The sequence below is a fragment of the Pelosinus baikalensis genome (assembly GCF_020819555.1).
In the GTDB taxonomy this organism is placed as follows: domain Bacteria; phylum Bacillota; class Negativicutes; order DSM-13327; family DSM-13327; genus Pelosinus; species Pelosinus baikalensis.
The window spans coordinates 115,343-173,013 of the sequence record NZ_JAJHJB010000002.1 but is presented as its reverse complement, the minus strand read 5'-3'; the positions used below and the strand labels follow the sequence as shown (position 1 = coordinate 173,013).

52 protein-coding genes (2 of these 52 running past the window's edge) are annotated in these 57,671 nt (G+C 39.3%); 50 read left to right on the top strand and 2 right to left on the bottom strand.

Annotated elements, in window-relative coordinates:
* The 50 genes from LMF89_RS02285 to LMF89_RS02045 form a co-directional block, all read left to right on the top strand.
* On the top strand, nucleotides 1-2,868 hold the 3' portion of the coding sequence (locus LMF89_RS02285) for a translocation/assembly module TamB domain-containing protein (RefSeq protein ID WP_229533714.1). It extends 1,446 nt beyond the left edge of the window; only the last 2,868 of its 4,314 coding nucleotides appear in the window; its start codon lies beyond the left edge, outside the window; its stop codon occupies nucleotides 2,866-2,868.
* A gap of 17 nt (nucleotides 2,869-2,885) precedes the next feature.
* The gene (locus LMF89_RS02280) at nucleotides 2,886-3,524 is read left to right on the top strand and encodes a sigma-70 family RNA polymerase sigma factor (RefSeq protein ID WP_229533713.1); all 639 of its coding nucleotides are present in this window, start codon (nucleotides 2,886-2,888) and stop codon (nucleotides 3,522-3,524) included.
* Between the two features lie 155 nt (nucleotides 3,525-3,679).
* Nucleotides 3,680-4,237 (top strand): hypothetical protein, encoded by a 558-nt coding sequence (locus LMF89_RS02275; protein WP_229533712.1) that lies wholly within the window; start codon nucleotides 3,680-3,682, stop codon nucleotides 4,235-4,237.
* An 18-nt stretch (nucleotides 4,238-4,255) separates the two neighbouring features.
* A complete protein-coding gene (locus tag LMF89_RS02270; protein WP_229533711.1) occupies nucleotides 4,256-5,998 on the top strand; it encodes a BamA/OMP85 family outer membrane protein in 1,743 nt (580 codons plus the stop codon).
* A gap of 174 nt (nucleotides 5,999-6,172) precedes the next feature.
* Complete coding sequence (locus tag LMF89_RS02265) at nucleotides 6,173-7,381, top strand: hypothetical protein (RefSeq protein WP_369412555.1); 1,209 nt, start codon at nucleotides 6,173-6,175, stop codon at nucleotides 7,379-7,381.
* 103 nt (nucleotides 7,382-7,484) lie between these two features.
* Complete coding sequence (locus LMF89_RS02260) at nucleotides 7,485-7,958, top strand: OmpH/Skp family outer membrane protein (protein WP_007958926.1); 474 nt, start codon at nucleotides 7,485-7,487, stop codon at nucleotides 7,956-7,958.
* A gap of 66 nt (nucleotides 7,959-8,024) precedes the next feature.
* Complete coding sequence (locus LMF89_RS02255; RefSeq protein ID WP_229533709.1) at nucleotides 8,025-8,966, top strand: molecular chaperone Skp; 942 nt, start codon at nucleotides 8,025-8,027, stop codon at nucleotides 8,964-8,966.
* Nucleotides 8,967-9,069: 103 nt separating this feature from the next.
* The gene (locus LMF89_RS02250; protein WP_007958930.1) at nucleotides 9,070-9,486 is read left to right on the top strand and encodes an OmpH/Skp family outer membrane protein; all 417 of its coding nucleotides are present in this window, start codon (nucleotides 9,070-9,072) and stop codon (nucleotides 9,484-9,486) included.
* 31 nt (nucleotides 9,487-9,517) lie between these two features.
* Nucleotides 9,518-10,540, top strand: coding sequence for a UDP-3-O-(3-hydroxymyristoyl)glucosamine N-acyltransferase (lpxD, locus tag LMF89_RS02245; RefSeq protein ID WP_229533708.1), 1,023 nt, complete (start codon nucleotides 9,518-9,520; stop codon nucleotides 10,538-10,540).
* Between the two features lie 283 nt (nucleotides 10,541-10,823).
* Nucleotides 10,824-11,450, top strand: coding sequence for a YjbH domain-containing protein (locus LMF89_RS02240; RefSeq protein WP_229533707.1), 627 nt, complete (start codon nucleotides 10,824-10,826; stop codon nucleotides 11,448-11,450).
* 36 nt (nucleotides 11,451-11,486) lie between these two features.
* Entirely contained in the window at nucleotides 11,487-12,356 is an 870-nt protein-coding gene (locus tag LMF89_RS02235) for a lysophospholipid acyltransferase family protein (protein ID WP_229533706.1), read from the top strand.
* A 340-nt stretch (nucleotides 12,357-12,696) separates the two neighbouring features.
* Nucleotides 12,697-15,048: a hypothetical protein gene (locus tag LMF89_RS02230; RefSeq protein WP_229533705.1), complete on the top strand. Its 2,352-nt coding sequence runs from the start codon at nucleotides 12,697-12,699 to the stop codon at nucleotides 15,046-15,048.
* Between the two features lie 80 nt (nucleotides 15,049-15,128).
* Complete coding sequence (locus tag LMF89_RS02225) at nucleotides 15,129-15,902, top strand: amino acid ABC transporter ATP-binding protein (protein WP_229533704.1); 774 nt, start codon at nucleotides 15,129-15,131, stop codon at nucleotides 15,900-15,902.
* Between the two features lie 161 nt (nucleotides 15,903-16,063).
* Nucleotides 16,064-16,894 (top strand): UDP-3-O-acyl-N-acetylglucosamine deacetylase, encoded by an 831-nt coding sequence (gene lpxC / locus LMF89_RS02220; protein ID WP_229533703.1) that lies wholly within the window; start codon nucleotides 16,064-16,066, stop codon nucleotides 16,892-16,894.
* 6 nt (nucleotides 16,895-16,900) lie between these two features.
* Nucleotides 16,901-17,329, top strand: a complete 429-nt coding sequence (fabZ, locus tag LMF89_RS02215; protein WP_229533702.1) for a 3-hydroxyacyl-ACP dehydratase FabZ — start codon at nucleotides 16,901-16,903, stop codon at nucleotides 17,327-17,329.
* A gap of 179 nt (nucleotides 17,330-17,508) precedes the next feature.
* The gene (lpxA, locus tag LMF89_RS02210) at nucleotides 17,509-18,327 is read left to right on the top strand and encodes an acyl-ACP--UDP-N-acetylglucosamine O-acyltransferase (RefSeq protein WP_229533701.1); all 819 of its coding nucleotides are present in this window, start codon (nucleotides 17,509-17,511) and stop codon (nucleotides 18,325-18,327) included.
* 11 nt (nucleotides 18,328-18,338) lie between these two features.
* Complete coding sequence (locus LMF89_RS02205; protein ID WP_229533700.1) at nucleotides 18,339-19,142, top strand: LpxI family protein; 804 nt, start codon at nucleotides 18,339-18,341, stop codon at nucleotides 19,140-19,142.
* A gap of 151 nt (nucleotides 19,143-19,293) precedes the next feature.
* A complete protein-coding gene (gene lpxB / locus LMF89_RS02200; RefSeq protein WP_229533699.1) occupies nucleotides 19,294-20,451 on the top strand; it encodes a lipid-A-disaccharide synthase in 1,158 nt (385 codons plus the stop codon).
* On the top strand, nucleotides 20,448-22,172 hold the full coding sequence (gene msbA, locus LMF89_RS02195; protein ID WP_229533698.1) for a lipid A export permease/ATP-binding protein MsbA: 1,725 nt from the start codon (nucleotides 20,448-20,450) through the stop codon (nucleotides 22,170-22,172). Before lpxB ends, msbA begins: the two co-directional genes overlap by 4 nt.
* A 28-nt stretch (nucleotides 22,173-22,200) precedes the next feature.
* Nucleotides 22,201-23,496, top strand: coding sequence for a 3-deoxy-D-manno-octulosonic acid transferase (locus LMF89_RS02190; RefSeq protein ID WP_229533697.1), 1,296 nt, complete (start codon nucleotides 22,201-22,203; stop codon nucleotides 23,494-23,496).
* A gap of 17 nt (nucleotides 23,497-23,513) precedes the next feature.
* Entirely contained in the window at nucleotides 23,514-24,680 is a 1,167-nt protein-coding gene (gene lpxK, locus LMF89_RS02185) for a tetraacyldisaccharide 4'-kinase (protein WP_229533696.1), read from the top strand.
* A gap of 206 nt (nucleotides 24,681-24,886) precedes the next feature.
* A complete protein-coding gene (kdsB, locus tag LMF89_RS02180) occupies nucleotides 24,887-25,609 on the top strand; it encodes a 3-deoxy-manno-octulosonate cytidylyltransferase (protein WP_229533695.1) in 723 nt (240 codons plus the stop codon).
* A gap of 116 nt (nucleotides 25,610-25,725) precedes the next feature.
* Nucleotides 25,726-26,550, top strand: coding sequence for a 3-deoxy-8-phosphooctulonate synthase (gene kdsA / locus LMF89_RS02175; RefSeq protein ID WP_229533694.1), 825 nt, complete (start codon nucleotides 25,726-25,728; stop codon nucleotides 26,548-26,550).
* A gap of 125 nt (nucleotides 26,551-26,675) precedes the next feature.
* Nucleotides 26,676-27,644 carry a KpsF/GutQ family sugar-phosphate isomerase gene (locus LMF89_RS02170; protein ID WP_229533693.1) on the top strand — a complete coding sequence of 323 codons (969 nt, stop codon included), beginning with the start codon at nucleotides 26,676-26,678 and terminating at the stop codon, nucleotides 27,642-27,644.
* A complete protein-coding gene (locus tag LMF89_RS02165; protein ID WP_229533692.1) occupies nucleotides 27,644-28,189 on the top strand; it encodes a KdsC family phosphatase in 546 nt (181 codons plus the stop codon). Before LMF89_RS02170 ends, LMF89_RS02165 begins: the two co-directional genes overlap by 1 nt.
* A gap of 238 nt (nucleotides 28,190-28,427) precedes the next feature.
* The gene (locus LMF89_RS02160; protein WP_229533691.1) at nucleotides 28,428-29,360 is read left to right on the top strand and encodes a lysophospholipid acyltransferase family protein; all 933 of its coding nucleotides are present in this window, start codon (nucleotides 28,428-28,430) and stop codon (nucleotides 29,358-29,360) included.
* The gene (gene lptC / locus LMF89_RS02155; protein WP_229533690.1) at nucleotides 29,357-29,911 is read left to right on the top strand and encodes an LPS export ABC transporter periplasmic protein LptC; all 555 of its coding nucleotides are present in this window, start codon (nucleotides 29,357-29,359) and stop codon (nucleotides 29,909-29,911) included. Before LMF89_RS02160 ends, lptC (LMF89_RS02155) begins: the two co-directional genes overlap by 4 nt.
* A complete protein-coding gene (locus tag LMF89_RS02150) occupies nucleotides 29,908-30,621 on the top strand; it encodes an LptA/OstA family protein (RefSeq protein WP_229533689.1) in 714 nt (237 codons plus the stop codon). Before lptC (LMF89_RS02155) ends, LMF89_RS02150 begins: the two co-directional genes overlap by 4 nt.
* 200 nt (nucleotides 30,622-30,821) lie before the next feature.
* Nucleotides 30,822-31,544 carry an LPS export ABC transporter ATP-binding protein gene (gene lptB / locus LMF89_RS02145; RefSeq protein ID WP_007958980.1) on the top strand — a complete coding sequence of 241 codons (723 nt, stop codon included), beginning with the start codon at nucleotides 30,822-30,824 and terminating at the stop codon, nucleotides 31,542-31,544.
* Nucleotides 31,545-31,557: 13 nt separating this feature from the next.
* Nucleotides 31,558-32,649, top strand: coding sequence for an LptF/LptG family permease (locus LMF89_RS02140; protein WP_229533688.1), 1,092 nt, complete (start codon nucleotides 31,558-31,560; stop codon nucleotides 32,647-32,649).
* Between the two features lie 103 nt (nucleotides 32,650-32,752).
* Nucleotides 32,753-33,985, top strand: coding sequence for a DUF3084 family protein (locus tag LMF89_RS02135; protein WP_229533687.1), 1,233 nt, complete (start codon nucleotides 32,753-32,755; stop codon nucleotides 33,983-33,985).
* Between the two features lie 388 nt (nucleotides 33,986-34,373).
* Nucleotides 34,374-35,492 carry an S-layer homology domain-containing protein gene (locus tag LMF89_RS02130; RefSeq protein WP_229533686.1) on the top strand — a complete coding sequence of 373 codons (1,119 nt, stop codon included), beginning with the start codon at nucleotides 34,374-34,376 and terminating at the stop codon, nucleotides 35,490-35,492.
* A 378-nt stretch (nucleotides 35,493-35,870) separates the two neighbouring features.
* Nucleotides 35,871-37,139, top strand: a complete 1,269-nt coding sequence (locus tag LMF89_RS02125; protein WP_229533685.1) for a UFO1_4202 family uranium-binding S-layer protein — start codon at nucleotides 35,871-35,873, stop codon at nucleotides 37,137-37,139.
* A gap of 290 nt (nucleotides 37,140-37,429) precedes the next feature.
* Nucleotides 37,430-37,852, top strand: coding sequence for a RuvC family protein (locus LMF89_RS02120; RefSeq protein WP_229533684.1), 423 nt, complete (start codon nucleotides 37,430-37,432; stop codon nucleotides 37,850-37,852).
* Between the two features lie 222 nt (nucleotides 37,853-38,074).
* Nucleotides 38,075-39,349 carry an S-layer homology domain-containing protein gene (locus LMF89_RS02115; protein WP_229533683.1) on the top strand — a complete coding sequence of 425 codons (1,275 nt, stop codon included), beginning with the start codon at nucleotides 38,075-38,077 and terminating at the stop codon, nucleotides 39,347-39,349.
* Nucleotides 39,350-39,785: 436 nt separating this feature from the next.
* The gene (locus LMF89_RS02110) at nucleotides 39,786-41,057 is read left to right on the top strand and encodes a UFO1_4202 family uranium-binding S-layer protein (RefSeq protein WP_229533682.1); all 1,272 of its coding nucleotides are present in this window, start codon (nucleotides 39,786-39,788) and stop codon (nucleotides 41,055-41,057) included.
* A gap of 523 nt (nucleotides 41,058-41,580) precedes the next feature.
* Nucleotides 41,581-42,909 (top strand): UFO1_4202 family uranium-binding S-layer protein, encoded by a 1,329-nt coding sequence (locus LMF89_RS02105; RefSeq protein ID WP_229533681.1) that lies wholly within the window; start codon nucleotides 41,581-41,583, stop codon nucleotides 42,907-42,909.
* A gap of 209 nt (nucleotides 42,910-43,118) precedes the next feature.
* Nucleotides 43,119-43,550, top strand: a complete 432-nt coding sequence (locus LMF89_RS02100) for a hypothetical protein (protein ID WP_229533680.1) — start codon at nucleotides 43,119-43,121, stop codon at nucleotides 43,548-43,550.
* A gap of 253 nt (nucleotides 43,551-43,803) precedes the next feature.
* Nucleotides 43,804-44,721: a hypothetical protein gene (locus LMF89_RS02095; protein ID WP_229533679.1), complete on the top strand. Its 918-nt coding sequence runs from the start codon at nucleotides 43,804-43,806 to the stop codon at nucleotides 44,719-44,721.
* A 294-nt stretch (nucleotides 44,722-45,015) separates the two neighbouring features.
* Nucleotides 45,016-46,434, top strand: a complete 1,419-nt coding sequence (gene lptC / locus LMF89_RS02090) for an LPS export ABC transporter periplasmic protein LptC (RefSeq protein ID WP_229533678.1) — start codon at nucleotides 45,016-45,018, stop codon at nucleotides 46,432-46,434.
* 23 nt (nucleotides 46,435-46,457) lie between these two features.
* The gene (locus LMF89_RS02085) at nucleotides 46,458-47,456 is read left to right on the top strand and encodes a bifunctional heptose 7-phosphate kinase/heptose 1-phosphate adenyltransferase (protein ID WP_229533677.1); all 999 of its coding nucleotides are present in this window, start codon (nucleotides 46,458-46,460) and stop codon (nucleotides 47,454-47,456) included.
* A gap of 176 nt (nucleotides 47,457-47,632) precedes the next feature.
* Nucleotides 47,633-48,100, top strand: a complete 468-nt coding sequence (gene rfaE2, locus LMF89_RS02080; RefSeq protein ID WP_229533676.1) for a D-glycero-beta-D-manno-heptose 1-phosphate adenylyltransferase — start codon at nucleotides 47,633-47,635, stop codon at nucleotides 48,098-48,100.
* Between the two features lie 53 nt (nucleotides 48,101-48,153).
* The gene (locus LMF89_RS25620) at nucleotides 48,154-48,285 is read left to right on the top strand and encodes a hypothetical protein (protein WP_255710853.1); all 132 of its coding nucleotides are present in this window, start codon (nucleotides 48,154-48,156) and stop codon (nucleotides 48,283-48,285) included.
* Complete coding sequence (locus LMF89_RS02075; protein WP_229533675.1) at nucleotides 48,255-48,542, top strand: GxxExxY protein; 288 nt, start codon at nucleotides 48,255-48,257, stop codon at nucleotides 48,540-48,542. The genes LMF89_RS25620 and LMF89_RS02075 overlap by 31 nt, the downstream gene beginning before the upstream one ends.
* A gap of 57 nt (nucleotides 48,543-48,599) precedes the next feature.
* On the top strand, nucleotides 48,600-49,637 hold the full coding sequence (gene waaF / locus LMF89_RS02070; RefSeq protein ID WP_229533674.1) for a lipopolysaccharide heptosyltransferase II: 1,038 nt from the start codon (nucleotides 48,600-48,602) through the stop codon (nucleotides 49,635-49,637).
* Between the two features lie 4 nt (nucleotides 49,638-49,641).
* Complete coding sequence (locus LMF89_RS02065) at nucleotides 49,642-50,772, top strand: glycosyltransferase (protein ID WP_229533673.1); 1,131 nt, start codon at nucleotides 49,642-49,644, stop codon at nucleotides 50,770-50,772.
* A 53-nt stretch (nucleotides 50,773-50,825) separates the two neighbouring features.
* The gene (locus tag LMF89_RS02060) at nucleotides 50,826-51,833 is read left to right on the top strand and encodes a glycosyltransferase family 9 protein (RefSeq protein ID WP_229533672.1); all 1,008 of its coding nucleotides are present in this window, start codon (nucleotides 50,826-50,828) and stop codon (nucleotides 51,831-51,833) included.
* The gene (locus LMF89_RS02055; protein WP_229533671.1) at nucleotides 51,826-52,917 is read left to right on the top strand and encodes a polysialyltransferase family glycosyltransferase; all 1,092 of its coding nucleotides are present in this window, start codon (nucleotides 51,826-51,828) and stop codon (nucleotides 52,915-52,917) included. The genes LMF89_RS02060 and LMF89_RS02055 overlap by 8 nt, the downstream gene beginning before the upstream one ends.
* Before the next feature lie 64 nt (nucleotides 52,918-52,981).
* Nucleotides 52,982-54,025 (top strand): CgeB family protein, encoded by a 1,044-nt coding sequence (locus tag LMF89_RS02050; protein WP_229533670.1) that lies wholly within the window; start codon nucleotides 52,982-52,984, stop codon nucleotides 54,023-54,025.
* A gap of 74 nt (nucleotides 54,026-54,099) precedes the next feature.
* A complete protein-coding gene (locus LMF89_RS02045) occupies nucleotides 54,100-55,317 on the top strand; it encodes a capsular polysaccharide export protein, LipB/KpsS family (protein WP_229533669.1) in 1,218 nt (405 codons plus the stop codon).
* Nucleotides 55,318-55,620: 303 nt separating this feature from the next.
* Here LMF89_RS02045 and LMF89_RS02040 read toward each other — a convergent pair whose 3' ends face one another.
* Together LMF89_RS02040 and LMF89_RS02035 are read right to left on the bottom strand one after the other, a co-directional pair.
* Entirely contained in the window at nucleotides 55,621-56,544 is a 924-nt protein-coding gene (locus LMF89_RS02040) for a glycosyltransferase family 2 protein (RefSeq protein WP_229533668.1), read from the bottom strand.
* 74 nt (nucleotides 56,545-56,618) lie between these two features.
* Nucleotides 56,619-57,671, bottom strand: partial view of a glycosyltransferase family 4 protein gene (locus tag LMF89_RS02035; RefSeq protein WP_229533667.1) — the 3' portion only. Its footprint extends 48 nt past the window's final position; only the last 1,053 of its 1,101 coding nucleotides appear in the window; its start codon lies off the right edge, out of view; its stop codon occupies nucleotides 56,619-56,621.

Here is a 57,671-nt window from a genome sequence, read left to right as displayed (position 1 = left end):
GGTATCGGTCAAGGCATGGTAACGGCCCAGGGCACGGTGAAAGAACAAGAGCTTGCCTTGCAAATATATGGTCAAGGCATACCATTAGAACTACTAGGTAGAGGGATAGAGGGCAAGACTGCAGGCGTCGGTCAATTTAATGGAGAAGTTCGTGGAACCTTATCCGCCCCTGAAGTAACAGCTGATTTTATGGCCTTCAATGGGGAAATTTTATACCAGCCTTTTACCCAAGCAGCAGGTACTATTCATATGACACCTCAGCAAATTACGCTGCAGGATGCTGAAATGATTAATGGTGTAACCAGACACAAAGCCCAGGGAAGGATTGGATTATCTGGTGGGCATGAAATGAGTATGTCCGTTGTTTCCAAAGGGGCCAGAGCAGAAACATTAGTACCTCTATTAGTGCCAGGAGAGAAGCTAACAGGTAATGTAGACAATGAGATGGTCATTACGGGTTCTTTAGAGAATCCTACGATCGCTGGTGAGATTACTTTGACGGATGGCAGTTTCCGTGGTCAGCTATTGGCAAAAGCGGCTGGATCTTATAAAAGAGAACAAGGCATAACCACCATCCATAATGTTGTTATCCAGTCGCTCAACACCCAAGTGCAGCTCTCAGGCACGATCTCACCCAATAATGACTTGGATTTTGATGTTGCAGCTCAAAATATTGATTTGGAAAAATTAAATATGAACACTAGTGATTATACCGCTGCAGGTAAGGCCCAATTTGTAGGTAAACTGACAGGCACACCTTCATTTCCTATTTTTAAAGGTCAGCTGTCAGCGGATACTCTCAGCCTTAATCAGCAGGAAGTTACAGGTGTAACCGGAACCATTGCTGTCACAGGTGATGAAATTGAGATTCCTGTCCTTTCTTTTGCCCAAGGAAAGGGGAAATTTACTTTTTTTGGCGGTCTTGACCGAGGGACTAATGAAATCTATGGTACTTTAAATGTAGAAAATGGGGAATTACAGCCTATACTGGCAGCCAGTAAGTTGGGGCACAAAGAAATTATGGGTACATTAAATGGCCAGATAAAAATAAGTGGAACTCTTGATAAACCCAATGTGCGGCTGATCGGGGATTTAAAAGCGGGCAGTGTGAAGAAATATCCAGTAGAGTCCATCGTCGTGGATGCTGCATTAGAAAATAATGTTCTGACCATTTCTGAGTTTTCTGTTAAACAAGGCACAGGAGTCATGCTGGCACGGGGGAGAGCGGATTTAAATACCAACGGACCTCTGAACCTGGAAGTAGGCGGCAGAGGCATAGATGCTGGTTTAGTCGCCGCCTTCTTTAATACTTCCATTCAGCCTACAGGCAAACTGGATTTCGCCGCTCAAGTCTCAGGGGTGTCGGATAATCCTCATACCGCTTTATCGTTGGAGCTTGTTAATGGAGGAATCGGTGATACAATCTTTGATTCTTTATATGGGTTATTGATCCTGGAGAAGAATGTAATACATGTGGATCAAGTCTTACTGAAAAAAGGTCCCTATCAAGCCAGTGCCTATGGTATTATTCCTGTAGCAGCCCTTAGCTCTGAAGGCAGACAGCAGGCAAATGCTGCAGAGCAAATGAATCTGAATGTGAAATTGGATAAAGCAAATTTAAGTATTTTGCCACTGTTGACAAAACAGGTTGCATGGGCTGAGGGAGCGACACAAGGTGAAATCACCATAGCGGGTACCTTAGAACAGCCAGTCCTTAAGGGGACGATTACTGTTAATAATGGTACGCTGAAACTGTCAGCTTTAAAAGACCCCATCCAAAAAGTGGGGGTTGCTATTGATTTTGAAGGTGATACAATTAATGTAAAGCAATTTGATGGATATATGGGAACTGGTTCTTACCGTGCAACAGGTACTGCAAAGCTAGATGGATTGCGTTTGACCGATTATAATATGTCGTTAATTTTGGATAAACCTATGATTCGCAGCAAATATTTTACTGGCGCTGTTGATGGCAATTTGACAATTAGCCAAGGTAATGTGCGACCGAAATTAACAGGTAAATTACTTTTTGAAAATAATATCATCGACATTCCTGCCCTTCCTGATATGGAACCATCCAATCTGGACATGGATTTAGACGTTGATATACGAGTCGGGAAGAAAGTACGCTTTTACAATCCTTACCTATATGACATTTTAGCTGTTGGCAGAGTAAAAGTAGGCGGTAGTATCACAGAACCGGATGTTTCAGGACGTATTGTTGCGATTCGTGGCACGGTAAGTTATCTGAGGACGCAATTTAAGGTGGAAGAAGGAAGTGTGGAGTTTCGGCAGTTTTCTTCTTTTGAACCAATTATTAAGCTTAACGCTAAAGCAAACCTGCAGCAAACTGTGGTATATTTAAATGTTAATGGTCCTATGGGGGAAATGGAATTTAAATTAACGTCAGAACCAGCCATGAATCAGCAGGAGATTCTATCCCTTCTGACTCTGCGCAGTCGCTATTTCGAAAAACAAAACAGCGGAGACTCTGGACTCGGGCGAGATGAACTCATGGGAGCCCTAGACGCTGGTCTGCAAATGCGTTTTATTAGTGAAATAGAAGGGAATGTTCGTAGTGCATTGGGCTTGGATGAATTCCGTTTTGTTCGGGATACTAGCTCTAGTATTGTGAAAAAGAATAATACTAACAATGATGAGAGCTCTACAATCAATAAAGAAGTGTATAATCTGGAAATGAGTAAATATTTGACAGATAAATTACTAGTAAGCTATGTTATGGGTGTTGATCATAGTAAAAATGAAGTATCATTTCGTTATAGCTTAAATCGAAATATTAGTTTAACGGGTTCTATCGATGATGAAAACGAGACATGGCTTGGCGCAGAGGCTAGGTATAGGTTTTAAGAAGAAGGATGATCCACATGATATTAAGTCAATATGTAAAAGAACTTAAAAAAATACACATGCTGTCACGGGAAGAAGAAGAAGCCTTGTGGCTCCAGTATAAAGAATATGATGATATGGACTGCCGCAGCAAGATTATCGAGCACTATCAACCTTTGGTATTTAAGATTGCTACTGGCTGGCGCCTGAATGAAACGGTGATCATGGATATGATTCAAGAAGGGACAGTGGGACTAATTGAGGCGGTAGAGAGATTTGATCATCAAAGAGGCGTGGCTTTTAGCCTATATGCTTCCCAACGAATACGAGGACGTATTCTCAATTATATGGAAAAAGAAGGGAAGTTTGGTATTGCCTCTATGGATAGTCCTTTATCAGCTGGGGAAGACATTACTCTAAGAGATTTGTTAGTCGATGGCAAGGCAGGTGTCTCCAGCCAGGCCGAGCATAACTATCTCGTAGCCCAGGTTAAAAATGCCATGGACCGCTTACCTCTTAACGAACAAGCGGTGTTAAGCGGCGTATTCTTAGAAGATTGTGAACCAAAACAATTGGCGGAAAGCTTAGATCTAAGCATATCTCATATCTATAAATTACAAAAACAGGGTATCAGGCGTATTCGCGGTATGCTATCCAAATTTATGCAGCACTGGTAACCGTAAAAAAGAGAGAAAAAAGGCACATATAGCACGGATTGTTATAGAAAACACGATTAATCGCCAAAAAACAAAGATTTTTCAAAGGAAATCAATGACCATAATCTGGCCTCTTTTCAGGATTGTATATATTGTTTATAATAGGGGTGTTGTATATGGCTCATTTTAGAAAAAATGTATACCAGCATTTGTCTTCTGCAAAAAAGTGGTTGACAAAAGCAGAGGAAGCTTTTGACAAAGAGCGAGATATTCGCGGTGAGCTTGATCTAATGTTAGCCCAAGCTGAACTTCAGCATGTAAAAGAAGTCAGCCGCTCTAAACATTGGCGTCACAAATATACGATGGTTCGTCATGGAGTTGCTTTGACCTGCGCTGTAGTAATGGCAGTAGGATTAGGGGGAGTCTATTGGTGGACGTCTAAGCCAGATATCGTTGTACCTGTTCCATTGGTGCAAAAAGTAAGTGTGCCAGTGGAATCTCAGATACAAAGCAGCAGTAATGGTGGACAATTGCCAACTGTCTCTACGGAGGCAAAGAAAGTAGTCGTAATAACAGAAGCTGCTCCGCCAGTACAACGTGTTGCTGCACCAAATCCAATGAGTCAGGAAAAAAAAGCTGAATCTTCTCAGCAGGTGGAACCAGCGGTGGCCATCTCGCCTGATGAAATGCAAAAATTGGTGCGGGCCGCCGGAAAAACATTACGCGGCCAGTAAGACAAAAGGAGGTAATGCATGAAAATTCAAAAAAACTATAAGCATATACTGCTTGCAGCTATCTTTAGTATCAGTCTTATATTTTCTGTTTCAGCTCCAGCCTATGCTGCTGATCCTACAGGTAAAACTGTAACTTCCATAACTGTCACTGGCAATACAACAGTACCAGAAGCGACGATCATGGGTGCAGTAAAGTTGAAGCCTGGTGAAGCGCTGACAGCAGACAAAGTAAAACAAGACATGCAAGCGATCTATGAATTGGGTACTTTTTTTGATGTAGTATCCAACTTCAATGAAGTTCCTGAAGGGGTACAAGTAGTCTATACCGTGATGGAAAACCCAGTATTGCAGGAAATTATTATAAAAGGCAATACCAAGGTATCATCCGATAAGCTAAGCAGTATGCTGACAGTTAAAACAGGCAGTATTTTAAATTCTAAAGCGTTAAATGAAAATGTAAGATCCATTGAAACATATTATCATGATCAAGGTTATATCTTGACCAAAGTCAGTGATGTTGCAATGGGAACTGGCGGTGTACTGACAATTACTATTAATGAAGGTATGTTGGAAGGCATCGAAGTGAAAGGCAACGAGAAGACAAAGACCCATGTTATTACTCGTGAAATGAAATTAAAGCCAAACCAGCCATTTAACGTAAAAGATGCGAAACGTAGTATGCAAAAAGTGTACAACCTAGGCTATTTTGAAGACGTAAATATGAAACTGAACCCAGGCAAAGAGCCCAATGCCATTGTTCTTGAAACCACAGTTGTAGAACAAAAGACAGGTCGGTTCTCCATTGGGGGCGGCTACAGTAAAAGTGATGGTATGATTGGGATTATTGAGCTTGGTGATGACAACTTCCGTGGTACGGGAGATAAAGTGAAGCTTCATTGGGAGTTTGGCGGCAGTGCCAGCAACAAGAACTATGAAATAAGCTACACTCGCCCATGGTTGGATGACAAGCAAACATCCCTTGGCTTTAGCTTTTATGACATGACCAATGAGTATACTGATTATGATGACGATGGTCATGAGACGGCTTCCTACGATAAAAGACGTAAAGGGTTTGATATTACCCTTGGTCGTCCGCAAGGTGAATATGTACAAAACTATATCACGTTAAAACAACGAAAAGATGAGTATGTAGAATGGGTATCAGGAGCTAATTATGAAACCGATCCAAAATATATTGACAGTAATTATCTTGAGAATAATTTTGGTACAACCCGCAGCATCAGCTTAATGCGGGTATATGATTCTCGGGATAATGTATTTAGTCCTACAGAAGGAAATCGCGTGGCTTTAACAGCGGAATTTGCCGGAAAAGCCTTAGGCGGTGATTTTAACTATAATAAATACACTGCTGAGACTCGGAACTATCTAAAGGTAGGTCATGCACAAGTCGTAGCGCTGCGGGGAACTGTCGGTTATGCAGATGGCAAAATGCCAGACAGCGGACGTTTTGCCGTAGGTGGCTCTGATACGTTGCGTGGTTATCGTGATGATCAGTTTAAAGGTAATAAAATGCTGGCCGCTACAGCAGAATATCGCTTCCCAATTGCCAAAAAGGTAGAGGGTGTAGCCTTTACTGATGTTGGTAAAGCATGGACAGGTGAAGGATACAAGCTGAATGATCTAGAGGCTAGTGTGGGTGTGGGGATTCGTGTTTCTACACCAATCGGTCCGATTCGTCTTGATTATGCTCAAGGCAGTCAAGGTGGTAGAAGTCACTTTAGCTTTGGCGGACAATTCTAATCCAATGTTTATCAGAGTCAGGTCATTGACCTGACTCTGATATCTATATAATATGGCTAAAGTGTTACTTACAGGACATGGAGCATTTTCGCCAGGAGGTGCATTGTTATTCCTCTATACAGTTTCCGTCTTATCTTCACAAGCACATTGCTCAGTTTATTATTACTGTCAGGAGTGGTTTATGCTTCTGATGAACTAGTGGAAAAAATCGATGTAACCATCGTTTCCAGTCAGATGCCTCCTTCTAAAATTGCAAAACGCATGACGGCTAGTGTGAGTACCGTAGGCGAGCAAATGATTGTAGGACGTAAGGTGAATGAAGTACAAGATAATCAGATTTCCTATGAAAAACTGATCAAGGAAATATTTGACCGCGTATTAGTAGGATATTCTGTCCAGTCCGTCGATCTTAGGCCTGGCCCCAGCACTGCTCTTACCATCGAGATCGTTCCTTGGGGAGATGTGGTGGATGAAGTAGCTGTAGCATATGACTTCGGTACTCTTTCCCCGGATATCGTAAATCTGATAAAAAAAGATATGGGGAATGTAGATGAAAAATTAAATGATGTATTAATCGGACTGCCCATTGATGCTGTAGATTGGGCGGGAGGATTATCGAAAGTCGCAATACGTGAATTACTGGCAAATCAGCTGCCTGAATTTCATGCTAATATCGATATCATTCCAGGAGAACGCACATTAGTAAAGCTTTCCTTATCACCATTGGGGACGACTGTGCAGGATGTCCATGTATCACTTCGCTCTACCACCATTCCGAATGTTGTATTAGCCGCAGTGCGCCCGACGATGAATGAGACCAGTAAAACCCTTATTGGTCTGCCTGTAGCTTTTGTGGAAAGGCACCGTGACTATTTTACAGCGAAGCTGATTGCAGAACAACCTTTAACAAAAAAATATGGAATTACAGCAACTCCCCTGCTCAATGCTGGGGCAAATACTGAAATTGCGCTGGATGTGGAAACCGATAAATATAACATAACTCTGGAAGCTTATTTGGATATGGGGCATGATGAAGACAACGCTTCTGCCAGATTGCATGCCGGAAAGATTGTCAGTAAACGGGACGAGGTCTTTTTGGAAGTGAACTTTATTCCCAGCTCTGTTTCCTGGGAGTTTGTGCCCGGGTGGGGGCATAAATTTGGTTCTAGCATGATAGCGGGAATCAAATATAATACATCGAGTTCACAAAATATGCTGTGGCTGAGCAAAGAACTTAGCCCAAGCTGGACAATGCGACTGGAGAGGAATCCAAAAAATCATAATAATGAACTAGGACTTCGCTATAAACTTCATGATTTTTTGAGTGCCGAATACATTATTACAAAAGATGATCAATGGCTGCGACTGGTTGGTCATTTGTAAAATTTAGGAACACCTTTTAACAGCAATATCTTGAATATGTGGGTATACCCTGTTATAATAAAGAGGTAAAATTTGATGCCAATAGGCAGAGAGAAGGTTTATTATGCTAAAATTACAAAAGAAGCAAGTGAAATTTGTATCCCTAGCAATAGCAGTGATGTTTCTGTTAGGTATAGTTGGATTGGCAGTATCACAAAGTAGTACATCCTATGCAGCGGAGGCCAATAATTCCTCTAAGATTGGTGTCGTGAATCATCAGCTGTTAATTTCTCAGCACCCAGATATGGCGAACGCACAGAAAACAATGCAGGCTGAAGTAGAACAGGCAAAAAAAGACTTTGAAGAAAAATCAGCGACAATGAACGACAAAGAAAAGCAAGATTACTATGCACAAGTTCAACAGCGCTTGACCTTAAAAGAGCAAGAATTAATTAATCCAGTATTTGAAAAAGTAGATGCGGCTATCAAAGCAGTTGCAGATGCTAAAGGATTATCTGTAGTTATGGATAAAGGCAATGTCGTTTATGGCGGCCAGGACATTACGGCTGAAGTTGGCAAAAAAATTAGTGGCAAGTAATTAAAAATGCAGTATGGCCGAGCAGGTTTCACCAGCTCGGCCCTTTATTAGAAAGAGGGTGATGGGGTGTCAAATCATAAGTTTCTTATCATGATACTGGCTTTAATGATGCTTGTTGCCGGATGTAGTACCAAGAAAGTGCAAGACACTAAGGAACCTCAGCCCCTAGTAGGTATTGTTGATATGAAAAAGGCAGTACAGTCACATCCTAAATATAAACAAGTGCTGGCTTTAGAAGAAGAAGTAAGAAGCATTTCAGCTCAGGCTCAGGCCCAGCAGGCTGCTATGGCGCAAAGCGCCCAGAAAACGTTGAATCTGCCAGAAACATCCCAAGGAGATTTGGCGGAATTAAACAAGACTTTTCAACAAGAATTTACGGAAAAGATGTCCTTAAAAGAACAAGAAGTCAACACGAGGCTTGCAGCAAAAGAAAATAGCATTCATCAGACTCTGTCGGATGAATTTAAAGTTTATACCGATGAAATTGATAAAGAATATCAGCCACAAATCTTTAATTTACAACTCAAATTAAAAACTGTGCAGCTAGAGAAGGAAGAAGCTGCTTCACTGCAAGAACAATTAGAAACATTGCAAACCCAGCGTGCCGAAAAAATCGCTGAGAAGCAAAAACAGCTGGCTGGGCAAATGACGGAAAAGATGGCCCCTGACAAGGCTGCTGCGCAGCAGGAATTAGAAGCCTATAGTAAGCAGGTTAACCAAGAGATTTCTCAAAAAGCTGCTGCTAAGCAAGAGGAAATAGCGGCACGGAATATGCAAACCCTGTCCCTGCAGGGGAATACGGCACAAGAGTCTGGTAATGGTCAGCAGCAGGCAATGATGAAGCAGCAAGAACTAAAAGCATTGCAGGACTGGATCGTTCAAGATATCAGCGATAAAACAGGTAAAGTTGCAATTGAGTCAGGTCTTGAAGCAGTGTTGACCAATGTGACTGTGAATGTGAGTGGTGTGGATATAACCGCTGCTGTTATTACAGAGTGTAATAAATAGTAAAGTTGTATATAATAATACTGTTTCAAAAATTAGTAAAGTATTTCTTGAAACAGTATTAACTTCGCAAAAAAAATGAAGCAAAGGAATGGGAGGACTTACAATGAAACAAGGAAAAAAAATAGCATTATTGTTCTTATTAGTATTTACAGCTGCTCTTTTAGGCGGTTGTAATTCAAGCGGTAATGTGGGTGTAATTGATGTAAATAAGGTAATGACAGAAAGCCCTAAGGTAAAGCAATTTCAGGAACAATTGAATGTGAAAGGCAAAGAACTTAGTGATCAATTGGAAAAAGATAAAGCATCCTTAAGTGCAGCTGATTTTCAAAAGAAACAAGAGACACTTTATGCAGAGTTCATGAAAGTGAAGCAAGAAATGGAAGGACAAATTGACAGCAGTATTAAAGAAACCTTAGATGGTATTGCTAAAGAGAAAAAACTAGGTGTGATTCTATATAAGAATGGCGTAGCCCAAGGCGGTACAGATATTACAGATGACGTGATTAAAAAGCTACAATAAGAATTAGATAGCAATTCAGGAGGATTTCTCATTGAAGAAGACATTAAGAGAAATTGCTGACTTGGTAAATGGTGTGTTACTAGGTGATGGTGACATTGAAATAACGGGGGTAACAAATCTGGAAGATGCAGGTGCAGCAGATATTTCCTTTGCTGTACCGCCTCATTTGGAAAAAGCGGCACGGTCTAGTGCCGCTGCCGTTATCATTCCCATGACTGTCACAGAATTTAGTAAACCTGCCATTCTGGTGGAAAATCCAAGAACGGCATTTACAGAATTATTAAAAGTATATGCGCCGAAAGTCATGATTGAACCTGGCATTCATCCTACAGCGGTGCTGGGGAAGAATGTTACTCTTGGTGAAAATGTGGCGATTATGGCCTATGCAGTAATTGATGACCATGTAAAAATCGGGAATCATACAATTATTTATCCCCATACTTATATTGGAAAAGAAGCTGTTCTTGGCAGTGACTGCATCCTATATCCCAATGTGACAGTGCGGGAACGGTGCCATATTGGCAGTCGATCCATACTTCATAGCGGTGCAGTAGTAGGCAGTGATGGTTTTGGTTTTGTTACTGTAAGTGGTCGTCATCAAAAAGTTCCTCAAGTGGGCAATGTGATCATTGAAGACGATGTAGAAATAGGAGCAAATGCTACAATTGATCGGGCGACTACAGGCAGTACCCTTGTGAAACAAGGGACTAAAATTGATAATTTGGTGCATTTGGCTCATAATGTTGTCGTCGGCGAAAATTGCTTTTTTGTTGCTCTAACTGGTATTGCAGGTAGCACTAAAATTGGCAATAACGTTACCTTTGCCGGACAAGCAGGCTGCGCTGGTCATATAACGATTGGCGACAATTCCGTGTTTGCAGCTAAAGCGGGAGTGATTGGTAATGTACCTGCTGGTTCCTTCTATTCCGGATTCCCAGCCAGACCCCACAAGGAATGGTTACGAGGAGAAGCCAGCTCTAATAAAGTCCCTGATTTACTTAAGAAAGTCAAAGACCTAGAAAAGCGCTTAGCTGCTATAGAAAGTAAAGAATAAGAAATACAAACTGCAAAGTCACAGAGGAGATCTTCCATGGTGTCCTTTGTGGCTTTGTTGTGGTTCAAACAACTGAAGGGAACACACCCCGTCACTGCGTGCCACCCCTCTCAAGAGGGGATTCTTGTTAATAAATAATCCCCTTTGTGTCCTTTGCGTCTTTGTGGTTCAATTATGTTTTTAAAGGGCAATTATTACCTAAGTAGCTTTGGCAGGATTGTAGGCAGTTATGAAGAATATATGAATATTGGACTAAAAGTAATTGATCTTAAGGAGGATCCTCGTGAAAAAAGTTTTATTTGGAATTAGTTGTGCATTAGTATTAGCAGCTGCGCCTGTTTCTGCAGCACCATCTGTGAATGGATCTACAGGTTTAATTAACAATCCATCTTCAGATGTACTACGGGAAGGTGAATTTTCCTTAGGTTATTATCACCTGAAAGATGGTGGTGTAGGTATATTTAATACGAATATATTGCCTAAGTTAGAAATTGGTATGGCAGGATTTCGTTATGATCATCAAGATAATGAAAATTATGTAAATGCCAAGTTTAGTATTCTATCAGAAAGTGTACTGAACCCAGGGCTGGCAGTGGGGATAGAAGATATAGCGAATACTCGTGAGCGTTCGGCATATGCTGTAGCAAGCAAGGCACTGCCTTTTGGGTTTCGGATGCATGTAGGCGCAGGTAATGGACGATTTGATGGCGTGTTTGCTGGTATTGAAAAAACCATCAATCCTATTAGCGTCTTAACAGGTAATAATGTTTTCCCCGCGACAACATTGATTGCTGAATATGATGGTAAGCATATGAATTATGGCGCGCGTATGGCCATTGTACCGGGGCTTAAGCTGGATGCAGGCTGGCGTGATCATGACGGATATGTTGGTGTGAGTTATACCTATTAATCTTTGTTAGGACGATTCAGGTGAGGAGGAGCATACATGCTATATAAATTTGTGAAAATGATGAGTAGTATTATCAGTATGCTGCCTCGGGCTGTATGGCAAAGTATCGGAAATGTGCTAGGAGAAGTATGCTGGGCATTAGTGCCTCGTAAACGTAAAAGCATGGCAATTGAAAACATTATGTGCAGTTTATCTCTTGATCGAAAGCAGGCTTATCAGATCGCCAAGCGGAGTACGACACGATTTGGTAAGATGTTTATGGAAGTTTTGCGTATGCCCAGGATTAATAAAGATAATATAAAGCAATATGTAGCGATTGATCATCCCGAATATTTAACAGAGGCGCTGTCACATGGAAAAGGTGCAATAGTGGCGACAGCTCATAGCGGCAACTGGGAGATGCTGGGGGCTTCCTTAGCGATGTATGGTTTTCCTTTGGTAGCTGTAGTACAAAAGCAGACCAATGGGGATATGGATAAGTTCATAAATGAGAATCGTACGAGAGCCGGTATGCATGTAACCTATAAAACTGGTGTGCGTGAAATGGTTAGAATGCTAGAAGAAGGCCAGATTATTGGTCTCTTAATGGATCAGGATGCTCATCGTGATGGTGTTCTAGTTGAATTCTTTGGGCGTTTAGCCTCAACGCCTCCTGGAGCTGCAGCCTTAGCCCGCATGAAAGGCGCTCCCATTATTCCGGCATTCATTACAGCAAACGCTGATGGTACTCATAAAGTAATATTACATCCTCCCGAGTGGGTAGAAAAAACAAATAACCGGGAAGAAGACCTTCTTCTCATGACACAAAAATTGACAAACATTATTGAACAACATGTGCGAAATATCTCCCATGAATGGTTCTGGCTGCACAATCGGTGGAAAAGCACACCGAAAATAAGTAAATAAATACAAAGCAAACTTTGCTTCGTTTCTGGTAAATCGACATCCGTGTCACCAGAAACATAGCAAAGTTTTTTTATAAGATTTCATGAACCACAAAGGACGCAATGCCGCCTACTGCGGCACACAAAGGAGTGCACAAGAAAAATAATTTCTAACCCTTTGTGTCCTTCGCGCCTTTGCGGTTCAATTCATTTTTTCTCTCTGTGCTCTCTGTGCTCTCTGCGCCTCTGCGGTTCAAAAACGGCTTTCCAGTATATACATTTAACGAAAATAGTATATACGTATTTAGTTTTTTTGATATACGTGATATAATTAACCCTTGAAGGAAAGGGGTGAATAAGTCATGTCTACTAGTCTAGCCAAAAGAAAAATCATGAATCTAAGAAAGGATTCATTTTATCTTGATGTCATCACCCTCATGGTAGTTAGTATCGTGATTGGTTCGCTGCTTGCTACTTCTATATCTATGGCAGCCAATTCCTATTTTTCCAAAACTTTAGCGAGTTTAGTAGGTGACTATGGTGAATATGATATTCTCATTCAATCCCGGGAGGAAATGAAAGAAGATACTGCAACCCATATTCAAAAAATTATTGAAGAAGTTTTTCCGGGAGCAAGAATGAAAGAAGGACCAACTATTACAGGTAAAACTTCTTTCTTTATTGCTATACCTGAAGAATATAGAACCAAGCAAACCTATGAAGAATTAGGAAAGACTTTTGGTGGTATCCCTGGTGGTGCAGGAGTTGGTGTTCTAACAGAACCAAGACTGACCATTCGTGGTGTGCCAGAAGGAGCAAGAACCATGATGATGGATGTTATTACACAGATTGACGGTGTACGCTTTACTTTCCGTGATGGTTCATCCATTGGTGTTGTGTTATCATCTCTTGATAAAGCTACCGTGGTAACAGAGGAAATTAAAAAGGTTTTAAAACAATACCAAGTAATTGAAATCAGCTTCCCCGTAGGCAGTGAACCCCAAAATCCGATTCGTATGGGAGAGTCTATCGGAGATGCTATGAAAAGTCAATTGAAGTTGGAATATGCCAAAAATGTGTCCATTGACGGCAAAAATGATGATATGACCTATATGGTTAGTACGATGATGGAACTAAAGCGATTTTTAGTAGCCTATGCTTCTCAAGTGACGATCACGCCAAATGGAAGTGGAAAGTTAGTAAAAGGAGATACCATTGCATTTGCAGGTACTGGGCCGGCTTTGGCGCCTGGTAATCCTGTAGATAAAGGAAATGTAATGGTGCAAATTACAGCTGTGCACACGGATGGCAAAGGGGAAGGGACGATTACCCAAGGAGATGCGGCTCTTCTTACAAATAATCAAGGATATCGGGTAAGTAATAGTGTAATTAGTGATTATGTTGGTACAGCTGCGTATCAGAATCCAAGACAGCAGCTGGGGACAGCGTTAACAGAAACCACCAAGATCGTAGATCAGATTCCAGGATTTGCTCAGGATAGTCAAAATTTAAACCAAATTGCTACCCTTACGCTGAACAATTACAGCAATAGTATTACTGCTATGGAGCAAACGCTAACTAGTTTAAAAGCAGCAGGTACGACCATTCAAACAGCTACCAGCGGTCTTGCCAATATTGATACCAAATCCGTACAAAATCAGATAGATAGTTCTTCTAGATCCATGGGAGGGCTAATTAATACCTTACAAGTGCTAAAATTAGTAGATAGCAGCGTTGGTGGAACGGTGGACAATCTAATTGCCTCTCAGAGAAACTTAAGTACTTTAAAATCAGGATTAGCAGCATTGGATACCGTTGCTGCTGATGCGCGTCAGGCTAAAGGGTCGATTGACAATATTGTAGCCAATGGAAACAATACAATTGGAACCTTACGTGCATTTGACGTTGAAGGTACTAAGAAAAATTTGAATAGCATCAATACCCGCTTAAACCAGCTGGGACAACTAGATACACCTCTAGTGAGTGGGCAATTGCAATATCTGGCAGCTGCTGTGCCGAACCTTAAGGATGAAGAAATTACTCGTTCCGTATCTGTGTTAGATAAGTTTATTGCTGGGCAAGCGATTCCAGGAGAACGGATTCAAATCCTCACCACCAGCAATATCAGCACAGATGCAGTAGCACCTATTGTATATAGTCAGGTGGGTCATAAGAATGTGTCTTTATATTCTACTGATCTTGGGATTATTGAACCCAATGCACGTGGTGAGCTGTATAGTGTATTAAATGAAGTGAGAGCGGTTCTTTCTGGAATGACCGCAATTATTGTCACGATACTCTTTTTGGCCCTGGATCATACAGCGATTATGACGGTTATACGTTGCAGCAGAATCAATAAAAGACAACGGTTGAAAGGCTGGCGTGGGTTACTGCGCTCAGCGGCAGCTTTTTTCACAGGCGCTGAACGAATCTATGGCATGGTAATCGGCGCTATATTATTAACCAGTATATTTGTCTTAGGGAGAAGCGGAATTCCTTATTTACCATGGATCGCTGTACCTTTAGTAGGTGCGCTCATTGGACTGATCGTTGCTTGTTATACGGAAAAAATTAGTCCAATGTCAAATGATGAAATGATGGCAGGTCAATCATTAGGATTGTCTGTTGATGAAATCATGCGAGAGATTGTCATCCCCAGCGGCCGCCCCGGTCTATTGCAAAAGCTAAACCAGCGTAAAATGAAATTTAAGTAAAAACACACTCTCCTTTGTGTCCTTTGCGCCTTTGTGGTTCGATTCATTTTATATATTTTAAACTGAAAGGGGGTGATTCTATGCTTACGATTGAAAATCTGTATAAAAGCTTTGGAAAGCTGGTGGCTGTGAATGATTTCAACTTACATGTGAAAGAAGGGGAAACAGCAGTTCTTATGGGACCATCTGGCTGTGGAAAATCAACAATGATTCGTATGATCAATCGCCTAATTGAACCCGATAGTGGGAGAATCTGTGTTTCCGGTACGGAAATAACGAAACTCGACCTGGAAGAATTACGCCGGGTTCGTAAACGCATCGGTTTTGTCTTTCAGCAATTTAATTTAATTGGACGTTTAACCGCAGTAGAAAATGTTATGCTAGGATTAGTAATGGATGGCATACCACGGGGTGCGGCATATGATAAAGCGATGGAGGCATTAGAAAAGGTTGGACTGGAAAAGCGTGCCCAGCACAAATCTGCTGAAATGTCAGGGGGACAGCAGCAGCGGGTAGGTATAGCAAGAGCGCTGGCTTTTGAACCTGAACTCATGCTATGGGATGAACCCACAGCTTCTCTTGATCCTATTTTAGTTAGGGAAGTTCTAGTCATCATGGAAGAACTGGCAAAATACCGAGCGAGCAGCATGTTGGTTGTAACTCATGAAATATCCTTTGCCATACACGTTGCTGATCGCATTATATTGATGGATAAGGGCAGTATTGTAGAAGAGGGAATGCCAGAAGACGTATTTGGCAACCCCGCATCCCATATCGGCCAGCAGTACAAAGAACTCATTGAGTATCAGCAAATGACCAATGCCCGCACCCTAAACAGCAAGAATATTGCTTAAAAATTTCTGGAACTCTTGATCCTATTCCCTTTGTGTCCTTTGCGCCTTTGTGGTTCCGATTCGTTTTATTCGCCAAATACAAAATAATTTTGAAAATACTTCTTGCAGGGAGAAGAAATATTCTATAGAATGTATAAAGGTCATTATATCAGGAGGACATTATGCAGCAAACAACAATAGCAAAAGCTATAACATACACGGGTATCGGATTACACTCAGGTCAAGACGTGACGATTACGATCAAACCGGCACCTCCTGATACGGGAATTGTATTTGCAAGGATCGATTTGCCAGGAGCACCACAAGTAGCGGCGACGGCTAACAATGTTACGAATGCCATGCGAGCTACTACATTAGAGAAAGGCTTGGCAAAAGTTTTTACGGTGGAACATCTGCTAGCAGCTTTTTTTGCCATGGAAGTAGATAACTGTCTGGTAGAAATTAATGCGGTAGAGCCTCCCGTAGTAGATGGCAGCTCTCTGCCTTTTGTTCAGATGATTCAAGAGGCTGGTGTGGTGGAGCAAAATACTTCTCGTCAGTTCGTATCCGTTACAGAAGCCCAAACAGTGAGAGTGAATGACAAGTTTATTGCGATATTGCCTTATGATGGATTTAGAGTCACTTTTACCTCAATTAATTCTCATCCCATGTTAGGCGTGCAATTTGGTGATTATGAAATTACAAGAGATAGTTTTATTTCTGAAATTGCATCAGCGCGGACGATTGGTTTTATGCATGAGGTAGAGCAGCTTAAGTCCCAAGGCCTCGCTTTAGGCGGCAGCTTGGAAAATGCAGTGGTATACGATGATGTAAAGGCTCTCACACCTCTGCGGTTCCAAGACGAGCTGGTTCGTCATAAGATTTTAGATATTATTGGCGATTTGGCATTAACAGGTCGTATTAGAGGTCATGTTATTGCCGTAAAGTCAAGCCATGCATTAAATACCGCATTGGCAAAAAAAATAGTGGACCATATTTTGGTAAGGAGCTGAATACACATGTTGTCTGCAACTGAAATACAAGAAATCATTCCTCATCGGTATCCATTTTTATTAGTGGACCGTATTCTTGAACTTGATCCTATGAAACGGGCTGTTGGCATTAAGAATGTCACTATGAATGAAGAATTCTTCCAAGGACATTTTCCAGGGAAACCCATTATGCCTGGTGTATTACTATTAGAGGCTATGGCACAAGTTGGTGGCGTGGCAATGTTATACGCCGAGGAATATCGTGGAAATCTGGCATATTTTGTTAGCATGGACCGCGTTAAATTCAGAAAACCCGTAGTTCCTGGTGATCAAGTACGAATGGTCGCAGAAATTATTAAAATACGAAGCAGCATGGGGAAAATATGGGCCCAAGCTTTTGTTGATGATCAATTGGTGGCAGAAGGAGAATTTTTATTCGCATTATCTGCCAGATAATGAAAAAAGAAGTAAAATAGTGTTAATCAGAATCATCAGTGAGATAATACCGAGAAAAGGGCTATAAACGGTAAAAATTGGCGTAAAATTGTCTGCCATGTTTAGACTGGTCAGTCGGATTATAAATATAGTAGCATGTAACAAAAATGTATTTAGTCTAGTAAGGAGTTGATGAGCAGATGAAGCCGGAAAAGGTTGTCGTACCTCTGCGTAAAATACATGAGACAGCAGTCGTTCATCCCAATGCTCGTATCGGCAAAGATGTTGAAATTGGCCCATATGCAGTGGTTGGTGAGAATGTAGTAATTGGTGATGGGACTAAAATTAGTGCCCATGCTATTATAGATGGCTGGACCAGTATTGGAAAGAATTGTGTAATATTCCCGAGTGCATCCATTGGTTCAGATCCTCAAGATTTAAAATTTGCTGGTGAGAAAAGCTATGTTTTTATTGGCGATAACACCAAAATTAGAGAATTTGCTACGGTAAATCGAGCTACTGGTGAAGGCGAGGAAACCCGAATTGGTCATGATTGCTTACTGATGGCTTATACCCACGTAGCTCATAACTGTATTGTTGGGAATCATGTGATTATGTCTAATGCAGCGACATTGGCTGGTCATGTGGTTGTAGAAGACCGAGCTGTTATCGGTGGTTTAACTGGAGTTCACCAATTTGTAAAGATTGGCATGAATGCAATGGTAGGCGGCGCATCCAAAGTGGTACAGGATATCCCTCCTTTTGTGATTGCAGATGGACATCCAGCCCGCGTATCAGGACTCAATAATGTGGGTATGGCTCGTTCTGGGATAAGTCGCGAAGCCCGCAATAATATCAAAAAAGCATATAAAACTTTGTATCGTTCCGGACTGCCTTTAGCTCAAGCGATTGAAGTCATGGAACAAGAATTAGAATCCTATCCTGAAGTGGAACATTTCCTGCGTTTTCTGCGTAATGTAGAGCGGGGTGTCTGCCGCGGTCGTCGGGACGGAGAATAGGAGTTTAACAAATGAAAATAATAGGTTTATTAGCTGGTATTGGAAGATTGCCAGTAGAATTTGCCCGTGCCGCTCGCGGCATGGGCTTTACCGTGATTGCTATCAGTGTGGTGCCTGGGACAGATGAAGAATTAGATCGGGTGGCAAATAAAACCTACCATATTAGCGTTGGTCAATTACAAGCCATTATTACTACCCTTAAAGAAGAAGGCGTTACGGAAGTTACTATGATTGGCAAAGTCACTAAAGAATTAATGTTCGCAGGTGCAGTTGCCCTTGACAGTCGGATACAAAAACTGTTAGCAGGTCTTACTGATAATAGTGATGATACCATTATGTTAGCTTTTGTTCGTGAATTGGCAATGGAAGGGCTGGGCATCTTAGATCAAACAGCTTTGATTCGTTCATTGATGCCAGGACCTGGTGTGCTGACGGATCGGGAACCGACAGAAGAAGAACAAGCGGATCTGGATTTTGGCTTTACGATGGCCAAAGAGATTGGCAGATTGGATATTGGTCAGACGGTAGTAGTGAAGAATTGTGCTGTCATGGCTGTAGAAGCCATTGAAGGTACAGATGCATGTATTCGCCGCGGCGGTGAATTAGGACGATGCGGCGTGCGAGTAGTAAAAGTCGCCAAACCGAATCAGGACATGCGTTTTGATGTACCAACTGTGGGACCGAATACCATAGAATCCATGCTTGCGGCAGGAGCGACAGCTCTCGCCATGGAAGCAGGCAAAACTCTGCTGGTAGATCGCCAAACCGTTCTAAAAATAGCCAACAATCATGGCATAACAATTCTGGTAATGTGATAAAATAAGAGATACCTAGTATTTTTGAACCACAAAGACACAAAGGACACTATGGAACGTTCCCTTTGTGTAACGCGTTAGCGTTTTTGTGCTTTTGTGGTTCAAAGAGCTTTAAAAAATTTTTTGAGCTACTATTTGTTGGAGGCTTTGTATGTGTAAAATCATGATTTCAGTAGGAGAAGCATCAGGTGATTTGCATGGGGCTAGTGTTGCTCATGCGTTAAAAGCCATACAACCTAACATCAAAATGTTTGGCATGGGCGGCAAGGCAATGGCAGAGGCTGGTGTGGATATTGTATATGATATTGCCGATTTAGGTGTTATCGGCTTTGTGGAAGTCATAAAAAACCTGCCGAGATTATTTAAATTGCGCGATGACCTAGCCGAACTCATGGAACAGGAGAAACCTGATGCCCTAGTCATTATTGATTATGCTGACTTTAATATGCGATTGGCTAAAATTGCTAAAGAAAAAGGTATTCCCGTAATATCTTATATTAGTCCTTCGGTCTGGGCATGGAGAAAAGGCAGAGCAAAAGAAGTCGCCAAAATCGTAGAAAAAGTGGCGGCTATTTTTCCTTTTGAAGCGGAGGTTTATAAAGAAGCTGGAGCGAATGTTACTTTTGTAGGACATCCATTGCTCGATATTGTAAAACCAACCATGTCAAAGCCAGAGGCTTATCAATACTTTGAGGCTGATTCCGGGAAGCCAATTGTACTGTTGTTGCCAGGCAGCCGCCAACAGGAAATCATCAGTTTATTACCTGTCATGCTTGCGGCTGGGGAGAAAATAGCAGAAAAAGTACCAGAATGTCAATTTTTTCTGCCGGTGGCCTCGACAATTTCCCGGGAAATGCTACATAGTATGATCGAAAAATATAAAATTAAGGTTGTTTTAACGGAAAAGAACACGTATGATTTGATGAATATTGGAAATGTAGCGATTGCGGCTTCCGGTACAGTTACCTTAGAGGCATCTTTATTAAACCTACCTACCGTAATTATATACAAATTAGCAACCCTTACCTACCTTTTGGGTAAACTGTTAGTAAAAATTCCATACATCAGCCTGCCTAACATTATTGCGGGACGTAAGGTAGTACCAGAATTATTGCAATCTGCAGTAACAGCAGATAATATTGCTAATGAAACAATACCTATATTATTGGATTCCTATTTGCATGAGAACATGCTGCAAGACTTGGCTGAGGTAAAACGCAAGCTGGGTGAGGTTGGTGCTGTTGAGCGTGTAGCAAAGGAAATTTTAATCGTAGCTGAAGGTCAAGGGTTAAGTGGAGGACAAAGATGACAACCTATACGCGTCTGTTACAATATATAAGACCCTACTTACCGCGAATGGTTGTAGCAGTTTTTTGTATCATTCTAGCGGCAAGTGCCACTTTATATGTGCCTTGGATATTGCGAGAAGTGATTGATGAGGTGCTAACAACAAAAAACATGTCAATGCTTAATACGATTACGATTGGCATTGTGATTGTATATTTTCTGCGAGGTATCTTTTTCTTCGGACAAACCTATCTCATGTCCTATATTGGACAGAAGGTCATTATAGACATGCGTGGAGAAATATACAGGCATATGCAGCGTCTGTCGTTATCGTATTTTGAAAAACGCCAGACAGGTAAAATTATGAGTTATATTACCAATGATGTAGCTGCAGTACAAGGTGCCTTGGTGGAGAGTATGATTGAACTGGTCACCGAAGGAATGACCTTAATTGGTTCATTAGGAGCCATGTTTTATCTTCACTGGAAACTATCTCTCTTGACCTTAGTAACTTTGCCGTTAGTCGGGCAGGCGATTAAGATTTTTGGAAAAAAATTGCGAGCATCCAGTATGACTGTGCAGGAACGGACGGCTGACATAACCTCTGTTTTGCAGGAAAGTATCTCCTCTGTACGAGTTATTAAATCCTTTGCCAGAGAAGACTATGAAATAGAGCGTTTCCAAAAGGAAAATAACCAGAATTTTAGAGCACAGATGAAAAATTCTCAAATTATGGCTACTTTAACTCCCGTCATTGAATTTTTGGCTGCCATTGGCGTTACCCTTATTATATGGTATGGAGGAAAAGAAGTTATTGCTAATAACTTGACGGCTGGTTCGCTGATTGCCTTTTTAATGTATGCAATCAATTTGAGCAATCCCCTTAAACGCTTAAGTCGTGTATACGGCAATATTCAAAAGGCATTATCTGCCGCGGATCGAGTATTCGAAGTGCTTGATACCAAGCCAGAAATCGAAGATATGCCAGGTGCTATTGCATTGCCAACCATAGAAGGATATGTGGCATTAAATAATGTAACTTTTGAATATAAAAAAGGTGAACCTGCCTTGCAGCAGCTGAACCTCAAAATCAATCCAGGCCAGGTAGTGGCAATTGTAGGACCAAGCGGTGCTGGTAAAACCACCATTGCTAATCTGATTCCACGGTTTTATGATACGACAGATGGTAATATTACCATTGATGGTATTGATATAAAGACAGTTACCTTGCAATCCTTGCGAGAACAAATTGGCATTGTTCCCCAAGAGACGATTTTGTTTAATGGCAGTGTATACGATAACATTTTATATGGAAAATTAGATGCTGATTATGACGAAGTTGTGAATGCTGCAAAAGCGGCCAACGCTCATAAGTTTATTATCGATATGCCTGACGGCTATGATACGCAAATTGGCGAGCGAGGCTCAAAGTTATCCGGTGGTCAAAGGCAGCGCATTTCCATTGCCAGAGCGATTTTGAAAAACCCTCGCGTGCTGATCTTGGATGAAGCCACATCAGCATTAGATACAGAAAGTGAGAAATTAGTGCAGGAAGCGGTGGATAAATTAATGATCGGGCGAACATCTTTTGTGATTGCCCATCGTTTGTCTACTGTACAGCGTGCCGATTTAATTGTAGTAATGGAAAAGGGTAAAATTGCAGAGCAGGGTACTCATGCAGAACTTTTGGCAGCGGATGGCTTATACAGCAAGTTATATCAAGTTCAGTTTGAGAAACGGTAAAGAGGAACGATGAAAAAGAGGTATTAACATGCATTTTCTTTACAATTTATTAGTCACATTGCTTGTTGTGCTGGCTGCTCCAGTGTTCCTCTTCCGTTTTATTCGGGAAGAAGGATTTGGTCGGCGCTTACGGCAAAGTTTTGGTTTTATACCAGAAGAAGAGTTGGCACCGGTGCTGCAAAAAGATTGTATTTGGCTGCATGCAGCATCAGTAGGTGAGATTGTTGCAGCAAGCCCTATTATAAAAGAGATTAGTCATGAACTTCCTGATAAGCCCATATTAATATCTGTAGTGACTTCCAGTGGGTATGACATGGCCAAAAGAATTATTAAAGATGCAGATAGTATTATCTTCTTCCCTCTGGATCTGCCGTATCTTAGCCATAGCGTGGTGAAACGGGTTCGTCCCAGTGTGTTCTTATTGGTGGAAACCGAATTGTGGCCTAACTTTTTAAAGGCCGCAAGACATTTTTCTATCCCCGTTATGATGGTGAATGGCAGAATAAGCGATAAAAGTGTGGAACGATATCATTATATGCGCAGCATACTAAAAAGTATGTTGAATACCGTAGAGAAATTCTGCATGCAATCTACCATTGATGCCCAGTATATTATTCGTTTGGGAGCAGATGTACAGCGAGTTGTTGTTACGGGTAACACCAAATTTGATCAAACCTATACCAATGTTACGCTAAAAGAACAGCAAACCCTGCGCCAGGGAATGGGGATTGAAGAATCAGTTCCTGTTTTGGTAGCGGGAAGTACCCATCCCGGAGAAGAAGAAATCTTACTAATTGCTTTTCAAAAGGTACGAGAATCATATCCCAGCGCAAAGCTTTTAATCGCACCAAGGGATATTATACGCAGCGAAGAAATTGTTAACTTAGCGGCAACCTATGGTTTTAAAGGAATACTCAGGACTAAATTTTCTCAGCAGTCTCGTGAGCAGCATGATATTATTGTGCTGGATACCATTGGAGAGTTAGGGAAAGTATATAGCATTGGTGTCATTATTTACGTAGGAGGCAGTCTTGTGCCGCGAGGGGGTCACAACATTCTGGAACCTGCAGCGCATGGCAAACCGATTCTGGTTGGTCCTCATATGTTTAATTTTAAAGAGACCTATGCATTATTTTCTGGCAGGCAGGCATGTGTGACAGTATATGATGCTGAAACGTTGGGGACAACGTTTTTAGAGCTTTTAAATAATGAAGAATTACGGTTAAAGATGTCCCAAGAAACATTGGCGATTATTGAAGAAAATCGTGGAGCTTCGCGCAAAAGTGTGATGTATCTAAAAGAGTTATTGGGACGAATAAATTGAACAAAGGCGGAACAAGTATGCGCCAACGTGAAGAAATACAACTTTATTTATATCGATTAATACATGGTGAAGAACCAGGCATTCTTACAGATTTCCTGCTGGGTGTACTGCATATTTTCTCTGTTATTTATGGCTGGGCAGTGCTTTGTAAGCTAGCCTTATATAAGTATGGAATTTTAACGCAGCACAAGCTGGCTTGCCATGTTATTAGTCTAGGGAATATTACAGTAGGCGGAACTGGTAAAACTCCTACTGCTCAGCGATTGGCTACGATCATTCGGGACATGGGCTATCGAGTAGTCATTTTAAACCGTGGCTATAGGGCTGGGTGGAGAGGGCAGATTGGTTTAGTTTCAGATGGGGAAAAAATCTATATGTCTGCAGCGGAAGCTGGCGATGAAGCCTATTTATTAGCGAAAAGCTTACCTAAGGTTTCAGTAGTAATTGGGAGTAATCGCATTATTACAGGCGAATATGCTGTGAATGAGCTAAAGGCAGATGTCATTATTTTAGATGATGGATTTCAGCATTGGCAATTGGCACGTGATTTAGACATTGTATTAATTGATTCTCTAAACATGTTTGGCAATCAATTTATGCTGCCGAGAGGAACTTTGCGAGAACCTTTGTCCAATTTATCCCGGGCACAAATCTTTTTACTGACAAAAATTGATCAGTCAAGCCTTGAGGCTAAGGAAATGATTTATAGCACCTTGAATCAATACAATAAAAAGGCCTTAGTTGTGGAAAGTATTCATAAGCCTCGGTGTTTCGTAGAAATTGAAGAATGGTATAAAGGGACAATAGGACGTAAGAACGTAGCATTAGAAAGTGTCCGCGGTCATAAAGTGCTGGCCTTTTCGGCTATCGGCAACCCCTCTTCCTTTGAACAGACCATTTTGGATCTTGGCGTATCAGATGTATGCGGCGTAAGATATGTTGATCATCATGACTATACTATGGCAGAAATGCAGTATATTATGCAAAAAGCCGTAGATGAAAAGGTATATGCCTTGGTTACTACAGAAAAAGATGCAGTAAAAATTCCTGCAGAATTTATTCACTCTGATCGTCCATTGCCTTTATATGTCCTGAGCATTGCTGTATTCTTTACAGAAGGCTATGAAGATCTAATGGGTTTAATTAAAAAAGTAGAAAATAAGCAGGATGCTGCTGATAATTAATCTAATTGCCTTTTCTCTGTGTCTTCTACCGTAAAAAATTACGAACCACAAAGGCACAATGCCGCTAATGCAGCATACAAAGGAGAACACAAAAAATATATATAACCCTTTGTGTCCTTTGCGTCTTTGTGGTTCGATCCTGTTTTATATATTTTAAAGAATCAAGAATTTTCCTTGATATTGCTAGATAAGGGGAGGTTTTTTCTATGAATATAGTATGCGTTATTCCAGCACGGTATTCATCAACTCGGCTTCCAGGTAAGCCTTTAGCGGATATAGCGGGCAAGCCAATGATACAACATGTATATGAAAGGGCTGCTCTGGCAAAGCGCCCCCAGCGTGTGATTGTAGCAACTGACCATCCGTTTGTACTGGAAGCAGTTAAAAAATTTGGCGGTGAGGTACTATTAACATCTGCGGATCACCCTACGGGTACCGATCGGCTGGCCGAAGTTGCAGAGCAATGCCCCGATGTGGATTTAATTATTAATGTCCAAGGGGACGAGCCTATGATCGAGCCTGAAGTGATTGATCAATTAGCCGGTGCTTTTGATAACAATCCTGATCTCAATATGGCTACGTTAATGACCCAAATGGATACAAGTGAGTACCAGGTTCCCGGTGCCGTAAAAGTAATCACGGATTTACAAGGTTATGCCTTATATTTCTCTCGTTCCCTGATTCCTTTTCCTCGCGTTGAGATTGGTTTGCCAGTCTTTAAGCATATTGGAATATATGCGTATCGGCGGGAATTTCTGCTAAAATATGCAAAATTAGCTCCAACCCCTTTAGAAAAGACGGAATCATTAGAACAATTACGAGCCCTAGAACATGGCTATCGCATAAAAGTAATCAAAACCAATTTCAAATCCATTGGCGTAGATACCATAGAAGATTTGGAAAAAGTAAATTTGCTATTGAAAAATTAAGGAGACTAACCACAAAGGATTTTATAAAAACCTTGCGTAACCCTTTGTGTCCTTTGCGCCTTTGTGGTTCAAAGTAACCTACACTCTTCGTTAAAAATATTTAGGAGGTTTTTTCTATGAATACAGTTAATATTGGTTCTATTACAGTAGGGGCAAAGAATCCTATTGCTTTGATTGCCGGACCTTGCGTGATTGAGGGAGTGGAACGTACTCTAAAAATTGGTAAAGCGATCAAGGAGATCACAGATAGACTGGGTATTCCATATATCTTTAAGGCATCCTTTGATAAAGCCAATCGCTCCTCTTATTCCTCTTTTCGCGGACCAGGCCTTACAGAAGGGTTAGCAATACTTAGTCACATCAAAAAAGAGCTGGGTGTTCCTGTTGTAAGTGATATTCATTCCAGTGATCAAGTAAGTCCAGCAGCAGAAGTATTGGATATCTTACAAATTCCAGCTTTCTTATGCCGTCAGACGGATTTACTAAATGATGCAGCAAAGACAGGTAAAGTCATTAATGTGAAAAAAGGGCAATTCTTAGCACCAAATGATATGAAGAATGTAGTTGCCAAGATTCGCGAGGCGGGCAATGAGAATATTCTTCTTACAGAACGAGGTGCAAGCTTCGGTTATAATAATCTAGTTGCCGATATGCGCTCCTTGCCCATTATGCGCTCCTTTGGCTATCCGATTGTTTTTGATGCGACTCATAGTGTACAATTACCGGGGGGAGCAGGAACGACCTCAAGCGGACAGCGGGAGTTTGTGCCCTATCTGACTCGGGCAGCTGTGGCAGTAGGTGTTGATGCTTTATTTATGGAAGTTCATGATAATCCCGCCGAAGCGTTATCCGATGGACCTAACATGCTATATATTGAACAATTAGAAGACTTATTAAAAGATGTACAAGCTCTTGATCATGTAGTTAGGAAGCATAAGTAATATAGATTCACAAAAAAAAATGAACCACAAAGACGCAATGCCGCTATCGCAGCACACAAAGGGGAATAACTCTTAGTGTCCTTTGTGCCTTTGTGGTTTAATAATTTTATTGGGGAGGTAATACTATGATTATTGAACAAGCAAAAGAAGTATTGGCAATTGAGGCTGCAGCTATTGAGAGTCTGATTCCTCGAATCAATGGTCAATTTACAGCAGCGGTGACAATGATTTTAGAATGTTCGGGAAGAGTGATTGTTACGGGTATGGGAAAATCCGGTCATATTGGCAGAAAGATTGCTGCAACCTTTGCCAGTACTGGAACCCCTGCTTATTTTCTTCATCCTGCTGAAGGAATTCATGGAGATTTGGGGATGGTCACACCGAATGATATTGTACTGGCTTTATCAAATAGTGGTGAAACTTCGGAAGTAGTCAGCATCTTTCCTGCCATTAAGCGAATCGGTGCCAGTATTATTGTCATGTGTGGCTGCGAAGATTCTACAATGGGCAAAAATGCGGATATATTCTTAGATACAGCTGTGGAAAGAGAAGCGTGTCCATTAGGGCTAGCGCCAACGGCCAGTGCCATTGCAACATTGGCTATGGGGGATGCTTTGGCTATCGCTTTACTATCGGAACGTAAATTTACTCCAGAAGACTTTGCGGTCTTTCATCCAGGAGGATCATTAGGTCGTAAATTACTCTTAACAGTTGAAAATGTAATGCATGCAGGAGAAGACAATCCTGTCGTTACGCTGGATAAAACAGTGAAGGAAGCCTTGTTTGTTATTACCGGCAAGGGGCTTGGTGCGACAAATGTTGTAGATCAGCAAGGTCATTTAGTGGGGATTATTACCGATGGCGATATTCGCAGAGGCTTGGAACATGGTCACGAATTCTTAGATAAAAAGGTAGATAGTATCATGACTAAAAATCCTCGTACCATTACAGCTAATAAATTAGCGGCTCAAGCTCTTTCTGTTATGGAAAAAAATCATCCTCGCCCCATTACAGTGCTGCCAGTCGTGGATGAAAATAATAAAACGATTGGTATTATTCACCTTACTGACTTATTACGTCAAGGAGTGGTATAATGGGTATAGAAGCCTGTGCTAAAAATACTAAGCTTCTGGTGCTAGACGTAGATGGTGTACTGACAGATGGACATATTATCTTTGGCAGGGATGGCGAATTGATGAAGAATTTTCATTCTCATGATGGATTAGGCATTGCACTTGCACATCAAGCAGGTATAAAAACGGCTATCATCACGGGACGCGAAAGTCAAATCGTTCATTTGCGCAGTATTGAACTAAAAATTATGGATGTACACCAGGGAGCTAAGGATAAGGTAGAAGCGCTTTCTGTTTTGTTAACTAAATACAGCTTGCGCTCGGAAGAAGTAGCCTATGTAGGAGATGATTTGCTGGATCTGTCCATCATGAGACAAGTTGGCTTAGCCTGCGCGGTAGCCAATGCTGTACCGGAAGTCAAACAACATGCTCACTTCATAACCACCAAACAAGGCGGCCAAGGAGCCGTGAGAGAAGTGGTGGAATTCATTCTAAAAACCCAAGGAAAATGGGACGACATCATCAATTCCTACCTTCAAGGCGGCAAAGTCGAAAGCAGACAGTAACAATATGAACCGCAAAGGCACAATGCCGCTAACGCACACACAAAGGATTGCACAAAAAAAATATAAGTAAAACCCTTTGTGTCCTTTGCGTCTTTGTGGTTGATTCGTTTTAGATGTTTTCTCTGATTAGCATTTTGGTATCAGAGACTACAACGTATTTTATTATAAATTCTCCTCTTTATGAGAGGGGTGCCCGTAGGGCGGGGTGTGTTCATCCCCTACAGAAAGGAGGTCGCCAATGTCTAATGCTTGGCAGTACTATTTACTAAAAATGTTGAGTTTTTTAATCTGTTTATTACCGTATAAAGGTGTTTTATTGTTAGGGAAGATTCTGGGAAAACTATATTATCGTATTGCTGCACGGCAGAGGCGGCGAGCTTTACTGCAGATACAAGAGTCGCTGGGAATTTCGTTAGAAGCTGCCCAAAAGCATATTGACAGTTTGTTTATTAAATTGGGGCAAACGTTTGTAGAGATGCTGTATATGCCTGCTCTCACGTTAGAGAATTTGCATCAATATATTACGATAGAAAATCGTCATTTTCTTGCTGAAGCAGTAGAGCAAGGACGAGGTGTGGTTCTGCTTACGGCTCATGTGGGCAATTGGGAATGGTTGGGAGCTTCTTTAGCAATGGATGGTTTCCCGGTGGCTGCTGTGATTAAGCGCCAGCCCAATGATCAGCATACTAGAATCCTAAATGAATACCGTGAAATGGTGGGCATGGAAATTTTTGCCCGTGGCACCACCGAATTAGTCAGTGCGGCAAGGGCCCTGAAGAAAGGTAAGATTCTTGGATTTTTAGCGGATCAGGATGCAGGCACGACGGGCTTATTCATTGAATTTCTAGGTAAAATGTCTTCTACTCCAACCGGACCGACAGTGTTTGCCAAAAAATTTAAGGCTCCTGTTGTACCGGTTTTTATGGTTCGTAAACCCGAAGGCGGGCATCGAATTATCATTCATGAACCTTTTTATTATGAAGATACAGGTAATGAAGTAGAAGATAACTATAAAATTACAGTCAAAATGACGAATATTATTGAAAACACCATTCGAGAATATCCCGATGAATGGCTATGGTTTCAAAAACGCTGGAATACAGCTTATTCTGAGACTGATGTGAAGTATGAGCAAAGTATATCCCCGGAAAGGATAGGTAAACAGGCATGAAAAAGAAAGCAGGAATGATTCTTGCCTGTATTATAATACTAGTAAGTGGTTTGTATTACTTTTTAAAAGATGAACCCCTTGCCCAAGCTCCTCCGGAAGAGCCAAAGGATCAACAAACCTCAAAACTCGCTTATGTGGGAAATTCGATTGTGGAGCAAAAGGATGGAAAACCCCTGTGGGAATTAAAGGCTGAGTTCATTGAAATTGATGTGGATACAAAGAATGTACAACTAAAAAATCTGGTAGGAACCTTTTATCAGGAAAAAGGTGGTAAAATTGAAATCACAGCCCCAGAGGCATTTGTGGACAGCAAAACAAAAGACATTACCATGTCTGTAAAAGTGCAGGCGACAGCAAGTGACGGCACAACTTTTACAGCCAATGAGGCTCGTTGGTCGAGTACGGACCAAAAAGTATATGGTTCTGGCAATGTCATTCTTACTAAAGATGATACTGTGCTTACAGGGGATAAAATAGAGAGTGATTCCAATATGGAGAAAATAAAAGTATTTGGCAATGCTAAGGTCGTAAAAGGAGGAGTGTCCAAATGAAGTCTAAAATAGTGAATATAACTCTTGGGTTAGTACTCTCCCTTAGCGTAATTTCCTATAGTTATGCGGCTTCTAATAAACCGGTAGAACTGGCAGCTGATACCATTGAATATGATTCAGTAAAAGGTATTATGACAGCCCAGGGCAATGTCCGCATCGTGCAGGAGAATGCTGTCATGACGGGCACTAATGCAGAATATAACAGCAAAACAAAAGAAGCTCATATATATGGTGGTGTCCAGGTTGTACAAGAAGATGCCACATTGTTAGCTGAAGAAGTGAATTCCTATGATAATAATCACATCGTTGCCATCGGTAACCCGATATTAACCAAAGGGAGCAGTCGATTGGACGGTCCTAAGATTGATTATTACTCAGATAAACAGTATGCTGTCGTTAACGGCTGGGCACGCTTAGAAACAGAAGACAGCACCCTGACAGCTAACCAAATCGAATCCTTCTTTAGTGAAGATCGTGCCGTGGCTCAGGGAGATGTGCACATTGTTAGTGATGCACGTAAGCTAGATGCCGTAGCAGATCATGCCGTATATTATGGCAGTAAAGATCAGCAGGGAAAAACCGTCTTAACAGGTAATGCCAGAGCAGTACAAGAGGGGAATGTACTAACCGGAAACACTTTAACCCTATACATGGACAATAAAGTCGTAGATGTCCAAGGCCGCAGCAAGTTAGTTATAACTCCTCAGTAAAGCACTACGGGGAGTCTCCGTTTTGCTACTAGAAATTATGAACCACAAAGGCACAATGCCGCTGATGCGGCACACTATGGAGAGACCAAATAATAATTTATAAGTAAAATCCCTTTGTGTCCTTTGCGTCTTTGTGGTTCAAAAAACGGAATTCATTTCTCTTAAATTTGTATCTCAGCTTTGTAGCAAGGAGTTTTCATATGTATATTGAAACATTTAACTTAGTAAAAACCTATAAAGATCGTAATGTGGTAGATGGTGTCAGTCTTAGAGTCAATCAGGGCGAGGTTGTTGGTTTATTAGGGCCAAATGGTGCTGGTAAAACCACTACATTTTATATGATTGTTGGTCTAGAACGCCCCAATGATGGTATGATTGTCATTAATGATCAAGATGTAACTGATATGCCCATGTACCGTCGTTCGAACTTTGGTGTAGGATATCTCCCTCAAGAAGCATCTGTATTTCGAAAACTTACAGTAGAAGATAATATTATGGCAATACTAGAAACGACTAAACTTACTGCTTCTGAGCGCAAGGAAAAGGCAGAAAGTTTGCTAGATGAATTTAATATCAATCATGTTGCAAAACGAAAGGGCTCCCAGTTATCTGGAGGGGAGCGTCGCCGTGTGGAGATCGCTCGCTGCTTGACTACGGATCCAGCCTTCATCTTACTAGATGAACCTTTTGCTGGGGTTGACCCCATCGCTGTAGCCGATATCCAGCAGATTATCGGATATTTAAAACAACGAGGAATTGGTGTGCTTATTACGGATCACAATGTGCGGGAAACATTAAGCATTGTCGATCGTGCATATATTTTAAACGAGGGACAGATTTTGATTCACGGTGATGCCATAACCATTGCAAACAGTGAAATTGCTAGGAAATTCTACCTTGGGGAGAATTTCAGCTTAAAATAGTAGGGAGAATTGTATGCGTATACTTGATAAATATATAGTCAAAGAACTACTAGGTCCTTTTATATTTGGAATTGCTTCCTTTTCCAGTGTTTTTATTGGCACAAGCACGCTGATGAGAATTGCCCAGTATGTAACTCAATACGGAGCATCCTTGAATTCCGTAGCCAAATTATTCATTTATAGCCTGCCGCCAATTGTCGTTTTAACTTTCCCCATGTCGATGCTGCTGGCAGCATTGCTAGCATTTGGCCGACTATCCGGTTCTAGTGAAATCACCGCGATGCGTTCCGGGGGTATAAGCTTTTATCGTTTATCCGCTCCTGTGTTTGTTATTGCTTTTTTCGTCAGTATTTTTGCTGTCTTTTTCTCTGAAATGGTAGTTCCTCAATCCAATTCAGCTTATAATTATATAGTGCGCTATGAAATTCAAAAAAGTACGACGCCGTTTAAGTCTCAGGAACATGTTGTCAGTAAGGAAGTCAAAGATAATATGCTAGAAAGGCTAATTTATGCCCGTAAATTTGAAGAAGAAACGAATACCATGTATGCGGTGGTCATGCAGGAATTTGATAATGGTACCTTAGTACGGGTAGAAAATGCAGAAAAAGCCGTGTGGCAGGATAATCATTGGACCATGATGAATGGGGTCATTCATGATTTGACAAATGAGGGAAACCTTGAGCGCACCATGCACTTTGAACAGCAGATTATGCCAATGGCAAAAGCGCCAAGTGCCATTTCTCGGGAACAGAAAAAGCCAGAAGAAATGACAATTAAAGAATTAAAGCAGCATATTAAAATATTAGAAAGAGAGTATGTCAACGCCAAAAAATATGAGATGGAATTGCAGCAGCGATTAGCGATTCCCGTAGCCAGTTTTGTTTTTGCATTAATTGGCACACCATTGGGATTGCAGCCTAACCGCTCAAGTTCCTCCATAGGTCTTGGAATTAGTATTATTATCATCTTTGTATATTATGCGATTATGACAGTTTTCACAGCATTGGGACAAGGCGGTGCCCTCCCTGTGGTTCTCGCTGCCTGGATACCCAATATCATCGGCATCATCGCAGGTGCCCTCCTAGTACGCAAAGCCTCACGGTAAGACCTGTCTTTGTGATTTAAGTTCCATAGTGTCCTTTGTGTCTTTGTGGTTCAATAAGTTGCTCTATGTTTTCTTTATAGAATAGAAAGGAGGTACACACATCATGTATGGTTTTACACTCATTGCCGTTTTAGCCATAACAGGCGGAGCGATTGCCTATATTGGTGATAAATTGGGTACAAAAGTTGGCAAGAAGAAATTGAGTATTTTTGGTCTGCGCCCCAAGCATACCTCTATTATCGTTACAATTATTACCGGCATTCTGATTACTGGGTCTACCATTGGTGTATTATCATTAGTATCTAAGGATGTGCGTACCGCTCTTTTTGGTATGGAAGCCTTAGCACAAAAGCTGTCTACTTTATCCCAGGAAGTAGCCAGTAAAAATGTTGAATTGGATACCAGTCGTGTTGCCCTTGAATCTAAGAATGCCGAATACGCCGCCCTGACTCTGAAAGTAAAAGATACGGCAGAGCGTTTGCGGGCCATTAGCAGTGAACTAACAGCGGTAATTGCCCAGCGTGACCGCACTGCTTTAGAATTAGAGCAAGCAAAAGGAGATTTAGAAACTTCTAAGCAAGCCTTAACGACATTGCAGGAGACCAAAAATCAGTTGGATCTGCGTGTCCAATTACTGAATCAATCTAAGGTTACCTTAGAAAAAGACGTGGATCGCTTAAATCAATTAACAACCAAGCTAGGAGAAGGCATCCAGGTTGTTCGGGAAGGTTCTATTATCTATCGTGCAGGTGAAATTCTATCTACGTTTACCCTTCCCGGTGGTAAAAGTAAAGCGGATACAGAACTAGCGTTAAAGGAAGCCATTTATACAACGAACCAAGGTATTATTGAGAAATTGGGGATTGAAAATAAAAACCTGGGAGTCTTGTGGATTGCCCAGGAAGATTTTGATAAAATTGTTACGACGTTAGTGAACCATCCAGAGGATGTGATTGTCCGTATCTCGGCAGGGGGCAACACAGTATATGGTGAGCCTGTTGTTGGTCAAATTGGGATTTTCCCAAATCGACTGATTTATGCCCGGGAGGAGACCATTTACATGTCCATTATCGAAGGCGGTTCTAAAGCGGCGCATCCAGAGCAAAGTGTAATGACTTTTTTACAGAAAGTGAATGCCTCAGCAGTAGAAAAAGGGATATTGCCAGATCCCATTCAGGGGACAGTAGGCGCTATCAATGGTGCAGATTTTTATGATGCTGTCAATAAAGTAAAACGGTATAGCGGTAAAGTAATGATTACGGCAACAGCCAAAAATGATATATACACAGCTGGCCCTTTAAAGATTGAACTGCACGTTCAAGAAGTCTCTAAGTAAGACAAAGTCATTTAACAGAAAGTACCAGAGGAGAATCCTGCTTTAAAAGCAGGATTCTTTTTTCTTTTGGCGAAATAGATAATTATAAAGTTTATGTAAACAATATATATTTTTTAACATTCAATGACTAAATAGTCATGTGCTGTAGATAAAGAGAATTACCAATATTTACACATGGGTATTAAGCAGGAATAAAAAAAGATATATAGAATTATGTAAACTATAACCTGTAAAAAGCGACAGGGGCATGAAAGGGATAGATGATGCAAGGATGACCGTTCTAATGAGGAAACGTGGAAACTCATGAAGCACTCCTTGATTCAATAACTCTTATCATGTTGGTGATAGCACCCGCGAAAAAACAACATTTTAAGGGGGATTTTTCCAAATGAACAAGAAACTTTTAAAAGTAGCAGTGACTACTGCACTGGCTGCCAGCATGGCAGTACCAGCATTCGCAAACCCATTTTCCGATGTACCTGCAAAACACTGGTCATACGATGCAGTAAACAAATTGGCTCAAGCTGGTGTGGTTGAAGGCTATGGCGATGGTACTTTCAGAGGAGACAAAACCGTTACTCGTTATGAAATGGCACAAATCGTAGCAAATGCTATGACTAAATCCTTGAATGCAGACCAAAAAGCAACTGTAGATCAATTGTCCAAAGAATTTGCTACTGAATTAAACACATTGGGTGTAAAAGTAGAAGGTATGCAAGATCAAATTGACAAAATGGTAAAAATTTCTGGTGATGCTCGTGTACGTTATACAAATGTAGAAGATGAAGACGACAAAACAGATCTTCGTACTCGTGTTTCCTTTGATGGTAACATCAATGAAGACGTTAAGTATAATGCTCGCTTAAGTGGAACCTTCCAACCTAACGAAAACAACCAAACAGTTGGAATTAAATTAGACACTGCTAACGTATCTTTCAATGCTCTTGGTGCTGATGCTACTGTGGGTCGTCAAGATGTTCTTTTAGGATCAGGTATTATGTTCGATGACAAATTGACTGGTCTTGGATTGCAAGCTGGCGGTTTGAAATTGTATGCAGGTAATAATACTGGTACTAATGATGCAGATTCAGAACGCATGTATGCTGCTGAATACGGTGCTAATATTTTTGGTGCAAAAATAACTGCTGATTACCTAAAAAATGGCGATAACAAAGCATACGGAATTAATGGTTCAGCTCCAATTACAAGCGGCGTAACTGCTCTTGCAGACTACGTTAAAAACGATTCCAATGACGCTGACGCTACTGCTTTTGGTGTGAAACTTAACAAACTTGGATTGACTGTACTTCACAGAGATGCAGATGCAGGTGTTTACAACGCTTACTCTAGTGCAGATGTAATTGCTCTTCCTACTGATCAAGCAATTAAAGGTATGGAATATCAATTTGATAAATCTCTTACCAAGAATGCTGACTTAAAAGTTAAATACCAAGATTTCGATAACATGAATGCACGTACTTCTGCAGCTGTTAACGTAAAATTCTAAAACTACTCTTTACAAAAGCACCCTTCGGGGTGCTTTTGTTTGTCTTATGATATTAAAATAAATAATTCCCTTTGTGTCCTTTGCGTCTTTGTGGTTCAATTTGTTTTATATTTAAAGGATGCGTAACGTTTTTCTAATAAAAATTAATTTCAGAATTAGCAGGATAATTCAATTAAACATAGAATGATTATCAATATCAAATAAAATACCTAGTAAAGGTATTAGTTTGAGAAGACTGATTTACTACATTTATTGTAGTAAATGCACAAGAGTGAGCATTTTTCTAAAAAGTGTGGAGTTGAGGAAACTTGGAAACTCAAGACCAGCTTTTTAGATTTCACTCAGGGTAAGAAAAAAAACCTTAAGGAGAAATCGAACATGAACAAGAAAATGGTAGCAACTCTTGCAGCTGCAATGGTACTTGGCATAGCCGGTACATCATTCGCTGCAACCAATCCTTTCACAGACGTCCCTGCAAAACATTGGTCCTATGATGCGGTAACAAAACTAGCTAAGGCTGGTATTGTTGACGGTTATGGCGATGGCACTTTCAGAGGGGACAAAACCATCAGCCGCTATGAAATGGCTCAAATCGTTGCAAAAGCACTGGCTCATTCTGACAAAGCAACTGCCCAGCAAAAAGCTTCTATCGACAAATTATCCGTAGAATTTGCGGAAGAATTAGAAGGACTTAATGTTCGCGTAACGAAATTGGAGAAAAATTCTTCGACTGTGAAAGTTTCTGGCGAAGCTCGGCTGCAATATGAGGATTTTTCCAATACCTCTAATGGCTTAGAACTCCGCACTCGTATACATCTTGATGGCACGATTAATGATCAATGGTCCTACTATGGACGTTTACAATCAGAGAACAATCTTCGTGGTGAAAGCGGCGACGATAAGGTCACTCTAGATAATGCGTATGTCAAAGGTCAATTATTCGGTACGACTGCTACTATCGGTCGTTTTGATTACATACCGAACAATGGACTGATGATTGATAGTACGTTAAATGGTGTAAATCTTGAAGTGGGCAATGTACTAAAAGCAAATGTATTTTATGGCAAGGACAATAATAAAGATGCTTGGGGCGCAGATGAAGATACTGCTACCAAACATTTAGAAGTGACTGGTTTAACATTGAATTATGATGCATCAGCAGCTACCGCACTAACAGGTGGTTACTATCAGTTTAAGAACAAAGATAATGATACCCTTAATAATGGAACCTATTTTGGCTCAAACGATGATACTCGCAAAGTATGGGAAGCTGGCTTTAATACAAAATTCAGCAAAAACTGGGCATTAAATACATCCTATGGTCAATCTGATGCAGATACAGAAGATAAAGCATACTATGCTGAATTTGCATATAAAGGCGCTGATCAAGCCGAGGTCGGTTCCTATGGCGCATGGGTGAACTACCGTCACTTAGAAGCCAATGCGGCTCCTAAAACCACCTTTGATGGTCCATATGCATTCGATTCTCAAGCTGATGGCGGCAAAGGATACGAGATCGGCGCAAGTTATACACCAGCTTTGAATACCGTTCTTACTGTTAAATATGCTAATTTGAAACCAACCACCGATGGTAGTTCTTCCGATAAGACAAAATACTACCTAGCGCAAGCAGAATTTTTCTTCTAAGAACATCATCCCCAACCGTTGGCCTATGCCAGCGGTTTTTCTTGTAAGTAGAGAAAGTATAAGTTTTACACCCTTTGTGTCCTTTGCGTCTTTGTGGTTCGATCCATTTTATATGTTTTATTAATATAATCTTATAGATTATGTTGCTAATTAAAAATCTTCAAAGGAATCCAACCTGCCAAAATAGAAGAGTAACCTTATTACATAATAAATTCCCCTCTAGAGGGGGGCTGATGACTCTCATAATAGATTCCCCTCTAGAGAGGGGTGCCTGAAAGGCGGGGTGTGTCGTGACCACTAACCAAACCATTATCAGCATCGACCCAGGACGAGAAAAATGCGGTATTGCCGCAGTTCATCAAGAAAAGGGTGTACTGCAGAAGAATATCATACCAACCCAAGACTTACCTTCCATTATTCAAGAGTGGCTTAGCAAGTATCAGACGAAAACCGTGATTATGGGAAATGGCACTTCAAGCAAAGATGCCAAGAACCTGTTAGAAAAAATCCTGATAAATGGACAATTCCTTGAAGTGACTTTAGTAGATGAATACCGAACGACTGACGATGGCCGCCGCCGCTATTGGCAGGAAAATCCCCCTCAGGGCTTTTGGCGTCTGATACCCGTGACCATGCAAACACCGCCTCAGCCAGTTGATGATTATGTCGCTGTAATACTGGCAGAACGTTATCTGGTAAATGTTAACAAATAGTTAACGAAAAGTTAACAAATTTTTTGTATAAATATACATAATGTAAGAAGGAAAATAATATATTATGGAGAATATACTAGAAAGTGAGGTAAGATCTGACATTGCTTAAGATACTAATAAGGAGAGATTGAGGAAACATGGACACTCAATTAGGAACCCTTCTTAGGCTTATCATGTAAGATCACCGAACAAAAATAAAAAAACCTAAGGAGAGATTCAAACATGAAAAAGAAATTAGTAGCTTCTTTGGCAGCTGCAATGGTACTTGGCGTAGCTGGTACATCATTCGCTGCATCCAACCCTTTCGTAGACGTTCCTGCAAAACATTGGTCCTATGACGCGGTAACAAAACTAGCTAGCGCTGGTATTGTTGACGGTTATGGCGATGGCACTTTCAAAGGCGATAAAACCATCAGCCGTTATGAAATGGCTCAAATCGTCGCAAAAGCAATGGCTCATTCCGACAAAGCAACTGCTGAGCAAAAAGCTTCTATCGACAAATTGTCCGTAGAATTTGCTGACGAATTAGAAGGCTTGAATGTTCGTGTAACAAAATTAGAAAAAAATTCTTCTACTGTAAAAGTAACTGGTGAAGCTCGCTTGAGATATGAAAATTATGATAACGATGCTGGAAAAAATACTAATACGCTTAGACTTCGTACTCGTATTGGTTTGGGTGGTCAGATTAATGATGAATGGTCCTATTTTGGTCGTTTAGAATCCACCACTAATTTGCATGGTGATGGTGCTGATAGTGCTACTGATACCAGTAATGACACTGTGACTATGCAAAATGCCTATGTAAAAGGTGCCTTATTCGGAACTACCGCTACGGTTGGTCGTTTTGACTATGTTCCAAATAACGGGATCGTAATGGATGGTCAGGTAAATGGTGTGAAAGTTGGTTTTGGTAATGTTTTAAAAACCGAGCTTCTTTACGGTAAACAAAACAATACAAATTTATGGGGATTGGCTGACAAACCTAACTTAGAAGTTACTGCAGCTACTTTAAGCTATGCAGCTTCAAAAGCCACGACTTTAAATGGTGGTTACTATCAATATAAAAATACATCAGATGATACTTATTTTAATGGTGATGATAAACGTGATGTATGGGAAGTTGGTTTTAAAACTCAGATTGCTCCTAACTGGGCTTTAAAAGGTACGTATCTTAAGTCTGATGCTGATGCAGATGATAGAGGATATTGGACAGAATTAGGCTACAAAGGTGCAAATAAAGCCAAAGTTGGCTCTTATGGTGCATGGGTCGGCTATCGTGATATCGAAAGAGATTCAGCTCCATTACCAACTTTGAATGGTACATATGCTGAAGCCAAAGCACGTAATGGTGGTAAAGGTTATGAAGTAGGATTTAACTATACACCAGTATTAAACACTGTTCTTCGTGTTAAATATGTTGATTTGAAAAAATCTTATGACGGTGCTGATGATGCAAAGACCAAATTCGTTCAAGCACAAGCTGAATTCTTCTTCTAAAAACACAATAAAAAAATCGCTGAATTTGTCAGCGATTTTTTTGTCCTGCCATGCGAGTGATACGAAGCTTCCCTTCCTTGCTAAGAAAAGAAAAGTACAGCCTATTGTCAGGAATTTTTAAAAATCACTTGACTTATTAGTCAATAATGTGTAATATTGGAAATGTAAATTGTTTGTTAAATTTTTCTTTACATAGTTAATAAAATACATTACCTTATATGGGCATTAATTTATAAATGGTCTTTCACTGCTTAGAAGTAATCAGAAAGATAAAAGATATTTCTTTTACTAATAGATGATTCTAGCAGTAGTGAATAGATATGAACAATAAGCCTGACAAGGATAACCTTGAGGGAACATGGATACTCAGAGATGTCCTTTCTTAGGTGGAGTTCATAGGTAAAACAAAAAATAAAACCTAAGGAGAGATTCAAACATGAAAAAGAAATTAGTAGCTTCCTTGGCAGCTGCAATGGTACTTGGCGTAGCTGGTACATCATTCGCTGCAACCAATCCTTTCACAGACGTTCCTGCAAAACATTGGTCCTATGATGCGGTAACAAAATTAGCTAGTGCTGGTATTGTTGACGGTTATGGCGATGGCACTTTCAAAGGCGACAAAACCATCAGCCGTTATGAAATGGCTCAAATCGTAGCAAAAGCAATGGCTCATTCCGACAAAGCAACTGCTGAACAAAAAGCTTCTATCGACAAATTGTCCGTAGAATTCGCTGAAGAATTAGAAGGCTTAAATGTACGTGTAACAAAATTGGAAAAGAATTCTTCCACTATTAAAGTAAGTGGTGAAGCTCGTTTGAGATATGAAGATTATTCCAATAAATATGCAAATCATGATAGTTCCTACAAACTTCGTACTCGTATCAACCTTGATGGAACTATCAATGATAACTGGTCATACTATGGTCGTTTGCAAGCTGTGAACAATTTAAAAGGTGAAGGCGATACAGATGTAACCATGGATAATGCCTATGTAAAAGGGAATATTGCAGGCACTACTGCTACAATCGGTCGTTTCGATTACTTCTTGAACAATGGTATGATGATTGATAGTACATTAAATGGTGTAAATTTTGAATTTGGTAATGTGTTAAAAGCAAATGCATTCTATGGTAAAGATAATAATAGAGATGTTTGGGGTAATGATAAGGAAGTAATGGATGATTACCTAGAAGTAACTGGCTTAGGTTTGAGTTATGCAGCTTCGAAAGCTACTACTTTGAATGGCGGTTACTATCAATTTAAAGATACAAATGAATCAGGATATTTAACCAAAGCTACTACTGATGACACCTTGAAAGTTTGGGAAGCTGGTTTCAAGACACAATTCACTCCTAACTGGAGCTTAAGTGGTTCCTATGGTAAATCTGATGCAGACACTGAAGATACAGCCTACTATGCTGAAATCGGCTACAAAGGCGCTGACAAAAAGAAAGTTGGTTCTTATGGTGCGTGGGTTAACTATCGTAATTTAGAAGCTAATGCAGCTCCTAAAACTACCTTTGATGGCGCATATACTTCTCGTGGTCAAATAGGTAATGGTGCTAAAGGCTATGAAGTTGGATTTAATTACACACCAGTATTGAATACTGTTCTTCGTGTGAAATATGCTAACCTAAAACCAACTGCTGATACAGCTCCTACTGAAAAACAAGATTTCTATCAAGCACAAGTTGAGTTCTTCTTCTAAGAATTGCTCAAATCAGAAGCCGCTAACAAATTTGTTAGCGGCTTTTTTATTTTTTCATTCCCTTCTAGAGAGAGGCGACCTGAAAGCGGCGTGTGTTAAGAATGCTAGTTAGAAACCAGACTGTTACAGAGTTTGGAGGCAACGTTAATTTATAAAAATAGAAAAATATAATAAATTCAGAAAATTAACTTGATCTATTGATAATGATTGTGTTAATATTAAAAATGTAAATTACTTGTAAAATTTTTTTTAATCGTTTAATAAAGTCTTAAGTATATAAAGCAATAATTCTAATTACATATAAGTTTGTGAAGCATTATATTTTTAGAAGGTCTTTCACTGCTTGGAATTATCCAAAAGTATAAAATTTCATTTATTAATGGATAATTCTAGCAGTAGTGAATAGATATGAACAGTAAACCTGACAAGGATAAACTTGAGGAAACATGGAAACTCAGAGATATCCTTTCTTAGGTGGAGTTCATAGCAAGACAAAAAATAAAACCTAAGGAGAGATTCAAACATGAAAAAGAAATTGGTAGCTTCCTTGGCAGCTGCAATGGTACTTGGCGTAGCTGGTACATCATTCGCTGCAACCAATCCTTTCACAGACGTCCCTGCAAAACATTGGTCCTATGACGCGGTAACAAAACTAGCTAATGCTGGTATCGTTGACGGTTATGGCGATGGCACTTTCAAAGGTGACAAAACCATCAGCCGTTATGAAATGGCACAGATCGTAGCAAAAGCAATGGCTCATTCCGACAAAGCAACTGCTGAGCAAAAAGCTTCTATCGACAAATTGTCCGTAGAATTCGCTGAAGAATTAGAAGGATTAAATGTTCGTGTAACGAAATTAGAAAAGAATTCTTCGACTATTAAGGTAACTGGTGAAGCGCGCTTGAGATATGAGAATTATGATGCTGATGTTAATAATTCTAACTCTTTAAAATTACGTACTCGTGTACACCTTAATGGTCAGATTAATGATGAATGGTCATACTATGGTCGTTTGCAATCAGTTAATAACCTAAGAGGCGAATCTGGTGACGATAAAGTAACCATGGATAACGCATATGTAAAAGGGCAATTATTAGGTGCAACTGCTACGATTGGTCGTTTTGACTATTTCTTAAATACTGGTTTAATGATTGATAGTACATTAAATGGTGTAAACTTTGAATTTGGTAACAAATTAAAGGCTAATCTTTTTTATGGTAAAGAAAATAATACAGATGTTTGGGGTAATGTAACAGATCCTGACACTGATGAACCGATCTTAGGTTTTGATGAAAAAGTAGAAGTAACTGGTTTAGGTTTGAATTATGCAACTTCAAAAGCTACAAATTTGAATGGTGGTTACTATCAATTTAAAGCTAAAGATCAAACGACTATTACGTCACTAGGTGGTGAAGATAAAGTAAAAGTTTGGGAAACTGGCTTTACTACAAAATTTGCTCCTAACTGGGCTTTAAATGCTTCGTATGGTAAATCTGATATCGATGATGAAAATACAGCATATTATGCTGAATTTGCATATAAAGGTGCAGATAAGAAAAAAGTGGGATCCTATGGTGCATGGGTTAACTATCGTCATTTAGAAGCTTATGCAGCACCAAAAACAACTTTTGATGGAGCATATACTACATATGGCCAAAATGGTTATGATTTAGCTAGTAAGGCTGCACGTGATTTTGGTTATGGTGCTAAAGGTTATGAAGTAGGATTTAATTATACTCCAGCATTAAATACAGTACTTCGTGTAAAATATGCTGATTTGAAACCTATTTCAGATGGTGCTCCTACTGACAAAACAAAATTCTATCAAGCACAAGTTGAGTTCTTCTTCTAAGAATTGCTCAAATCAGAAGCTGCTAACATTTGTTAGCGGCTTTTCTTTTAATCCCCTCTAGAGAGGGGTGCCTGAAAGGCGGGGTGTGTTCAGCAGAGTATCTTTCAACGATTCCTATCATTTCCAGCAGGAAATGATCATTAATATATCGAAGATATAAATTCAAAGATACATCATATATCCAAATCATCTTGAAAGGTGGAAAAATTATGAAGAAAAAGTTTATCATTGGCCTATTGGCTTTCTGTATGCTATCCGTAGCGGTTGTGCCAGTTACGCAAGCTGCTATTTTTGGCGACCTTCTAAAGGTTGGCGGGATTTCCATTCTAATTGATAAATTTGCGGGACAGTTGAATGGTTTTATCAATACCTTGACCTTTAAACATGGTGCCGGCTCTGACTTTGCTACCAAAGTAGTGCCAATTCTTAGCTTTGGCAGTGGTGGTTACATAGGGGCAGCTCAGGTCATTGGGACACAGGATCTGATTGACAGAACCCAAGCGGTTGTGCAAATTGAGGGCGCCTTTAGCGGAAAGACATTCCGCGTAAAAGCCCTAATACCAATTGACAGTAAAAACCCTGTAAACTTCTCCCGTGTTAACGGCGTAGGCGTATCAGCCATCATCGATGTGAAAATTTAAAGATAATCCAAGTTCTTGAACCACAAAGACGCAATACTGCTATTCGCAGTACACAAAGAAACGTAAAATCCTTTGTGACCTTTGCGCCTTTGTGGTTCAAAATGTTTTAATCGTTCTCTAAGCCTCTGCGGTTTATAGATTCTTTTGTTTTTATTCTCCCTACAGGTTAAATCCAGCAGGAAATTTTTGCAGTTGTCGCGAATGAAGTATAGTTAGATAGACAATATAAAACCAAAAGGGGGATATACAGTACATGTTGCGTAAATTTATAAGTTTAACAATACTTACATTATTTATATGTTCGAATATGGGGTTCGCTTTTGCCAACAATGTTGGGGAGAAAACAGTGCTAAACAAAGTAATAGCAGTAGAAACGTTCTTTTATGGTACAGAAATGACAGGAGCTTTGGTGGATCGTGTTAGCGCATTAGAGAAGGATATATACGGTAAAGAAAGTAAAGATCCATTGCTAACGCAAGCAGATAAGCTGTATTCCTCGACATTTGATAATTTTATCGATCAACCCTCCTTTCTCATTAAATTAAATGCCATCGAATGGTCCCTTACTCACGCTGTGACGGTGCAGCCAGCTAAAAATCGAATTGAAAATTTAGAACATATTTTGTCTGGTAAGAATACAACCGGATCATTGAATGAACGTCTTTCTAAATTGTTGAAACTCGCTTATACAAATGGTGAAGTAGCCATTAACAATGTAACCTTGAATAAAGATAGTTTATTAAAAATTAAATTAGTTACACCTTTGAGTACAAGTACGAATCGTCAAGGAGATTCAGTTCTATTCGAAGCAGCAGATGATATCTATGTAGATGGACATTTGGTGATTCCAAAGGGATCTCAGGGACAAGGGATTGTCAAAAAAGTGAAAGGTGCGAAGAACTTTGGTCGCAATGCTGAATTAGAGGTAAGCTTTGATACGATAGAAACCATTGATGGCACCAGAATCAATACCTTATTAGGAGATAAATCCAAAGAAGAAAATAAATCCTTAGTCACAGCAGCTGGGGCATCCCTAGCAGGCATGGTTATCTTAGGACCTGTTGGCATTGTCGGTGGTGCCTTTGTACATGGTAAGGAAGTAAATATTCCTGCCGGTGTTGAAATGTACATTCAAATCAAAGAGGATACCAATGTTTATGGTATACAATAAAAGAAGAATAGGTTTATTTTTACAAAAGCCGTCATAAGACGGCTTTTTCTACATATTGCCGTATGGAGTTATACAGGAAAAGTGGTATAATAATAGAATAAAATTAGATTAACCCTATCTATATTTCCTCTGTGTCTCTAATAGAGATGTTCAGTATTTGTAACCCCCTTTGTGTCCTTTGCGTCTTTGTGGTTCGATTCTTTTTGCATGTTTTAAGGACGCAAAGCATTTTTCTAATTGTATTTTAAAAGTGTATAATCTTGATAGGTAAATATTTTTCGATAGGAGAAAGTAATGCAAATAAAGAAATTTATGGTTTGTGCATCCGTGCTAATGTTAGTTTCCAGTGCTTCTATGGCAGGACAAGCTGCTGATAAAGAAAATAATGAAATAGCTAAATCCAAGACTGATTCTCAAGAAAATATTGCAGCTAAAGAGGAGAAGAAAGCTCCGATTGTAATTGAAGCTGAGAAGTTGTCATTCAGTGAAGAAACAGGTGATGTATTTGCTGAAGGCAATGTAGTTGTCAAACAAAATACAGACGTTATTTCAACCGATTTCATGCGTGGTAATAATAAAACAACTGAAGTATGGATTGACGGCAAAGCAACCTTGCAGCAGCCTGGTACAGAACTGGTCGGCACAGGTACCCATTACAATTATACTACTCGTATAGGAAATATGAATAATGTAAAAGGTCTAGTAGGTAATGAACATATTTCGAGTAATAACCTAGAATTTTACCCCGAAAAATATATTGGCCATGATTCTACAGCAACGAAATGTCCAGCTATCGTGCCTGATTATCATATGAGTGCAGATCGAATCGAAATCTGGCCTGGGGAAAAAATGGTTGCATATAATGCTAAATTTTGGATTAAGAATGTGGTTATTTATTCTATGCCGAAATACCAAACATCTTTGAAGAAAGGAGAAGCCAAAAGCGCCTTTCCAAGTATCGGCTACCATTCTGGAGACGGTTTGACGATTTCACAGCATTTAGAATATCCAATCGAGGACAAACTAACAGCGTTTGCGGATCTGGACTATTATTCTCAGCATGGCCTTAAACCTTCTTTTGGTTTAACTAGTAAACAAAAAGGTTACAGTCTAAAATTGTACCAAAGCAATGAAGAGAATGGTGATGATGAATGGATTAAGAAAGAAGCTGAGCTTCTCTTTACGCTAGATCCAATAAAAATGGGTAAGGTGACTGGCTACTTTACCGCTAGCAATGGCAAGTGGAAAGAGGGAAATATCTCTGGCTGGCGGCAGGATTATAATTTGTATTTTAAGCGTAATACGATCCAGCTAAGCAAAAAGCTTACCTTAGATGTAGGGGCAGGTTATGAGAGAAGATATTACGGCTATGATAATTCCTCCAATAATATATGGAGATTTAATACGAAGCTAACAGCGAGGCCAAACGATAGACTGGAAACCTGGGTAGGATATGCTTACAATGATCAATCAGGTACTTCTGTCTATGAATATGATAAAATTGACAGCGATCGAGAGTTAAAAACTGGGTTTATGTATAAAGTCGATAAAATGAATTCTGTGGGTGTCAAAATAGATTATGAAGTTGACGCTGGAAGATTAAAAGATTTAGATTATACCTGGCGCCGCAATTTACATTGCTGGGAAGCTGATATCACCTATCGTGAGAAACGCAACCAATTGAATGTAAAACTATCAACCATTGCATGGTAAGAGAATAAAGGGGTTTATTTGTTTTGGAAAAATCATTATTAACTATTATTCAAAGAATAGAACAACGTAATATTATGGTAATTGGCGATATAGTAGCTGATGTATATCTAGAAGGGAAAATATCCCGTATCTCCCGGGAAGCACCTGTATTGATATTAGAACACTCGGAAGAACGAGTTGTTCCTGGAGGTGCTGCTAATGTTGTACACAATACAGCTACATTAAGTGGCAATGTATATGCAGTAGGGGTTGTGGGGCAGGATTATGCAGGACAGGAATTAGCCCGGATTCTAGCAAATAAAAATGCTTATACCAACGGCTTGTTAGTTGACAATGGCAGGCCTACAATTACTAAAACAAGAGTTATGGCGGGCGGACAGGCGACTGTTCGTCAGCAGATTGTACGTATTGATAAGGAAAAGAAAGAAGCGCTGGATCATGAAATTGAGCAATCCATCAAGGCGTACATCACGGCTCATATATCGAACATGCATGGTGTAGTGATTAGCGACTATGGCAGTCATACCGTCACACCAGATATAATGCGTTATGTTATCCAGACTTGTGGAGATAAGAATATTCCTTGTATTGTCGATTCGCGGTATAATATAATGGAATATAGTGGAATTGAAGTTGTTAAACAAAATGAATCAGAAGCAGCAGCAGCAGTAGGTTATGATATTATAGATCAGGCTACGCTACTGTCGGCTGGTAAGACAATCCTAGAAAAGCTAGATGCCAAGGCAGTTTTAATTAGCCGTGGACCAGATGGTATGACGTTATTTGAAGAAACAGGTACCGTTACGCATATCCCTGTGACCAATAAGAGTGAAGTATATGATGTTACTGGTGCAGGGGATACAGTGGTGGCAACCATGATCCTGGCTTTAGCAGCAGGAGCATCCTATGAAGATGCAGCCCGCTTGTCCAACTTTGCAGCAGGCATCGTAGTAAAAAAACCAGGTACAGCAACCACAACCCCAGAAGAACTCCGCCAAGCCATCGGCGAACATTTCGAGTGAGAAAGATAAGCTTTTATGGCACAAAGGCAAAAAATAAATAAAACCCTTTGTGTCCTTTGCGCCTTTGTGGTTCAATTCGTTTATCTGTTTTAATAAATTTTCTATGATGTTGCACTTTTGTGCAATTGTGTCTTTGTGGTTCAAATTTTTTTGATATTTTTAAAAGCAGGTGCAATATGAAAATAGTAGATTCTACTCAAATAAAGAATATAACAGAGCAACTAAAAGCCGATGGTAAAACAATTGTTTTCACCAACGGCTGTTTTGACATTCTCCATGTGGGCCATGTTCGATATCTCAAAGCGGCCAGAGACCTAGGAGACTGTTTAATACTAGGTCTCAACAGTGACCAATCTGTGCGCGCACTCAAAGGTCCAACCCGCCCAATCAACACCCAAGATGACCGAGCCGAAGTTCTATCGGCTCTTTCTGCTGTTGATTATGTGGTGATCTTTAAAGAGCCTACAGCAGAAAAACTAATTGATCAAATAAGGCCTGCCATCTACGTTAAAGGCGGCGACTATAACATCAAAGACCTCCCCGAATCCACCATCGTCTCCCACCACGGCGGTCAAACCATCCTCATCCCCGAAGTAATCGGTAAATCATCAAGTAATATAATAAAAAAAATAACCGAAAATTAATTGAACCACAAAGGCACAATTGTGCTAGCGCACAACACTAAGGGGGGACTAAAGTGCATGGTATTTTAGATAAAAAGATAGAAGCTTTAGCTAATAAAACCATTGGGGCAGCACTTGAAGTCCATAGTATTCTTGGGCCAGGTTACCTGAAAGCGTGTATGAAGACGCTTTATGCAGAGAATTAACCTTGCGTCAAATCCCCTTTGAGAGTCAGAAAATACTTGCAATAAATTATAAGGGACATTTAATTGGAGAAGGTAGATTAGATTTATTAATAGATAAAGTTTTGATTATTGAATTAAAAGCTGTGGAGAATCTGATGCCTATACACAATGCCCAATTATTATCTTACCTAAAAATCACTGGCTTACAATTAGGACTATTAATTAATTTTAACGTAACTTCTTTGCGTAATGGAATCAAACGTATAATATTAACGTGACCCTTTGTGTCCTTTGCGCCTTTGTGGTTCAAATCTTTTTAATCCGAGGTATTTTACATGACTTACAAAAACATTCTTATTGTAAAACTCAGTGCCATTGGTGATGTCATTCACGCCTTGCCTGTGGCTCGTGCTTTGAAGCAGACCTACCCTGATGCTCGTATCACTTGGGTAGTAGAGAAACCAGCTTACGATCTTTTAACTAACAACCCTGATATAGATGAAATTATCATCTTCGATAAACCAAAATTCAAATCTTTAACAGGTCTACTATCAAATGGCTATACATTCTCAAAATTGCTCAAATCCCACAAGTTTGACCTAGCCATTGATCTGCAAGGACTATTCAAAAGCGCAGCCATCTCCTATCTTAGTGGTGCACCCAAGCGCCTAGTGTATTGCAACGCACGAGAGCTAAGTGACAAAATCGGTCAGCGAATTTGTGGAAATCATGAACATGGCCATGTAGTAGACCGATATCTAGATGTTGCACAGCACCTCGGCTGCAAAATAGATCAAGTCCAATTTCCTATGAACATCACAGAAGTTGAAGTACAAAAAGCAGAGGCGATAGCTAACCATGCAGGATTAAGGCTAGAAAATCCCTACGTCGTCCTTGCCCCAGGCACTAACTGGCCTTCTAAATGCTGGCCAACAACTCACTTTGCCAAGTTGGCAGATCAACTCTATGACAACAACATGATTCCAGTGATAATTGGCGGACCCAATGATAAACGATTAGCAGAAGAAATAATTGCCAATACGAAAATACCACCAGTTGATCTTATAGGCAAAACTTCTCTTAAGCAATTAGCACATATTATAAAAAAATCACAAGCTTTTGTAGGCGGTGATACTGGTCCCATGCATCTGGCAGTGGCAGTAGGCACTCGGGTAGTAACTATGTTTGGACCAACTGATCCTAATCGAAATGGACCTTATGGAGAAAATCATAGTATTTTAACACCTGATGTACCTTGTATTTGTTGTTGGAAGCGCCAATGTATAAAGACGCCAATGTGCCTTGAAACATTAAATCCTGATTTGGTGTATCAATCTATCTATTCGAAATTAGAAATGAAGGTAGGGAGCTAATAAATTGAATATCTTAATTTTGTTTTCCCAACCATGGCGAGTAGGTGGTGCTGAAACCCATGTGGAAGCTCTTATAAAAGGCTTGTCAGATCATAATATCATTCTCGCAGTAAATCGAGGCAGCAACACTGAAAAACTGCAAAGACTCAGGCAAGCTAATGTGGAAATCGTAGAGGTGCAGGCAAGGGGAATTAATGTCTTCCGGTGGATAATGGATTTATACAAATTGGCTAGTATTATCAAAGAGAAGCAAATTGAAATCATTAGTGCTCAGCAAAGAACTGCTGGAATCTGGGCATATTTCTTAAATAAATTTACAGATGTTCCTTTTGTCGTGACAATGCATGATCCCTGGCACCGAGCCTTTATAAAGAAAGGCTATGCAAAAATATTTTCACAGATGATTGTGGTGAGTAAAAATTTGACGGATATATTAGTTGATAAATTTAATTTTAAACATAATCAAATTAACTTTATCAATAATGGCATAGATTTTACAAAATTTGTATCTCAGGATAAAAGAAGAGTTCGAAATAGATTAGGACTTTCACAAAATAGTAAGATTATTTTACACGTAAGCCGTTTAAGCAGCATTAAAGGAGCCGTATCTCTGGTTTTACTGGATAGTATGGAATACATTATGCAAGAAGAGAAAGACGTAAAATTGATTATTATTGGTGAAGGACCACTAAGAGAAGAAATTAATGAAAAGGCAAAAACATGGAATGAGAAGCATAAGAATTTAATTGAAATCAGAGATTTTACAGATGACATTTCTTATTGGTATAATGCGGCGGATGTAGTGGTAGCTGAAGGACGAGTTGCTATTGAAGCAATTGCTTGTGAAAGACCTATAGTCGCGATTCGCAATAAAGAACAATTTTTGGGGGCAGTAACTGTCGAGAATATTGCCGATGCAGTAGAAGTTAATTTTGACGGCAGACAACTTGCTGTCACGCCAAAGATATTGGCAGGCGAAATTGAAAGAGCATTGCAAGTAAATCCTAAGCAAAGAAGCGAGATTGCTCATTTTATCCATGATTTGTTAAGTATTGGAGAAATGGGTGAAAAATATTATACTGTGTTTTCCAGTCTAATTGGAAGAGTGCCTTTACAAGAAAAAATCGAGGATTAATTGAAAGGATTAGGCAGGGGACAATTTACAAGGCTTAAGGAGTAAAAGACGTTATGAAAAATATTCTGGTTGTGAACCGCTTAGGGATTGGCGATACTGTATTAACAACATCATTAGCACAAGCCATTAAGCAGCATCTTCCTAATGCGCGTGTAGGTTTTGTAGTAGCGCCTAAGTCGGTGGACTTATTAAAGAATCATCCTTATATTGATGATGTATTTTCATATCAAAGAAATACAAAAGATGATATTATAAAAAAAATAAAAAAAAGCGAATATACAGATGCAATCATTGTTGATGAACGATTGACATCCAGTCTTTTAGCATGGCGAGCAGGTTGTAAATTGAGGAACATTGGAAGAGTCATATCGGTTTTTGGTCATCATTGGCTGAAGCCAAAGCGAGTACAAAGTGATTCGGCTACACAACGTTTTGCTCAATATGTGCAGTATATTTTTAGCAGTTATAAATATCAATACTTGGCACCTGTCATTGGTGGGGTAACAAATCAAGAGAATAATAAAATAAATGATTGGATACATCAAATTAATAATACGGTTAGCAAAAGGATCTTAATAATTCCTCGTGGTGTAGCTGAAAATAAAAATTGGCCATCCGAATATTTTGGTGTTGTAAATCAATATCTAAATAGTAAGAGTATTATTCCTATCTACACAGGGGCAAAACAAGATATTGAATATATTGATGCTATTAAGGGTGAGAAAATTAACATTGCGGGAAGATTTAATCTGCGAGAACTTGCGGTTTTAGCTAAGCAAATGGATGCTTGTATTACGGTTTGCACCGGTCCTATGCATATTGTTGCTACAACTGGTATTCCTATGATCGCACTATATGGTCCCACGGATCCGGCTTATTGGGCACCTCTTCATGCCACTATAGTGAAAGCTGATCATGCACCATGCCAATTGTGTAGAGGTACACATTGTAGCTATAAGATAAAATATGATTGTATGCAGCAATTGACACCAGATAGAGTGATTAAGTCAATAGATAGTTTATTGAATTTAAATACTGAAATTGAGGAAAAGCATGAATAATTTATTTATAATTAATACTCCTTTTCAACTATTAAGTGCCTTTATCACTGCTAACAGCTATGAGAAAGGAGTGGGAAATTATCTATTGGTTTTAAGACCAAATGAATATGAGAATTGGCAATACAGTACAGGCGTGCAATATATACTAAAAGATACTTCGACCTGGAGAAGAGTATTTATTGTAGAAAAATGGCTGCAGAGAGATGATAAAAAGAATAGTTATCGAGAGCAAATCAGAGAGATGAAAGAACGTATCAAAAGTATCGGCAATATCAATCAGGTTTTCTTAGGATCAGATAAAATAATCCAAAATCAATTAATGGTTGAGATTGCTGGGTGCTCAGAGTATTCGTTGTTAGATGAAGGTAGCTTTTCCTATAATAGTCGTGATCGTAAGGCCTTGAGTAAAATATGGCAATATATTCGAATACAGTATTTTCGAAATATCGGTAATGTACATGGGAATATGAAATATAATTTCAGTGGAATTGGTTATGGAACAGGTAATGTAACTGACTATCTATATCGTCCTGAGTTACTAGGAAGAAAATCTAAATGTGTAAAACAATTAGATAAAAAATATATTCAAAGTATCTTGCCGACTATTGCAGATCATATGGAAGATATATCGATTTTGATGCAGCAGCCATGTATTATCTTTCTTGGCAGTCCATTTATTGAACAAGGTGCCTTTACCATTCAAACGGAGATGCAGATACTGCAAAATCTATATGAAATAGCGGGACAATCGAAGTTGCGTCTTATTTATAAAACCCATCATTCTGAAAATGAAGACAAATTGAATACCTACCAGCAAGAATATCCAAACATGGATATATTAAGATCATTGGAACCAGCCGAATTGTTATATCATAAATACGACAAAATAAAGTTTGTAATCAGTTTTGCTTCTTCAGGTATGTTGTATATTAATAGCTTTGCGATTCAGGATATAAAACCAATAGCAGCATATCAACTGTATGGAAAGGCTACAATACAACCACGTATACAAAGAATATTTGAGAATTCAGGTGTGTTTATGCCGAAGGATTGGGAAGAAATGAGAAATTTACTTTTAACATAAACATTTTACATTATTCACTGAAGAAGATTTCTTAGCTCTATTTCTTAAAGAGAGGTTTAGGTTTATGAAAGTATTATTAATTGGCCCTAATTATTTTAATTATGTTAGAAGTATTGCAGCATCGTTGGAAAAAATCAACATTACTGTAAATGTCCAATGTTATGGTAATGCCTATGATAGTTGTAGCTATTGGCAAAAGAAGTTGGATTATTGTGGGATTATAGATGTAAGGGAAGCACATGCCAGCGAATGGAATCATCATATTTTGGAGATTAGCGCTGCGTTTAAACCCGATGTATGCATTGTATGTAATGGAAATATCATTTCCTCAAAAACCTTACAATTTCTAAAAAGTAGTGGAGCTAAACTTGTACTATGGCTTTTGGATGGACTTAAACGCAATTCTCAGCTTGAGCAGAATCTTTCTTTTTACGATCGATGTTTTGTGTATGATGTTCTGGATATCGATTATGTTACTCAAAAGTATCAAGTGTCTTGTAGTCATGTATTGAGTAGCTATGATTCATCGATTTATTATCCAGATAAACAAGTTAGAGATGTTGATATTTCATTTGTTGGGAAAACTACTAAAAAACGGCTGGAAATATTAAAACAAGTGGCCGATTATGCATTGAAAAATAATCGAACTTTTATTACATATGGGAACTATTGGGGAAGCCATTTCTGGAAAAAGTCACAATTTAAAAAGAAACATGCTCCTCTGGATTTGTATGCGGTAAATACCAAGATAGACCCAGTCGATCTTGCAGGACTTTATCGTCGGTCGAAGATTTGTTTGAATATTCATATTGCTGAGCATGATGGTCTTAATCCTCGAACCTTTGAAATATTAGGAACAAAGTCCTTTGCGCTTGTTGATAATAAGGCAGAGTTAAATCAATATTTCCAGATCGGAAAGCATTTAGCAGTATACAATGATATAGATGATTTACTAGAGAAAATTGATTATTATTTGCTGAATTCTGATTTACGCGAAGCTATTGCTGCAGAAGGGTATGCCCATGTAGAAAATACATATGATATCGGTAGTACAGTTCAAAGAGTATGGTCTCTAATAGTATCGAAGGAAGAGAAGAAGCTTGGTTAGAATTGCTACGAATAAGGTTCTTTACTCTCAATTGTGAAGTATAAAATATTATTAATTAAAGGTTGAATTATGTTATGAACAAAAAAAATATACTTTTTATTTCATTATATAGTACACAATCCCAATATTTTCACCAAATTGATACCTCGCTGCAGTCTAACTACAACATCTTCCATTTACAATGTAAAGATTTACTTCGGTTGAAAGACGTCTTTACTAATGTCGAATTATCTCAAGAAATGCTTCCAGATGACGAAGAATTGAATGAAATTTTATATTTTTATAAACAGTTAGCAATTTATAAGAAGCTGAGTCTCCGTAGAAAAATTCTAATGACTTCCTACTTTCTTAAGAAAAAAGCATATTTAGAAATATATAATTTTCAAAATTATTTTAGAAAGAATCAAATACATATGGTCTGCGTTTGGAATGGGAGCCGCCCTACATTAGCGGCAGCTATTTATGTTGCTCGAAAAATGGGAATAAAAACACTTTTTTTTGAAAACGGCCTTTTACCAAAGACGACAACTGTTGATAGCAAGGGTGTTAACTTTAAAAATAGCTTAGTCGGTTTAGATAGTACATTCTTTTCTTGCATTGATATTGATATAGAAAAATATGAACAATTCAAGAAAACATCATTAGTAGCGAGGGAAAAGAGAAAAAGCAAATCTCAAGTAGTCTTACAGTCTATTTTCAAGGCGAATTTTAAGGATACTCAATTACCTGAAAAATTCATATTTTTACCATTTCAAGTCCATGATGATACGCAGATCTTACTGTTTTCTCCTCTTATTGCTACAATGTCACAATTACTAGAAACTGTTTGGCAAGGTGTCAATAAGTACAATGAAAGACAAGCAGATAATTTAAGGATTGTCGTAAAAGAGCATCCTAGTGATTTTGGCAGGGTAAATTATAATAAATTGAAAAAAAAGTTTCCTAAAGTAATTTTTGTCAATGATTATTCTACAGAAGAATTAATCAAAAAAAGTCAAGGGATTATCACGATTAATTCTTCTGTTGGAATCGAAGCGTTGTTCTATCATAAACAAGTAATTACTCTTGGAAATGCTTTTTATAATATACCAGGTATCGTAACAAGGGTGCTAGATCATCACAATCTATCTGAATACATTGATGTGATCAATACTCCGGTTGACAACGAATTGATTGATAAATTTTTATTTTATCTTCGATGCAACTACTTAGTAGATGGCAGTTGGCGTGAGGTGGATTGTAATCACTTAAGCAGTATTAAAGACAAAATCAAAAAGATTCTAAAGGATTAAAAATTTATTTGGCAAATTGTGTACGTGGAACATAAAAGGATTGATGATATAAATCTACAAATCAAGATTGCAATAGGAGCTGAAATAGTTATAAATAATAAGAAAACCAGATTTTATGAAATAAATCATAATCTGGTTTTCTTATTTGATATGTTGCACTTTCCCTAAAAAAATGTACTATAATATTTTTAGCTCTACTACTTATGTACTTGCCCTAAGAGTTTCTTTATTATTAGTTCAAGTTCCCTTTTTTATTTAATGCTCGTGATGTTCCACAATAAACCGATTCTTCAGATCGTCTTTTCAATTTGATATCCAGTCTTTTAGTGCATTCATATAATTCTCATAATATGAATACCCAGCAAGTTCATTCTTTATAGCAAATAGCCTGGCGATTTTATTTTTAGGTAAATTAATTCTGGCTTCCAGGTGGTTAGTATATTCAATAAGTTCTCTACAAGATTTTGTATTAGTGCATCCTTCTAGTCTGTTTTGCAATGCTTTAAGCCTAGGAAGATATTTTCTATGGTGTCTTACATGAACGCCTAACATACGAGACCTTAACTTAACCAATAAATTTTGCGGTTTTAAGTTTATTCCAATTTGCTGAGAATCGTGGTGGCGGTAATAAATTAATTTTTCATTAAGCGGCATTACAGGATAAAAAGCAGTCATTATAAATGCCATCCAATCATCGTGAAGGCAAGTGAGAGAAAAAGGATAGATATGCTCAAGAGCTTCCTTTTTAAATGCCATCGTTGCACCGGTTACTATGTTTCTTGGTAATAAAGATTGTATTGTAAAATTTTTGTGATTAAAGTTCACATAATCCCAAAGGGATAGTTCCGTAGGACTTAAATTTTTATCAGTAACAAAAGCATTGGTAAATATCATGTAGACATGAGGGTATAAAAGAAAGGCTTCCATGATCGTTGCTACTTTGTTTTCTAACCAAACATCATCCTGATCGGCTAGAAAAATGATATCGCCACTACACATTTTTATTGCCTGTTCAAAATTTTTGGTAGAACCTAGATTAATAGGATTATGATGTACTTTGATTATCGGATGAGTAAAATCTTTCAGTAGTCGCTTAGTATTATCACTTGAATTATCATCGCAAATGATAATTTCATCTGGTAATAATGTTTGGAATAGAATGCTGTTAAGCTGTTGTGCCAGATACTTTTCACCATTATAGGTGCACATAGCAACCGATATTTTCACCGAAATTCCTCCTTACTTAAAAATTCTTCAACAGGAATTATAACATTTTTTCTAAGAGCTAGTATATGAAAGATTTAATAATTAGTTACTATTGCATTATATAAATCAGCAATTTTATCAGTAGTTTGTGAGTAAGAGAAGTTTTGAATAATTTTCTCTCGGCTATTTAAGGAGATCCTTTTTTGTAAAGTTAAATCGTTACATACTAATAATAATTTTTCATATAATGCTTTAATACCATTTTTTTCTACTAAAAAACCTGTAGAACCGTCATCAACTACCTCGGGTAAACCTCCTACAGCATATGCAACAACTGGTTTTCCCATTGACATGGCTTCAGCTGCTGCTAGTCCGAAAGTCTCTAGCTTAGATGGAAATGCCATCACATCAATTGCACTTAAGGCTACAGGCATGTCAGTATGATGTCCAGCAAAAATAATGCGATCGTATATTCCAAATCTCCAAGCCTTATATTTTAAAAAGGGGAGGTACTTCCCTTTACCTATAATGACTAATTTCCAGTTTTTGGCATTTTCATAAGTTGCCAGTAGATGTAATAAATCCATATGTCCTTTCATATTTGGTCTGGCTACTCTGGAAACGATGCCTAAAAGGAAGTCACTCCTAGTTACGCCCCACTTTTCTCGTAGGTGGATTCCTTTTGATAAATTTTCAGGCGTTGGTGAATATGTAGCCGTATCGATTCCATTGTATATCGTAATAAGTTTCTGTGGATCGAGATATCCTTCACTAAGAAAGCGATTCCTCAAATAGTCACTTACGCAGATAATCCGCTGTGCTTGTGCAATGTTGGATTGCTGTTCCATAAAGTTTAACCGTCCATGAGCAGTATATACCCAAGGGATGTTAGCTCGCATGCATGCTAAAGCGGTAGCTTGTCCAGCAGCTTCTGAGTTAGCATGTACCAATTGGATATTGTGCCGGTGAATGATTTTTTCTAACATCATAGAAGCAAGGCCCTTGTGTAATCGTATGGGTACTTTATAATGGGTAATTCCCATGTTCTTTAATTCATTAGCTAATAAGCCTCCCCAAGAAGCCACATATATATTATAATCCATTGCTTTTAGTTGTTTTGCTAATTGAAAGACATAGGATTCTGCGCC

Excerpts from the sequence above, each read along its gene's own strand:
- LMF89_RS02270 (WP_229533711.1), top strand. The coding sequence starts at position 4,256 with ATGAAAATTCAAAAAAACTATAAGCATATACTGCTTGCAGCTATCTTT.
- LMF89_RS02100 (WP_229533680.1), top strand. The coding sequence starts at position 43,119 with ATGAAGAAAAAGTTTATCATTGGCCTATTGGCTTTCTGTATGCTATCC.
- LMF89_RS02125 (WP_229533685.1), top strand. The coding sequence starts at position 35,871 with ATGAACAAGAAAATGGTAGCAACTCTTGCAGCTGCAATGGTACTTGGC.
- LMF89_RS02115 (WP_229533683.1), top strand. The coding sequence starts at position 38,075 with ATGAAAAAGAAATTAGTAGCTTCTTTGGCAGCTGCAATGGTACTTGGC.
- LMF89_RS02280 (WP_229533713.1), top strand. The coding sequence starts at position 2,886 with ATGATATTAAGTCAATATGTAAAAGAACTTAAAAAAATACACATGCTG.
- LMF89_RS02140 (WP_229533688.1), top strand. The coding sequence starts at position 31,558 with ATGCGTATACTTGATAAATATATAGTCAAAGAACTACTAGGTCCTTTT.
- LMF89_RS02275 (WP_229533712.1), top strand. The coding sequence starts at position 3,680 with ATGGCTCATTTTAGAAAAAATGTATACCAGCATTTGTCTTCTGCAAAA.
- rfaE2 (WP_229533676.1), top strand. The coding sequence starts at position 47,633 with ATGAAAATAGTAGATTCTACTCAAATAAAGAATATAACAGAGCAACTA.
- lpxC (WP_229533703.1), top strand. The coding sequence starts at position 16,064 with ATGCAGCAAACAACAATAGCAAAAGCTATAACATACACGGGTATCGGA.
- LMF89_RS02230 (WP_229533705.1), top strand. The coding sequence starts at position 12,697 with ATGTCTACTAGTCTAGCCAAAAGAAAAATCATGAATCTAAGAAAGGAT.
- LMF89_RS02110 (WP_229533682.1), top strand. The coding sequence starts at position 39,786 with ATGAAAAAGAAATTAGTAGCTTCCTTGGCAGCTGCAATGGTACTTGGC.
- LMF89_RS02260 (WP_007958926.1), top strand. The coding sequence starts at position 7,485 with ATGCTAAAATTACAAAAGAAGCAAGTGAAATTTGTATCCCTAGCAATA.
- LMF89_RS02250 (WP_007958930.1), top strand. The coding sequence starts at position 9,070 with ATGAAACAAGGAAAAAAAATAGCATTATTGTTCTTATTAGTATTTACA.
- LMF89_RS02150 (WP_229533689.1), top strand. The coding sequence starts at position 29,908 with ATGAAGTCTAAAATAGTGAATATAACTCTTGGGTTAGTACTCTCCCTT.
- lpxK (WP_229533696.1), top strand. The coding sequence starts at position 23,514 with ATGCGCCAACGTGAAGAAATACAACTTTATTTATATCGATTAATACAT.
- LMF89_RS02055 (WP_229533671.1), top strand. The coding sequence starts at position 51,826 with ATGAATAATTTATTTATAATTAATACTCCTTTTCAACTATTAAGTGCC.
- LMF89_RS02205 (WP_229533700.1), top strand. The coding sequence starts at position 18,339 with ATGAAAATAATAGGTTTATTAGCTGGTATTGGAAGATTGCCAGTAGAA.
- LMF89_RS02045 (WP_229533669.1), top strand. The coding sequence starts at position 54,100 with ATGAACAAAAAAAATATACTTTTTATTTCATTATATAGTACACAATCC.
- LMF89_RS02135 (WP_229533687.1), top strand. The coding sequence starts at position 32,753 with ATGTATGGTTTTACACTCATTGCCGTTTTAGCCATAACAGGCGGAGCG.
- LMF89_RS02095 (WP_229533679.1), top strand. The coding sequence starts at position 43,804 with ATGTTGCGTAAATTTATAAGTTTAACAATACTTACATTATTTATATGT.
- kdsA (WP_229533694.1), top strand. The coding sequence starts at position 25,726 with ATGAATACAGTTAATATTGGTTCTATTACAGTAGGGGCAAAGAATCCT.
- lptC (WP_229533690.1), top strand. The coding sequence starts at position 29,357 with ATGAAAAAGAAAGCAGGAATGATTCTTGCCTGTATTATAATACTAGTA.
- LMF89_RS02170 (WP_229533693.1), top strand. The coding sequence starts at position 26,676 with ATGATTATTGAACAAGCAAAAGAAGTATTGGCAATTGAGGCTGCAGCT.
- waaF (WP_229533674.1), top strand. The coding sequence starts at position 48,600 with ATGACTTACAAAAACATTCTTATTGTAAAACTCAGTGCCATTGGTGAT.
- LMF89_RS02225 (WP_229533704.1), top strand. The coding sequence starts at position 15,129 with ATGCTTACGATTGAAAATCTGTATAAAAGCTTTGGAAAGCTGGTGGCT.
- LMF89_RS02130 (WP_229533686.1), top strand. The coding sequence starts at position 34,374 with ATGAACAAGAAACTTTTAAAAGTAGCAGTGACTACTGCACTGGCTGCC.
- LMF89_RS02235 (WP_229533706.1), top strand. The coding sequence starts at position 11,487 with ATGCTATATAAATTTGTGAAAATGATGAGTAGTATTATCAGTATGCTG.
- LMF89_RS02050 (WP_229533670.1), top strand. The coding sequence starts at position 52,982 with ATGAAAGTATTATTAATTGGCCCTAATTATTTTAATTATGTTAGAAGT.
- LMF89_RS02165 (WP_229533692.1), top strand. The coding sequence starts at position 27,644 with ATGGGTATAGAAGCCTGTGCTAAAAATACTAAGCTTCTGGTGCTAGAC.
- lpxB (WP_229533699.1), top strand. The coding sequence starts at position 19,294 with ATGTGTAAAATCATGATTTCAGTAGGAGAAGCATCAGGTGATTTGCAT.
- lpxA (WP_229533701.1), top strand. The coding sequence starts at position 17,509 with ATGAAGCCGGAAAAGGTTGTCGTACCTCTGCGTAAAATACATGAGACA.
- LMF89_RS02060 (WP_229533672.1), top strand. The coding sequence starts at position 50,826 with ATGAAAAATATTCTGGTTGTGAACCGCTTAGGGATTGGCGATACTGTA.
- msbA (WP_229533698.1), top strand. The coding sequence starts at position 20,448 with ATGACAACCTATACGCGTCTGTTACAATATATAAGACCCTACTTACCG.
- LMF89_RS02105 (WP_229533681.1), top strand. The coding sequence starts at position 41,581 with ATGAAAAAGAAATTGGTAGCTTCCTTGGCAGCTGCAATGGTACTTGGC.
- lptC (WP_229533678.1), top strand. The coding sequence starts at position 45,016 with ATGCAAATAAAGAAATTTATGGTTTGTGCATCCGTGCTAATGTTAGTT.
- fabZ (WP_229533702.1), top strand. The coding sequence starts at position 16,901 with ATGTTGTCTGCAACTGAAATACAAGAAATCATTCCTCATCGGTATCCA.
- LMF89_RS02190 (WP_229533697.1), top strand. The coding sequence starts at position 22,201 with ATGCATTTTCTTTACAATTTATTAGTCACATTGCTTGTTGTGCTGGCT.
- lptB (WP_007958980.1), top strand. The coding sequence starts at position 30,822 with ATGTATATTGAAACATTTAACTTAGTAAAAACCTATAAAGATCGTAAT.
- LMF89_RS02160 (WP_229533691.1), top strand. The coding sequence starts at position 28,428 with ATGTCTAATGCTTGGCAGTACTATTTACTAAAAATGTTGAGTTTTTTA.
- kdsB (WP_229533695.1), top strand. The coding sequence starts at position 24,887 with ATGAATATAGTATGCGTTATTCCAGCACGGTATTCATCAACTCGGCTT.